The sequence below is a fragment of the Nonomuraea sp. NPDC049695 genome (assembly GCF_040674955.1).
GTDB lineage: Bacteria > Actinomycetota > Actinomycetes > Streptosporangiales > Streptosporangiaceae > Nonomuraea > Nonomuraea helvata.
The window spans coordinates 1-56009 of sequence record NZ_JBFANV010000048.1; the positions used below are offsets into that span (position 1 = coordinate 1).

The 56009-nt window shown below is 72.0% G+C and carries 52 protein-coding genes (1 of these 52 running past the window's edge); 26 read left to right on the top strand and 26 right to left on the bottom strand.

Features of this window, described 5'->3' with window-relative positions:
- Positions 1–346 precede the first annotated feature (346 nt).
- On the bottom strand, positions 347–937 hold the full coding sequence (locus AB0J64_RS33505) for a TetR/AcrR family transcriptional regulator (RefSeq protein WP_364035913.1): 591 nt from the start codon (positions 935–937) through the stop codon (positions 347–349).
- A 117-nt stretch (positions 938–1054) separates the two neighbouring features.
- Here AB0J64_RS33505 and AB0J64_RS33510 point away from each other — a divergent pair, with 117 nt between their 5' ends.
- Positions 1055–1870, top strand: a complete 816-nt coding sequence (locus AB0J64_RS33510) for an SDR family NAD(P)-dependent oxidoreductase (RefSeq protein ID WP_364035916.1) — start codon at positions 1055–1057, stop codon at positions 1868–1870.
- Between the two features lie 203 nt (positions 1871–2073).
- On the opposite strand, the gene AB0J64_RS33515 is transcribed toward AB0J64_RS33510, so the two are convergent.
- From AB0J64_RS33515 to AB0J64_RS33525, 3 genes are all read right to left on the bottom strand, one after another.
- Positions 2074–2712 (bottom strand): HAD-IIIA family hydrolase, encoded by a 639-nt coding sequence (locus AB0J64_RS33515; protein WP_364035919.1) that lies wholly within the window; start codon positions 2710–2712, stop codon positions 2074–2076.
- 316 nt (positions 2713–3028) lie between these two features.
- Positions 3029–4234 (bottom strand): hypothetical protein, encoded by a 1206-nt coding sequence (locus tag AB0J64_RS33520; protein WP_364035922.1) that lies wholly within the window; start codon positions 4232–4234, stop codon positions 3029–3031.
- Positions 4231–4803, bottom strand: a complete 573-nt coding sequence (locus AB0J64_RS33525) for a SigE family RNA polymerase sigma factor (protein WP_364035925.1) — start codon at positions 4801–4803, stop codon at positions 4231–4233. The genes AB0J64_RS33520 and AB0J64_RS33525 overlap by 4 nt, the downstream gene beginning before the upstream one ends.
- Positions 4804–5262: 459 nt before the next feature.
- Between AB0J64_RS33525 and AB0J64_RS33530 the strand changes: the two genes are divergently transcribed.
- From AB0J64_RS33530 to AB0J64_RS33540, 3 genes are all read left to right on the top strand, one after another.
- Positions 5263–6321 (top strand): LLM class flavin-dependent oxidoreductase, encoded by a 1059-nt coding sequence (locus AB0J64_RS33530; protein WP_364035928.1) that lies wholly within the window; start codon positions 5263–5265, stop codon positions 6319–6321.
- Positions 6322–6323: 2 nt separating this feature from the next.
- Entirely contained in the window at positions 6324–7808 is a 1485-nt protein-coding gene (locus AB0J64_RS33535) for an AMP-binding protein (RefSeq protein WP_364035931.1), read from the top strand.
- A 270-nt stretch (positions 7809–8078) separates the two neighbouring features.
- Positions 8079–9101: a LacI family DNA-binding transcriptional regulator gene (locus tag AB0J64_RS33540; protein ID WP_364035934.1), complete on the top strand. Its 1023-nt coding sequence runs from the start codon at positions 8079–8081 to the stop codon at positions 9099–9101.
- Here the strand turns inward: AB0J64_RS33540 and AB0J64_RS33545 are convergent.
- Both AB0J64_RS33545 and AB0J64_RS33550 read right to left on the bottom strand, forming a co-directional pair.
- Complete coding sequence (locus AB0J64_RS33545; RefSeq protein ID WP_364035937.1) at positions 9091–10239, bottom strand: phosphatidylinositol-specific phospholipase C1-like protein; 1149 nt, start codon at positions 10237–10239, stop codon at positions 9091–9093. The two genes, AB0J64_RS33540 and AB0J64_RS33545, sit on opposite strands and share 11 nt — an antisense overlap.
- Before the next feature lie 106 nt (positions 10240–10345).
- Entirely contained in the window at positions 10346–11254 is a 909-nt protein-coding gene (locus AB0J64_RS33550) for a cyclase family protein (protein ID WP_364035940.1), read from the bottom strand.
- Between the two features lie 31 nt (positions 11255–11285).
- On the opposite strand from AB0J64_RS33550, the gene AB0J64_RS33555 reads away from it, so the two are divergent.
- Positions 11286–12437, top strand: coding sequence for a serine hydrolase domain-containing protein (locus tag AB0J64_RS33555; protein ID WP_364035943.1), 1152 nt, complete (start codon positions 11286–11288; stop codon positions 12435–12437).
- A 12-nt stretch (positions 12438–12449) separates the two neighbouring features.
- Here AB0J64_RS33555 and AB0J64_RS33560 read toward each other — a convergent pair whose 3' ends face one another.
- A complete protein-coding gene (locus AB0J64_RS33560) occupies positions 12450–13181 on the bottom strand; it encodes an SDR family NAD(P)-dependent oxidoreductase (protein ID WP_364036121.1) in 732 nt (243 codons plus the stop codon).
- Positions 13181–13771, bottom strand: coding sequence for an isochorismatase family cysteine hydrolase (locus AB0J64_RS33565; protein ID WP_364035946.1), 591 nt, complete (start codon positions 13769–13771; stop codon positions 13181–13183). Before AB0J64_RS33565 ends, AB0J64_RS33560 begins: the two co-directional genes overlap by 1 nt.
- 136 nt (positions 13772–13907) lie before the next feature.
- On the opposite strand from AB0J64_RS33565, the gene AB0J64_RS33570 reads away from it, so the two are divergent.
- From AB0J64_RS33570 to AB0J64_RS33600, 7 genes are all read left to right on the top strand, one after another.
- A complete protein-coding gene (locus tag AB0J64_RS33570; RefSeq protein WP_364035949.1) occupies positions 13908–15641 on the top strand; it encodes a protein kinase in 1734 nt (577 codons plus the stop codon).
- Positions 15642–15693: 52 nt separating this feature from the next.
- Positions 15694–16056 (top strand): Zn-ribbon domain-containing OB-fold protein, encoded by a 363-nt coding sequence (locus AB0J64_RS33575; protein WP_364035952.1) that lies wholly within the window; start codon positions 15694–15696, stop codon positions 16054–16056.
- Entirely contained in the window at positions 16053–16376 is a 324-nt protein-coding gene (locus AB0J64_RS33580; protein ID WP_364035955.1) for a VOC family protein, read from the top strand. The genes AB0J64_RS33575 and AB0J64_RS33580 overlap by 4 nt, the downstream gene beginning before the upstream one ends.
- Positions 16377–16391: 15 nt before the next feature.
- Entirely contained in the window at positions 16392–17900 is a 1509-nt protein-coding gene (locus tag AB0J64_RS33585; protein ID WP_364035958.1) for a class I adenylate-forming enzyme family protein, read from the top strand.
- Positions 17897–19942 carry an acetate--CoA ligase family protein gene (locus AB0J64_RS33590; protein WP_364035961.1) on the top strand — a complete coding sequence of 682 codons (2046 nt, stop codon included), beginning with the start codon at positions 17897–17899 and terminating at the stop codon, positions 19940–19942. Before AB0J64_RS33585 ends, AB0J64_RS33590 begins: the two co-directional genes overlap by 4 nt.
- Positions 19929–20678, top strand: a complete 750-nt coding sequence (locus tag AB0J64_RS33595) for a glucose 1-dehydrogenase (RefSeq protein ID WP_364035964.1) — start codon at positions 19929–19931, stop codon at positions 20676–20678. Before AB0J64_RS33590 ends, AB0J64_RS33595 begins: the two co-directional genes overlap by 14 nt.
- 298 nt (positions 20679–20976) lie before the next feature.
- Positions 20977–22956, top strand: a complete 1980-nt coding sequence (locus tag AB0J64_RS33600) for a CHAP domain-containing protein (protein WP_364035967.1) — start codon at positions 20977–20979, stop codon at positions 22954–22956.
- A gap of 7 nt (positions 22957–22963) precedes the next feature.
- Here the strand turns inward: AB0J64_RS33600 and AB0J64_RS33605 are convergent, their stop codons facing one another.
- Genes AB0J64_RS33605 through AB0J64_RS33615 form a run of 3 tightly spaced genes read right to left on the bottom strand, consistent with a single transcriptional unit; the run spans position 22964 to position 25832 of the window.
- Entirely contained in the window at positions 22964–23773 is an 810-nt protein-coding gene (locus AB0J64_RS33605) for a TIGR03619 family F420-dependent LLM class oxidoreductase (protein ID WP_364035970.1), read from the bottom strand.
- Positions 23770–24732: an acyl-CoA dehydrogenase family protein gene (locus AB0J64_RS33610; protein WP_364035973.1), complete on the bottom strand. Its 963-nt coding sequence runs from the start codon at positions 24730–24732 to the stop codon at positions 23770–23772. The genes AB0J64_RS33605 and AB0J64_RS33610 overlap by 4 nt, the downstream gene beginning before the upstream one ends.
- Positions 24729–25832, bottom strand: coding sequence for an acyl-CoA dehydrogenase family protein (locus tag AB0J64_RS33615; RefSeq protein ID WP_364035976.1), 1104 nt, complete (start codon positions 25830–25832; stop codon positions 24729–24731). Before AB0J64_RS33615 ends, AB0J64_RS33610 begins: the two co-directional genes overlap by 4 nt.
- Before the next feature lie 63 nt (positions 25833–25895).
- Between AB0J64_RS33615 and AB0J64_RS33620 the strand changes: the two genes are divergently transcribed.
- On the top strand, positions 25896–26939 hold the full coding sequence (locus tag AB0J64_RS33620; protein WP_364035979.1) for a helix-turn-helix domain-containing protein: 1044 nt from the start codon (positions 25896–25898) through the stop codon (positions 26937–26939).
- On the opposite strand, the gene AB0J64_RS33625 is transcribed toward AB0J64_RS33620, so the two are convergent.
- Together AB0J64_RS33625 and AB0J64_RS33630 are read right to left on the bottom strand one after the other, a co-directional pair.
- The gene (locus AB0J64_RS33625) at positions 26917–27882 is read right to left on the bottom strand and encodes an alpha/beta hydrolase (protein ID WP_364035982.1); all 966 of its coding nucleotides are present in this window, start codon (positions 27880–27882) and stop codon (positions 26917–26919) included. The genes AB0J64_RS33620 and AB0J64_RS33625 overlap by 23 nt on opposite strands.
- 88 nt (positions 27883–27970) lie before the next feature.
- Positions 27971–28639: a type 1 glutamine amidotransferase domain-containing protein gene (locus AB0J64_RS33630; protein ID WP_364035985.1), complete on the bottom strand. Its 669-nt coding sequence runs from the start codon at positions 28637–28639 to the stop codon at positions 27971–27973.
- Between the two features lie 73 nt (positions 28640–28712).
- Here AB0J64_RS33630 and AB0J64_RS33635 point away from each other — a divergent pair, with 73 nt between their 5' ends.
- Positions 28713–29594: a LysR family transcriptional regulator gene (locus AB0J64_RS33635; RefSeq protein ID WP_364035988.1), complete on the top strand. Its 882-nt coding sequence runs from the start codon at positions 28713–28715 to the stop codon at positions 29592–29594.
- A 10-nt stretch (positions 29595–29604) separates the two neighbouring features.
- On the opposite strand, the gene AB0J64_RS33640 is transcribed toward AB0J64_RS33635, so the two are convergent.
- Entirely contained in the window at positions 29605–30405 is an 801-nt protein-coding gene (locus tag AB0J64_RS33640) for a helix-turn-helix transcriptional regulator (RefSeq protein ID WP_364035991.1), read from the bottom strand.
- A gap of 87 nt (positions 30406–30492) precedes the next feature.
- Between AB0J64_RS33640 and AB0J64_RS33645 the strand changes: the two genes are divergently transcribed.
- Complete coding sequence (locus tag AB0J64_RS33645) at positions 30493–31215, top strand: dienelactone hydrolase family protein (RefSeq protein WP_364035994.1); 723 nt, start codon at positions 30493–30495, stop codon at positions 31213–31215.
- Here the strand turns inward: AB0J64_RS33645 and AB0J64_RS33650 are convergent.
- Genes AB0J64_RS33650 through AB0J64_RS33660 form a run of 3 tightly spaced genes read right to left on the bottom strand, consistent with a single transcriptional unit; the run spans position 31207 to position 35775 of the window.
- Positions 31207–31947, bottom strand: a complete 741-nt coding sequence (locus tag AB0J64_RS33650; protein ID WP_364035997.1) for an ABC transporter ATP-binding protein — start codon at positions 31945–31947, stop codon at positions 31207–31209. The genes AB0J64_RS33645 and AB0J64_RS33650 overlap by 9 nt on opposite strands.
- A 1-nt stretch (position 31948) precedes the next feature.
- The gene (locus AB0J64_RS33655; protein ID WP_364035999.1) at positions 31949–34549 is read right to left on the bottom strand and encodes an ATP-binding cassette domain-containing protein; all 2601 of its coding nucleotides are present in this window, start codon (positions 34547–34549) and stop codon (positions 31949–31951) included.
- Positions 34546–35775 carry an ABC transporter substrate-binding protein gene (locus AB0J64_RS33660; protein ID WP_364036002.1) on the bottom strand — a complete coding sequence of 410 codons (1230 nt, stop codon included), beginning with the start codon at positions 35773–35775 and terminating at the stop codon, positions 34546–34548. Before AB0J64_RS33660 ends, AB0J64_RS33655 begins: the two co-directional genes overlap by 4 nt.
- Positions 35776–35926: 151 nt before the next feature.
- Here AB0J64_RS33660 and AB0J64_RS33665 point away from each other — a divergent pair, with 151 nt between their 5' ends.
- The 3 genes from AB0J64_RS33665 to AB0J64_RS33675 are packed head-to-tail and all read left to right on the top strand — an operon-like array spanning position 35927 to position 37820.
- A complete protein-coding gene (locus tag AB0J64_RS33665) occupies positions 35927–37015 on the top strand; it encodes an alcohol dehydrogenase catalytic domain-containing protein (RefSeq protein ID WP_364036005.1) in 1089 nt (362 codons plus the stop codon).
- Between the two features lie 44 nt (positions 37016–37059).
- Positions 37060–37458 carry a carboxymuconolactone decarboxylase family protein gene (locus tag AB0J64_RS33670; RefSeq protein WP_364036008.1) on the top strand — a complete coding sequence of 133 codons (399 nt, stop codon included), beginning with the start codon at positions 37060–37062 and terminating at the stop codon, positions 37456–37458.
- A gap of 50 nt (positions 37459–37508) precedes the next feature.
- Positions 37509–37820, top strand: coding sequence for a hypothetical protein (locus AB0J64_RS33675; protein WP_364036011.1), 312 nt, complete (start codon positions 37509–37511; stop codon positions 37818–37820).
- Here AB0J64_RS33675 and AB0J64_RS33680 read toward each other — a convergent pair.
- The gene (locus tag AB0J64_RS33680) at positions 37817–40030 is read right to left on the bottom strand and encodes an MMPL family transporter (protein WP_364036014.1); all 2214 of its coding nucleotides are present in this window, start codon (positions 40028–40030) and stop codon (positions 37817–37819) included. The two genes, AB0J64_RS33675 and AB0J64_RS33680, sit on opposite strands and share 4 nt — an antisense overlap.
- Before the next feature lie 99 nt (positions 40031–40129).
- On the opposite strand from AB0J64_RS33680, the gene AB0J64_RS33685 reads away from it, so the two are divergent.
- A complete protein-coding gene (locus AB0J64_RS33685; protein WP_364036017.1) occupies positions 40130–40651 on the top strand; it encodes a TetR family transcriptional regulator in 522 nt (173 codons plus the stop codon).
- Between the two features lie 6 nt (positions 40652–40657).
- Here AB0J64_RS33685 and AB0J64_RS33690 read toward each other — a convergent pair whose 3' ends face one another.
- On the bottom strand, positions 40658–41755 hold the full coding sequence (locus AB0J64_RS33690; protein WP_364036020.1) for an ROK family protein: 1098 nt from the start codon (positions 41753–41755) through the stop codon (positions 40658–40660).
- 98 nt (positions 41756–41853) lie between these two features.
- Here AB0J64_RS33690 and AB0J64_RS33695 point away from each other — a divergent pair, with 98 nt between their 5' ends.
- On the top strand, positions 41854–43077 hold the full coding sequence (locus tag AB0J64_RS33695; RefSeq protein ID WP_364036023.1) for a Gfo/Idh/MocA family oxidoreductase: 1224 nt from the start codon (positions 41854–41856) through the stop codon (positions 43075–43077).
- Positions 43078–43079: 2 nt separating this feature from the next.
- On the opposite strand, the gene AB0J64_RS33700 is transcribed toward AB0J64_RS33695, so the two are convergent.
- From AB0J64_RS33700 to AB0J64_RS33710, 3 genes are all read right to left on the bottom strand, one after another.
- Positions 43080–44993 (bottom strand): PASTA domain-containing protein, encoded by a 1914-nt coding sequence (locus AB0J64_RS33700; RefSeq protein ID WP_364036026.1) that lies wholly within the window; start codon positions 44991–44993, stop codon positions 43080–43082.
- Between the two features lie 106 nt (positions 44994–45099).
- Complete coding sequence (locus AB0J64_RS33705; protein ID WP_364036029.1) at positions 45100–46512, bottom strand: serine/threonine-protein kinase; 1413 nt, start codon at positions 46510–46512, stop codon at positions 45100–45102.
- A gap of 9 nt (positions 46513–46521) precedes the next feature.
- On the bottom strand, positions 46522–47343 hold the full coding sequence (locus tag AB0J64_RS33710; RefSeq protein WP_364036032.1) for a TIGR03619 family F420-dependent LLM class oxidoreductase: 822 nt from the start codon (positions 47341–47343) through the stop codon (positions 46522–46524).
- A gap of 88 nt (positions 47344–47431) precedes the next feature.
- On the opposite strand from AB0J64_RS33710, the gene AB0J64_RS33715 reads away from it, so the two are divergent.
- Together AB0J64_RS33715 and AB0J64_RS33720 are read left to right on the top strand one after the other, a co-directional pair.
- Positions 47432–48679 (top strand): LLM class flavin-dependent oxidoreductase, encoded by a 1248-nt coding sequence (locus AB0J64_RS33715; protein WP_364036035.1) that lies wholly within the window; start codon positions 47432–47434, stop codon positions 48677–48679.
- A complete protein-coding gene (locus AB0J64_RS33720; protein ID WP_364036038.1) occupies positions 48676–49545 on the top strand; it encodes a TIGR03619 family F420-dependent LLM class oxidoreductase in 870 nt (289 codons plus the stop codon). Before AB0J64_RS33715 ends, AB0J64_RS33720 begins: the two co-directional genes overlap by 4 nt.
- A 2-nt stretch (positions 49546–49547) precedes the next feature.
- Here the strand turns inward: AB0J64_RS33720 and AB0J64_RS33725 are convergent, their stop codons facing one another.
- A complete protein-coding gene (locus AB0J64_RS33725; protein WP_364036041.1) occupies positions 49548–50171 on the bottom strand; it encodes a TetR/AcrR family transcriptional regulator in 624 nt (207 codons plus the stop codon).
- Positions 50172–50236: 65 nt separating this feature from the next.
- Between AB0J64_RS33725 and AB0J64_RS33730 the strand changes: the two genes are divergently transcribed.
- Positions 50237–50770: a hypothetical protein gene (locus AB0J64_RS33730; RefSeq protein ID WP_364036044.1), complete on the top strand. Its 534-nt coding sequence runs from the start codon at positions 50237–50239 to the stop codon at positions 50768–50770.
- Here the strand turns inward: AB0J64_RS33730 and AB0J64_RS33735 are convergent.
- Positions 50767–51222, bottom strand: a complete 456-nt coding sequence (locus AB0J64_RS33735) for a MarR family transcriptional regulator (RefSeq protein ID WP_364036047.1) — start codon at positions 51220–51222, stop codon at positions 50767–50769. The genes AB0J64_RS33730 and AB0J64_RS33735 overlap by 4 nt on opposite strands.
- 54 nt (positions 51223–51276) lie before the next feature.
- Between AB0J64_RS33735 and AB0J64_RS33740 the strand changes: the two genes are divergently transcribed.
- The 3 genes from AB0J64_RS33740 (at position 51277) to AB0J64_RS33750 (ending at position 53948) form a co-directional block, all read left to right on the top strand.
- Positions 51277–52452, top strand: a complete 1176-nt coding sequence (locus AB0J64_RS33740; protein ID WP_364036050.1) for an NAD(P)/FAD-dependent oxidoreductase — start codon at positions 51277–51279, stop codon at positions 52450–52452.
- 312 nt (positions 52453–52764) lie between these two features.
- A complete protein-coding gene (locus AB0J64_RS33745; RefSeq protein WP_364036053.1) occupies positions 52765–53574 on the top strand; it encodes a HipA family kinase in 810 nt (269 codons plus the stop codon).
- The gene (locus tag AB0J64_RS33750; protein ID WP_364036056.1) at positions 53571–53948 is read left to right on the top strand and encodes a DUF3037 domain-containing protein; all 378 of its coding nucleotides are present in this window, start codon (positions 53571–53573) and stop codon (positions 53946–53948) included. Before AB0J64_RS33745 ends, AB0J64_RS33750 begins: the two co-directional genes overlap by 4 nt.
- On the opposite strand, the gene AB0J64_RS33755 is transcribed toward AB0J64_RS33750, so the two are convergent.
- Complete coding sequence (locus AB0J64_RS33755) at positions 53945–54787, bottom strand: GNAT family N-acetyltransferase (RefSeq protein ID WP_364036124.1); 843 nt, start codon at positions 54785–54787, stop codon at positions 53945–53947. The two genes, AB0J64_RS33750 and AB0J64_RS33755, sit on opposite strands and share 4 nt — an antisense overlap.
- Before the next feature lie 72 nt (positions 54788–54859).
- Positions 54860–56009, bottom strand: the 3' portion of a protein-coding gene (locus AB0J64_RS33760; protein ID WP_364036059.1) for an alpha/beta hydrolase. Its footprint extends 446 nt past the window's final position; the window shows 1150 of its 1596 coding nt (coding positions 447–1596); its start codon lies off the right edge, out of view — the gene reads right to left on this strand; the stop codon is at positions 54860–54862.

The window sequence follows — 56009 nt, forward strand, 5'->3', positions numbered from 1 at the left end:
CCGCGCCCTCGCCCGTCATCACGAGGTGGGAAAGACCGCTAAACGCGCGGCATCACTCACCGAGCACCGCGAGCAGGCAGGTTAAACGACAAGCTAAGGCATCGGCAAGACCGTGCTACCGCACCACGACGGCGGCAAAGGCCGACCCCGCGCCCAGCGCCTGCTCACCGACATGAGCGACACCCAACGCCGCCTGTTCGACCTGTTCCGACTCCAGCGCTACGCACCAAACCGCTGACCAGCACCACCACCCGGCCTGGGCCATACGCCCGATCCCTCACCAAACACGCTTCAACCAGAACTACACAAGAGTCGATCATGAAAAGGGGGAAACTCCCGCTAGAGGTCAGTCCGGGCGCAGGGCCTTGAGGGCGAGGTCGACGAGGGCGTCGGCGTACTCGGGGGTCAGCGGGCCTGAGCGGTGCAGCCAGCGCTGGAACAGGGGGGCGTACAGGAGCTCCAGGGCCAGGTCGAGGTCGGCGTCGGCGGCGATCTGGCCCGCCTGCTGCGCGCTGCGCAGCCGGGCCTTCTTCGCCTCGTCGACCGGGCCCGCCAGCTTCTCGCGGTAGTGGGCGGCCAGCTCGGGATCGTTGGCGATCTCCGTGTTGAGCGCCCTGATCGGCGCCTCGAACTGCGGATCGGCGAACTCGGCCGCCGTCGCCCGCATCACCGTCTTGAGATCGGCCTCGATGTCGCCCGTGTCGGGCAGCGCGATGCTGTCGCCGTCCTGGCTGAGCGCGAGGAAGGCGTCGAAGACCACGGCACCCTTCGACCGCCACCAGCGGTAGATCGTCTGCTTGCCCACGCCGGCGCGGGCGGCGATGGCCTCGATCGAGAGCTTGGCGTATCCCACCTCGGAGACCAGCTCGCGGGCCGCGTCGAGGATGGCCTGGCGCGAGCGCTCGCTGCGCCGGGTCGGGTCGGGCTGCTTGGACATGCGGCTCAGCATAGCAGCCATACAAGACGAGACGGTCCGTCTTGACAGTGACCGAGAGTCGTATAGAGTGCTGCAGAAGCGAGACGCCACGTCTCGTCTCGTTCTGAGGAGGCACTCATGACCCGTGTATGGTTCATCACCGGCGCGTCCCGGGGCCTGGGCAGGGCCTTCACCGAGGCGGCACTGGCCGCGGGAGAGCGGGTCGTGGCCACCGCGCGCGACGTCGAGCCGCTGGCCGACCTCTGCCAGAAATATCCCGACGCTCTCGTACGGATGCCGCTCGACGTGTCCGACCGCTCCGCCGTGCTCGAGGGCGTGGACCGGGCGGCGGCCGCGTTCGGGCGGCTCGACATCGTGGTCAACAACGCCGGCGGCCTGCTCTACGGCATGCTGGAGGAAGCCACGGAAGAGCAGATCAGGGCCCATTTCGACGTCAACTTCTTCGGCGCACTCTGGGTGGCCCAGGCCGTCGTCCCGCACCTGCGCGAGCAGGGCTCGGGGCACATCCTCCAGGTCACCTCGATGGGCTCGGGCGGCGGCGTGGCCTCGGTGGGCCTGTACGCGGCCGGCAAGTCGGCGCTCGACTCGGCCAGTCAGGCCCTGGCCATGGAGGTGGAGCCGTTCGGCATCAAGGTCACCATCCTGCAGATGGGCGGCTACAACACCGGACTGTTCACCACCGGCACCACGGCCACGCAGCCGAACCCCCTCTACGAGCCGGTGCGTGCCAAGATGGCCGAGATGTGGGGCGACGACGCGGGCCCCGACCCGAGCACCGCCGCCCCGGTCATCATGGAACTGGTCGACCTGCCGGACCCGCCCCTGCGGCTGATCGTCGGCGGCCACTCCTACGACCTGGTGCAGCAGATGGACCAGGCGCGCGCCGCCGAATACCGCGCCTGGGAGCACCTCAGCCGCAAGGCGCCGGGATAAGTAGGCCGCTGTTGTGGACTTTGGTTTCGCAACGTGCAGGGCCGTTTGGCCGAAGTCCCCTGTCACGATCAGTTTCCAGAGGTCAAGTACGGCGATCCGGGTCATGCCACGGCCAGTGGGCAGCAGATCATGCCGATGGTGGCGAACCGCGCGCCTTGCAACCACCTCGGACTGGAACCCCCTGGTAACAGGTCTGCCCAGAGTCACGCGACGATGGTCGCCAGCTCGGTGAGCGAGTTGATCCTCCAGTCGGCCGCCGCGGCGGCAGGTGAGTCGCCCCAGAGGTGGCCCCACGGGCCGCGACGGATGTGTGCTGTCCGCAGGCCTGCCGCCTTGGCGGGTGCGATGTCGTTGGCCGGGTGGTCGCCCACGTACACGATCCGGTCAGGCGTTGCCTCGGCAAGCTCAATCAGGCGGGCGAAGAATGCCTGGTCGGGCTTGGCGGCGCTCCATTCGCCTGAGGTGGCGATCGCATCTACCGGCAGGTCGAGCGCGCGCAGCAGTTCGGCGGCCCGCCGCGTCTGATTTCCGGCGATCAGGAGGCGGTGGCCGGCGGCTCGCAACGCGCCCAGTGCCGGGCGGACATCGGGATAGAGGTCTGTCTCGTCGATGCGCTCACCACGACCGGCAGCCTCACGCGCTGCGTACTCGGCGTCGAGGTCGATGCCGGGGCGGAGCAGGCGGAGGGCGTCGGCGTTGTCCCGATGTTCGGCGACGACGGCCCCGACGAGCGCGGAAAGAGTGTGGCGGGGGATGTCGAGCCAGTCCGCCCAGGAGGCCCAGTATCGGTCGTCGCGAACGATGGTTTCCCCGACATCGAAGGCGAAGGTCAGCACGGACATGAGCGCTAGGTTTAGGGGCCGACGGCCAGCTGAGGCCTGGGACACCTCCGGTATACCTGGCCTTGCGGAGCACGTGGCGGTCCGCCGTCGATACCGCTCCAGCAGCGACCCGCCGCAGAGGCGCAACCACGGGTCCTCCAGCAGCGCATGGCCATCTTGAGGACAACGGTCGGGGGCGGGCGCACAGGCTGGCGACGCTCGCCCTCATCCTGGCCGAACGCGGAGAGCTCGAACGGGCCGCCTCCACCGCTGAGCGCATGCTCGACTGCACCACGGGCATGGAATCCAACCCCTTGCTTCACGCCCTTACAGAGGTCTAGGTGATCCGGGTGAGATCGATGATCACGTAGTCGTCGCCCAGGGGATAGGCGACCAGATTGTTCGCGCTGATGCCCGGCTCCACGCTGGGGCCGCCCTTCCCGTTGGGGGTTATGCGCAGGACCAGATCCCCGGACTTGCCTGTGGCCAGGTCCAGCAGGAGCTGCCGTCGTACGCGCTGCTCCCGAGTCCACACGGTCATGAAGCGGTCGTAGGCGAGGCCCATCATGGCCGGCTGCTGGAGCTGCCGTTCGTGTGAGCCGTCGCGCAGGCGATAGAAGGGCTTGTCGTCCGCGGCAATGCCCACGCACGTCGTCACACCGCAGCGGACGTACTGGTCTCCGGGACGTACCAGCGCCTTGCTCGTCTCTCCGGTTTCGACGTTGCGGATCTCCTCGAAACTGGGCTCGTTGTCCGGTGTGTAGTTGCCCGGGGTCCCCACCCACGGCCAGCGCAGGATGTGATGGCGTTCGGCGTGGGCGACCGGGGTCACGGCGCCGCCCGTCAGCGGGAGCGTGAAGACGCCGCCTTCCATGACGGAGAAGGCCAGCCTGTCGCCGACGACCACCGTGGTGTCGGCACGGCCCTCGACCGGGGCGTCCGTGGGAATGGGCGCAGGCTCCCCGCCCGCGATGGGCACCGACCAGAACGTGGTCCGCATGTCGTCGATGGTCTGCCAGACGATACGGTCCTGGCCTGCCGTGTAGTTGGAGGCGTACACGCCCTTCGGGGTGCGGATGTCCGCGATCTTCCGATGCCCGCCCGTGGTCAGGTCGTAGGCGTAGATCGCGTCCGCCTTCTCAAAGCTCTCCCAGGTTTCGAGGAGGACGGTGTGGTCGTCGATGAAGACGCGCGGCTGGTACTTCTTGACGCCGGGCAGCTTCGCCGGGATCTTCCATACGGCCTGCGGCCACACCTGGTCGATGGGTCTGGGAGCGGTGGCGCGGGTGGTCGCGGCGGATGCCGACTGCGTGGCGACCGGGTCCAGCACCACCGGGGCGTTGTCGCCCTGCCCCCGCACCGCCCATCCGACGCCGCCCGCCACTACGACGACGGCGAGGGCCGCAGCCACGGCATGGGTACGCCCCCGGCGACGGCGCGACCGGCTGACGATCTGCGCCGGGAATCCAGCCGGCGCCTGCGGCGCACCTTCGGCCCCGCGCATGATGACCCGGTGGAGATCGTCTTCCAGATCCTTCGTCATGGGACGTTCCTCTCAGCAGATGTGGTGCGCGTCTGTGGCCTTGTCATGCGGTCGTGGCCGGCAGATGTGGGACGGGCCTTCGCGGGCGACGCGCGGCGCGCGGCCATGTCCGAACGCAGCCTCGCCAGTCCGAGCGAGGCATGGCTGCGAACGGTCCCCTGAGAGATCTTGAGCAGGTCGGCGATCTCGGCGTCGGCCAGCTGCTCGTAGAAGCGGAGCACGAGAACGGCGCGCTGCTTGCGCGGCAGCCCGGCCAAGGCGTGCCAGAGATCCTGGTCGCCGTCGGAGGGCAGCGTGTCGTGGAGCGGGACCTCCGGTAAGGCCCACGACAGGTGCTCGCGCCGCCTCAGCCGCCACCGGCTGATGTGCAGCCTGGCCATGATCACCTTGGTGTAGCGCTCCGGGTCCTCCTTGCTGCGCACCCGCGCCCATGCGCGGTGCAGCCTGATCAGGGCCTCCTGTGTCAGGTCCGCCGCGTCGTGGGGGTTGCCGCTGAGCGCGTAGCCGTAACGCATGAGCGCGTTGGCCCGCTCGGCGACGAACTCCGTGAAGCGGGAGTCGTCTTCCACTTGTCGTCTCCACCCTCTTCCTGGTCTGTCATCTCACAGACGGGGATGGGGTGCGTTTTGTTGAAGAGCCTCCGCAACTCCAAAAAGCCGCGATTCCGGCCCGGATCCGGTCGGCGTTGCAGGCGTGTGCGGACGCTGCGGGGAAGATCGGCTGAACGGTGAGCGTCGCCTCCACCATCGTCGGGGGCTCACCAGCATGCGGCCGGAGCACGCCGACGAGGTCACCCGCAGAAGGAGCCGCCCGCAGGGCGCGCAGTGAGTCAGCCACGCCATCTGCCTCAAAGGCTGACACGCCAGTCCCGAAGCAACACGGCGTCGAGACGCTGCCGCTACTCCTCCAGCAGCGCACGGTCCTTACCGGTTCGGGGGGTCGAAGGGGGGGCGGAGCCCCTGGGGCTTGGCCGGGCGGCGTGGTACGCTCCCAAGCGAGCGCTTGGTTTACATCCGAGGGGCCGCCGCATGAAGTTCTCGACCTTCCACCTTTTTCACCGCTTCGACGGGCAGAGCTTCAAGGAGGTCTACGACTACCACCTCGAGCTCATCGAGCTGGCCGAGGAGCTGGGATTCGACGGGGTACGGCTGGCCGAGCACCACTTCCGCGACTACGGCGTCGTGCCCAACCTGTTCACCATGCTCGCCCACGCCGCCGCCCGCACCTCCCGCATCAGGCTGGGCACCGGGATCGTGGTGCTGCCCCTGCACAACCCCATCCACGTGGCCGAGGAGGCGGCGCTGGTGGACGTGCTCTCGGGCGGGCGGCTGGACCTCGGCATCGGCCGGGGATACCAGAGCTTCGAGTTCGAGGGGTTCGGGATCGACCTGGCGGAGGCCCGCGACCGGTTCAACGAGGCGCTCGAGGTCATCCTCGGCCTCTGGACGCAGGAGTCGTACCAGCACGAGGGGAAGTTCTACAAGACCGGCACGGACGTCTCGCTCGTGCCCAGGCCGCTGCAGACCCCGCACCCGCCGCTGCACGTGGCCGCAGTCTCCCCCGAGACCGTCACCATGTACGCCGAGCGCGGTCTGCCCATCCTGGCCGACCCCGCCGCCCCGTTCCGCAAGGTCGTCAAGGCGGCCGAGGCCTGGCGGGAGACGGCCGCGCAGGCCGGGCACCCGACGGGGGCCGACCTGGTGGTGGCGCGCACCGTGTACGTGGCCCCGACGCTGGAGCAGGCGCGCGAGGACCTGGCGAGGTTCGAGGCGTCGTTCGACCGGTCGCGCATCTTCAACGAGAAGAGCGCCCCCATCGACCCCAAGACCGGCAAGGCGGCGCAGGGCTTCGAGTACTACCAGGACCGCTATCTCAAGGGCGGCTCGGTGTCGGCCGACTTCCGGTGGGAGCAGCTGGAGGTCATCGGGGACCCGGACCGCGTCGTCGAGCAGATCACGCTGCTCAAGGACGCCGGCTTCACGAACCTCCTGTGCGACTTCGGCAGCACCCGGCCGATGCCGCTGGAGGACATGAAGCGGGTCATGCGCTTCTTCGCGACCGAAGTCATGCCGGCCTTTGGAGGCTGAAGATGATCCACAGCCTGTCCCTGTCCGACGTCCTCGCCGAGCACGCCCGTAGCCGCCCCCAGGTCACGGCGGTCGTGGACGGCGACGTGCGGCGCACGTACCCGGAGCTGGACGCCCGGGTGACCCGGCTGGCCTCCGCGCTGGCCGGCCGAGGGGTCTGCGCGGGTGACCGGGTGCTGTGGCTCGGGCAGAACTCGCACGCGGTGCTGGAGCTGCTGCTGGCCTGCTCCCGGCTGGGCGCGATCCTCTGTCCGGCCAACTGGCGGCAGGCGGAGGACGAGCTGCGGTTCGTGCTGGCCGACCTGACTCCCAAGGTCGTCGTCTGGGAGCACTCGGACGCCACCGCGGCCGTGTCCGAGAGCACGTGGGTGCGGGCCGGGGACGAGTACGAGGAGCTGGTGGCGAGCGGTTCTGTCCAGGACTTCCCGCAGACACCCGACACCGAGCCGGCGCTGGCCCTCTACACGGCCGCCTTCGAGGGGCGGCCCGGCGCCGCCCTGCTCAGCAGCGCCGCGCTGATCGCCCACAGCGCCTCGCTCCTCATCGTACGCCAGATGGAGCCCGGCTTCACGTTCCTCAACAACGGGCCGCTCTTCCACGTGGGCACGATGATGTTCTGCCTGGCCACGTTCCAGATCGGCGGCACGAACGTGTTCACGCCCGCCTTCGACGCCGAGGAGGTCTGCCGCCTGATCGACGCGGAGCGGGTGACGCAGGCGTTCCTGTTCGGGCAGATGATCGACGCGGTGGCGGCAGCGAACGCGGGTGGCAAGTACGACCTGTCGTCACTGAGGTTCGTCTCCCACTCGGCCGAGTGGGACGCCATGATCACGGTGGACGACTCTCCCTGGTGCCGGTCCAAGATGGGCGGGTACGGGCAGACCGAGGTGGGGGGCATGCTCACGTTCCTGGGGCTGGCCGAGGGTGGCGCCGGGTTCGCGGGCCGGCCCTCTCCGCTGGTCCAGGTACGGATCCTGGATCCGGACGGCACCGAGCTCCCGCCCGGGGAGGTGGGCGAGATCTGCGCCCGCGGCAAGACCCTCTTTTCCGGATATTTCGCCCGGCCCGACTTAAATGCGGTTAAGTCGGTGTACGGCTGGCACCACACCGGCGACCTCGGCCGCCGCGAACCCGACGGCACCATCACCTTCATCGGCCCCAAGCTTCGCATGATCAAGTCCGGCGCCGAGAACGTCTACCCCGCCGAGGTCGAACGCGCGCTCAAGTCCCATCCGGCCGTGGCCGACGCCGCCGTGATCGGCGTGCCGGACCCGACCTGGCACCAGGCGGTCAAGGCCGTGGTGGCGCTCAAGCCGGACGCCACCGCCACGCAGGACGAGCTGGTCGAGCACGTCAAGACGCAGGTGGCGTCGTACAAGAAGCCCAGGCAGGTGGCGTTCGTGGACGCGATACCCAAGCGCGGCTTCACCCCCGACTACGACGCCCTGGACGCCGCCCACGGCGGAGGGAACTACCCCGGCGCATAGCAGCCCGGCGCACCAAGGGCGGCCATGGCACGTGAGCGCGTGCCATGGCCGCCTCTTTTCATGCCGGCGTCGTACATGTGACGGGTCCTGTCCGGAGGCTGGTGCACGGTGCAGCCGGGAGATGTCTCGGGTGCGCCCGGACCCGATCGGCGCAGTGTGCGCGGCCGACGGCCATCCCCGGGCGGTCAGGCCGACCCGTGGGAGGTCGTCAAGGGGTCCGGCGAGCAGGCAGACTTCTGACCGGGAAGACGTTCTAGTGGAGGACTTGAAGTGGACGACGTGACTGTCCCCCGCCGCAGCACCATGGCGGACATCGCCGCCAAGGCGGGGGTCTCGCCTTCGACGGTGTCGAAGGTGCTTCACGGCCGGTCGGATGTCTCTCCGCAAACCCGCGGCCGCATCCAGCGGCTGCTCGGCCAGCACGGCTACACGCTGCCGGGCCACGGCGAACATCCCGGCGGCCTGATCGAGTTCGTCATCAACGAGCTGGACAATCCCTGGGCCGTGGAGCTGATCCGCGGCGCCGAGGAGGCCGCGCAGGCCGAGGGCATGGGCCTCGTCGTGTCGGCCGTGCACCGGCGGAGCAAACTGGCCCGGCACTGGCTGGAAGCGCTCGGCAACCGGGGCTCGCTCGGCGCGATCCTGGTCGTCTCCGAGCTCTCCGCCGAGCAGGAGCGCGAGCTGGGACGGATGGGCATCCCGTTCGTCGTGGTGCAGCCGTCGGAGAACGAGAACCCGGACACCCCGGCGGTCGGCTCGACAAGCTGGCAGGGCGGGTTCTCGGCCACGCGGCACCTGATCGAGCTGGGCCACCGCAGGATCGCGATGATCACGGGTCCGGCGGGGCGGCTGACCTCACGGGTGCGGCTGGACGGCTACCGCGCGGCGCTCGACCAGGCCGGGATAGAACCCGACCCCACGCTGATCCGCCACGGCGACTACACCCACGAGCCCGCCTACCACCTCTCTCTGGAGCTGCTGAGGCTGCCGGACCGGCCCACGGCCGTGTTCGCGGGCAACGACCTGCAGGCCCTGGGCACGTACCGGGCGGCCAAGGAGTGCGGTCTGCGGGTGCCGGAGGACGTCAGCGTGGTGGGCTTCGACGACCTGCCGTTCGCCCAGTTGGTCGCCCCGCCGCTGACCACCGTGCGCCAGCCGCTGGCGGACATGGCCGGCATGGCCGTCAGACTCCTCGTCCAGCTCATCAACGGCGAGCAGCCGGAGACGCCGCGCGTCGAGCTGGCCACCCGGCTGATCGTGCGCGAGAGCACCGCCCCGGCCGCTACGGCCTGATCCGCTCCAGCGTGCGGTCCTGGCAGCCGGAGGAGGCGTTCACCGGATTGCAGCGGGCCGTGGCGCCGCCGGGCAGCTCGGCCACGTAGTCGCTGCCGTGCCTGGCGGACAGGCCGATCACGGGGAAGTCCGTGCTGACCATCTGCGCGCCGCTGCCCAGCGCCGCCTTCAGCCGGCTGGTGTCGCCCGACCTGGCCTCGGTGAACGGCACGTCGGTGCGGGTGCGCACGTAGTACCCCTTCCGTACGAGGTCCTGGATCTGCGCGGTGTTGGCGCCCTGCGGCTCGTTCCAGCCGACGAAGGCGGCCTCGGCGCGGCCGGGGCGGGAGTTCGTGAACAGCACCCGTCCCTCCAGGCTGGGGTGGCCCGTGAGGTAGGGCTGCTGGATGGCCTCGGCCTGGTTGTCCATGAAGAACATGACCTTGCCCCGCGAGGACGACAGCTCCGGCCAGCCGTGCTGGAGCACGGACTGCTCAAGGGTGAGGCCCGGCCTGCGGACGTCGTCGGGCGTGATGAGGCGCTCGTCAGGGAAGACCGAGCGGATCTCGGCGTCCAGGGCGTCCATGAGCGCCGCGTCCCACGCCGGGCTCTTGGCGCCGCCCATCGCCTCCTTGGCCGGGTCGGTGCTCTTGAGCTCGGTGAGGATCGTCAGTGGCACGTGCCCGGGGTGCGCGTCGGACCATTCGCGCACCTGGCGCAGGCAGGTGACAAGGGCCGAGCACGTGGTGCCGTAGTCGTGGTCGGCCCAGTGCAGCACCTTGAAGCCGGGCTTGGCGAGCGCGGGGTCGTCGATCGGCGGCAGCCCGGCCGCCCGCCTGACCAGCGGGCCGGCGTACAGGCCGCCCTTGGGGTCGGGGAAGACGTCCAGCTCGATGCCGCGCACGTGCTGGGCGGCGAACTGGTTCGGCAGGGCGGTGTGCGAGAACTGCAGGTTCCACCAGTTGGCGTCGGTCCTGCGCTGCACGTACTTCTCGGCGTCGGTCAGCTCGCGGTGGTAGCTGTTGTGGGTGGCCATGGTCTGGATCTGGTTGATCCGCAGCGTGCCGCGTCCCGCCGTGGTGGCGTCGGCGGCTGGTACGGCCGCGAGCGCGGTCAAGGCGGTGGCGGCGACGAAGGTGACGAGGGCGGGGCGGCGCATGGGTCTCCTAGCACGGGGGCTTACCGGGACAGACCATTGAGCTCGGGAGTTAACGGCTGATCACGAAATATCCAAATGCGCCGGAAAATATGCGGAAGCGTCCGGGTCAGAGGATCGCCAGCGGGGTGACCGGGCTCCCGGTCCCGCCCTCGATCCTGAGCGGCGCCACCACGAACACGAACTCCGTACGGCCCGCCGCCCCCAGCTCCTCCAGCCAGAGCATCTCGACGAGGTGCACGCCGTGCCGGTGGAGCAGGATGAGGTGCAGGTCGTCGGCGAGGTCCTCGTCGGCGAGCCCCCGGGCGTTGAGGCCGCCGATGGCGGCGTTGTCCGAGGCCACCACCGACACGTCGCGCGCCGCCAGCCAGCGGCCCGCGTCGGCGGACAGCCCCGGCTGGCCCGCCCAGTACTCCTCGCGCGAGCGCCGCCACACCACGGGCCATCCGGTACGGATCACCGCGGCGTCCCCGGGTCGCGGCGTGGCGATCTCCGCCAGCAGCTCGGCCGGGATCCTGAAGTCCGCGGGCAGGTGGTCGAGCCCCAGGTGGTGGGCCACGTCGAACAGCACGCCCCGCGCGACCACGCCGCCCACCTGCTCGATGCCGCACCGGGTCGCGCCGTAGGAACGGACCCTGGCCGCCGGGTGGCCGTTGTAGAGCTCGCCGCCCGACCACATGTGGCACAGCGCGTCCATGTGGGTCGTGGTGCCGTGGTGGCTGACGACCAGGGCGTCGTCGGCCACGTACAGGCCCTCGCCGATCGGGCGCGCACCGGCGGCGTAGTCGCCGCCGTCCACGGACATGAAGTGCTGCGGCAGCGGGCGGCCGGGCAGGTGCGGGACGGTCGTGGGCGCGGGCGAGGAGGTGGCGCCCCTGATCGGCATGGCCAGGCTGAGCACCTCGCCCGTGGTGGCGCTGCGCAGGGCGTCGAGCACCACGGCCGGGGTGAGCAGATTGAGGGTGCCACGCTGATCGTCTGGGCCGAAACGTCCCCAGTTGTTAGGCTCGTGAACCAAGTAAGCGCTTCCTTTCTCATGCGGAGGTCTGATGCACTGCGATCCGCGGTTCTCCCGCGTCCGCGAGGTGTTCGAACGGCATCTCGCCGACGGCGCGGAGCTGGGCGCCGCCTTCGCGGTCTACCTGGACGGCGAGCTGGTCGTGGACCTGTGGGGCGGCGTGGCGGACCGGCACACGGGGCGGCCGTGGGAGGGCGACACGCCCGCTTTCGCCTACTCCTGCACGAAGGCGATCACCGCCACCGTGCTGCTGCAGCTCGCCGAGCGGGGGCTGGTGGACGTCTCCGGCGCGGTCGCCGACGTGTGGCCGGAGTTCGCGGCCAAGGGCAAGGGGACGATCACCGTCGAGCACCTGCTCACTCACCAGTCCGGGCTGCCGGTGGTGGAGGAGCCGGTGCCGGTGGCGGAGTTCGGGGACCTGGCGGCCATCGCGGCGCGGCTCGCCGATCAGGCGCCTCTGTGGGAGCCGGGGTCGGCGCACGGCTATCACGCGCTGTCGTACGGGTTCCTGGTGGGAGAGGTGATCAGGCGGATCACCGGCAAGTCCGTCGGCGAGCTGGTCGCCGCGGAGATCGCCGAGCCGCTGGGGCTGGAGCTCTGGGTGGGGGCGCCCGACACGGTGATCGCGCGTACGGCCCGGCTCAAAGCAGGCGACCGCCCCCGCGCGGCGGTCACCGAGGCCACCGGCGGGGTGCCGGACGTGCTGGCCGAGATGGCGAAGGCGGCGCTCGATCCGCAGAGCCTCATGAACCGCTCGCTGGCCAACCCCGGCATGCACCTCCTCAAGGGCGGCGCGAACCACCCGGACATCCTGCGGGCGGGCTGGCCCGCGGCCGGGGTCGTGACCACGGCGAGGGGGCTGGCCGGGTTCTACCGTTCGCTGATCGCGGGGGACCTCCTGCGCCCCGAGACGCTGCGCGACGCCGTACGCCCCCGTGTGGACGGCCCCGACCGGGTCCTGCTCCTGGAAACCTCGTTCGGACTCGGTTACATGCTGCCGTCCATGACGTTCCTGATGCCGTCCCAGACCGCGTTCGGCCACTCGGGGCTGGGCGGCTCGCTCGGCATGGGCGACCCGGGGCGCGGCCTGGCCATCGGCTACGTCATGAACAAGATGGCCAACGCCGTCTCCGGCAACCTGCGCGGCCTCCGCCTGGTGCAGGCCGTCTACGACTCGCTCTGACCGCATGACGGCTCAGTGCATGGTCACGCCGCCGCTCACCGACAGCGTCTGCCCGGTGATGTAGGCCGCGCGATCCGTGCACAGGTAGCCGACCAGGCCCGCCACGTCGGCGGGGGTCCCGAGGCGGCGCAGCGGGATGCCCCGCGCGATCTTGTCCACCAGCCCCGGCTCGGCCGCGGACACCCGCTGGAGCATCGGCGTGTCCGTGGGGCCGGGGCAGACCACGTTCGAGGTGACTCCCGCCCTGGCCGCCTCCCTGGCGAGCGTCTTGGCCAGGCCGAACAGCCCCGCCTTGGTCGCCGCGTACGCTCCCTCGCCGCCCGAGCCCGCCCGCGCGCCGTCGGAGGAGACGAACACCAGCCGCCCCCAGCCCCTGGCCGTCATGCCGGGCAGGAGCAGCTTGGTGAGCAGCATCGGCCCGCGCAGGTTGACCTGCCACATGAGGTCCCAGCCCGCGGGGTCGCTCTCGGTGAACGGCTCCACGATGGACACCCCGGCGTTGTGCACCAGGATGTCCACCCGGCCCACCGCTGCGGCGAACTCCTCGACGGACGCGGGTGAGGCCAGGTCCACCACCGCCGCCCGCCCGGCGGGCAGGCCCGCGGCCACCGGTCCCGCGTCCCGCACGTCGGCGACCACGACCTCCGCCCCCAGTGCGGACAGGTCCGCGGCGATGGCCGCGCCGATCGCGCCCGCTCCCCCGGTCACCACCGCCACGCGCCCGTCCAGGCGCAGTCCGTCCATCATTTCCAGCTCTCGACGAGGTCGGCGGCGGTGGCGCGGGTGGCGAGGAGGCTGATCGTGTGTTTCAGTACGGCCCGCGCGTACTCCTCGGGGATGCCCGCCACCGCGTCCGTGACCACGGTGACCCGGTATCCGAGGTTGACCGCCTCCAGCGCCAGGCCCGGGATGCCCAGGTTGAGCGACACGCCCGTCGCGACCACGGCGGTCACGCCCAGGGAGCGCAGCGTCATGTCGAGCGAGGTGCCGGTGAACGGCGAGAAACCGTGGTAGCGGCGGCTCTCCAGATCGCCGCCGTCCCACAGCTCGGGGATGACCTCCGCGGCGGCCGTTCCCTCCAGCATGTGGTCCGGGTCCTTGAGCAGGGAGACGATGAACGGACAGTTGCCGGCGTGGGAGCCGGACCTGTCAGGGCGGAAGGCGGCCGTGCAGTGGATCACCGGGAGCCCGGCCGACCTGGCCGTGTGGAGGAGGCGGGCGGTGTTGGCCACGACGTCGTGCCGGTCGCAGGCAGCCACCAGGTCCGGAAATTTCGTGAGATCGCCGACGACGCCCCGCTGCATCTCCATCACCAGCACGGCCACGCGCTCCACAGGCGACCTCCGTCGATTTAGCCGAGCGCTTGCTTGGGACGACTCAGCATATCACCCATGAAAAATCTTCGGTCGTGACAACCCCAACCCCAGGTGAGACCGTCGAACTGAGGACGGCTGCTTATGGGGGTTCGACTTGGTCCCTGGTTACCGTGAAGTACGTCAGCTCGGCGCCGGTCGCACCGGCCGCGTGTTCCTCGCCACCTACCAGCAGACGGGCGCGTACGTGGCGATCAAGTATCTGAACGCCACCTTGCGCAGGGACACCGAGTTCATGGACCGCTTCCGGTCGGACACCCACGAACTGGTCGAGATCGACGATCCGAACGTGGTCCGGATCTACGAGTACGTCGAGACCCCCACCAGGGCCGCCGTCGTCATGGAGCTGGTGGACGGCGTGTCGCTGCGCACGCTGCTGACCGAGCACCGCGGGATCAGCCCGGAGGCGGCCCTCACCGTGCTGAAGAGCACGCTGCAGGCCCTGGCCGCCGCGCACGAGCGGGGCGTGCCGCACCGCGACGTCAAGCCGGAGAACATCCTGGTCCAGGCGGACGGCACCAGCAAGCTGGCCGACTTCGGCGTCGTCGTGCACGCGGAGGAGCCGGGCGTGCCCGCGGGCAGCCCCGAGTACATGTCGCCCGAGCTGTGGACGCAGGGCCGGGCGGGGCCGCCCGCGGACCTGTACGCGGCGGCGTGCGTGCTCTTCGAGGCGGTCAGGGGGCGGCCTCCCTATCGGGCGGTCAAGGAGGGTCCGTCCGGCGGCGACGAAGGGGCGCTGGACGTTCCCGCCGTGCGGGACAAGCACCTGGTGGAGCCAATCCCGCTCGAGTTGACCCCCGACGCGCTGCGCGACCTGCTCAAACGCGGGATGGCCAAGGACCCGGCGGCCAGGTACGCCTCGGCCAGGCAGTTCGCGGCCGAGGTCGAGGAGGACGCGGTCGCCGGCTACGGGCCGGAGTGGGAGAAGCGGGGGCGGCGGCACCTGGGCGAGCTGGCCACGCTGATGGCGCTCCGGTTCCCGCTGGCCAGGACCGACGGGGCCACGGGCATCCCCCTGAGGGACCGGGTGCCGCGGATGCCCCGGCTGCCGCCGCACTTATGGGTGGCGGGGGCGACGGTGGTCGCGGTGGCGGTCTCGCTCATGGTGTCGGGCGGGCGGCTGCCTCCCGGTCCCGGCACGATCCTGATGCCGCCGCCCAGGACGACGCCGAGCGAGAGGGAGCCGACGCCCGTCGACGCGGCCACGCCCACCCGGACCCGGACGTCCGCCGTCCCCCGCCGCACCTCCCCTTCCCCCACTCGCGTGCCGGCCAGCCCCGCGCCGCCGCCTCCTCCTCCCACGACTCGCCAGGAGGGGACCTCCGTGCCGCGTCCCGCCGCCGTCCAGGCCGCCGGCATCGTCGGGTGGAGCGGCACGGCGGGGACGATCAAGGTCTCGGCGGACGGCACGGGGCCCGTGCGGCTGCGGATCTCGTACACCCGGCGGGACGGGGAGGGCGGGGTCGCCAGGACGGTACGGAAGGAGAGCCGCACCTTGCGGGGCAGCACGTCGTACACCAGCAACGTGGCGCACGACCCCGGGAGTGTTTCCTGCGGCGAGCGGGCGTACTTCGGGATCGTCGTCATGACGGAGCCCGCCGCGGGGAACGGGCCGCAGGTGAGCGAGGTCGCGGTGGACGGCCCCGCCTGCCCCGCGCCCACCCGTTCCGCAACGCCGGTACCGAGCCAGGAACAGAGCACGCCGACCCTCGCCACGCCCACGCCGTCGGGCACGGAGCAACCGCTCGCCCGCTCGTCGGACGAGCCCACCGCTCCTGCCTCGCCGTTGGCCGGGCCTGCCTCGACCCCTTCGGGCGAGCCGTCACCATAGGCCCGCGGCCGGGCCTTGTGAGGCAACCAAGCGTGCGCTAGCTTGGCAAGCGATGAGCGGTGACACCTCTGCGTACTGGGCCGCCTGCGCGCGCGGCGAGCTGGTCGTCCAGCGCTGTACGTCGTGCGGCCGCCGCGTCCACCTCCCCGAGGCCGACTGTCCCTGGTGCGGCGCGGGCGAGCTCGTGTTCGAGCCGGTCGCGGGCCAGGGTGTCGTGCACACGTTCACCGTCGTGCACCGCTCGTTCGCCCCTGACTACCGGGGCCGGGAGCCGTACGTGATGGCCTGGGTGGACCTGCCGGAGGGCGTGCGGGCGTTCGGGCACGTGGTGGGGTGCGCCCCGGACGACGTACGCGTCGGCATGCCGGTACGCGTGACGTTCATCGACGAACTCCCCCATTGGAGGCCCGCGTGAAGCTCGGCAACGTGCTGATCCCTGTCGCAGACCTGGACGAGGCGATCGCCTTCTACGGCCTGCCGGTGAAGTTCAGGGACGGCGACAGGTTCGCGGCGCTGGACGGCGGCGGGGTCACCGTGGCGCTGGCCGGGCCAGCCGAGCAGGTCACCGCCTCGGTCGCGCCGTCGTACAAGGTGGACGATCTGGACAAGGCCGTGCGGGAGCTGGCGGCGCGCGGCGGCGAGGTGGTGCGGGAGCCCGAGAAGGGGCCGCATGAGACGCGGGCCGTGCTGCGCGATCCCTCAGGAAACGTCTTCGTGCTCTATCAGCCCCTCTGACTGGAGGCAGCCCCCATGGCGCGATCACCATACGGGAACTACGGCCACGCGATACTGACCGCCGCGGCGCTGCGCACGCCCGACCGGGTCGCGCTCACGTACTGCGGCGAGCAGAGCTTCACCTACGACGAGCTCAACAGGAATGTCAACCGCCGCGCCCACGCCCTCCTCGCCAAGGGGATCACGCCGGGCCGGCGGGTGGCGGCGCTGCTCAACGAGACGTTACGGGTGGCCGAGGTCTACCTGGCACAGGCCAAGATCGGGGCGGTGACGGCGGCGCTGAACCCGTACTGGCCGGTGGAGACGCTGCGCGACGTGGTGGCGGCCTCGGGGTGCACGGCGTTCGTGTACGACGCGACGGTCGAGGGCGTGGTCGGGCAGATCAAGGACTCGCTCCCGGCCGTGACCACGTGGATCGACGTGCGCGACCTCGAAGGCGGCTCCGACGAGGAGCCGCCGATCAGCGGCCGGTACGACGACCCGCTGGCGCTCTACTACACCTCCGGCACGACGGGGCTGCCGAAGGCGGTCGTGCACACGCACGCGTCGTCCCTGGCCACGGCCCAGATCTGGCTGGACGTGCCGCGCGGGCCCGACTCGGTGTTCGGGACGGGCGCGATCATCTGGGGCATCGGCTTCCCGGCCATCGTCGGGCCCGCCCTGTACGCCGGGATGCGCCTGGTGCTGGAGCAGGACTGGGGCCCGGCGAACTTCCTGCGCGTCGTCCCCCGCGAGCGGGTCACGCATCTGTCGCAGATCCCTTCGTTCTACTCCGCGCTGCTCGCGTCGCCCGACCACGAGGACGTGGACCTGTCGTCCATCCAGGTGATCATGCTCGGCGGCGAGCCGCTGACCAGGACCATGCTGGACCGGATCAAGGCCAGGCTCCCCCAGGCGGGCGTGTACTCGTACTACGGCCAGACCGAGGCCCCGTACACGTGCATGGGCCGCGTGGACGACGGCTCGACCCCGCTCGGTTCCTCGGGTCGCGCCCGCACCGGGAACGCGGTCCAGATCACCGGCCCGAACGGCAGCCACGTGATCGACGAGGTCGGCGAGATCAACCTGGCCGGGCCGCACCGGATGACCGGCTACGACGGCCTGCCGGAGCGGACGGCGGAGGTGCTGCGCGGCGAGTGGTACGTCGGCGGCGACCTCGGCACGCTCTCCGCCGACGGCGTGCTGCGCGTGCTGGGCAGGCGGGAGGACTCGATACTCAAGGGCGGCGTCTGGACCCAGCCGGCCGTGATCGAGGAGGCGGCCTCGGCGCTGGACGGGGTGGCCGAGGCGGGCGCGGTCGGCGTGCCGGAGGGGGCCTCAGAACAGCGGATCCTGCTGGCGGTCGTGCCGCGCGCCGGGCACCCGCTGGAGGCGTCCAAGCTGGCGCTCGCCCTGGCCGACGCGCTGCCCGAGCACCAGCGGCCCGACCACATCGTGGTGGCCGAGGAGCTGCCGCACTCGCAGGACGCCTCCGGCGGGCCGGGCAAGCTGCTGCGCGGGAAGATCCGCGAGCTGCTCGGGTGAGCGCGCACGAGGCTGGTCGGGCGAGCGCGTACGAGCACGAGGTCAAGGCGCTGCTCAGCGAGGCCGGGGTCTCGGTGCCGCGCGGGGTGGTGGTGCGCGACCTCGACTTCTCCGCGGCCGCGGAGCTGGCCGAGCCGCTGGTGCTGAAGGCGTTCGGGCCGGGGCTGGTGCACAAGTCGGACGTCGGCGCCGTCGTGCTCGGGCTCTCCAGGGACGAGCTCGAGGCGGCCGCCGCCGGCATGCGGGCCAGGCTCGAGGTCGCGGGGTTCCTCGTCGAGGAGCAGGCCGAGGCGGGAGTGGAGCTGATCGTGGGCCTGGTCCGGGACCCGGGCTTCGGTCCGGTGCTGCTGGCCGGGCTGGGCGGGGTCTGGACGGAGGCGCTGCGCGACACGGCGCTGCGGCTCTGCCCGATCTCGGAGGAGGACGCGCGGCGCATGCTGGCGTCGCTGCGCGGCTCCTCCGTCCTGTACGGGCACCGCGGCGGCCCGCCGGTGGACGTGGACGCGGTGGTCAAGCTGCTCATGACGGTCGGCGGCCCTGGCGGGCTGTGGGAGCGGCTGGAACTGGGCGAGTTCGAGCTGAACCCGGTCATCGCGGGCCCTTCGGGGGTGATCGCGGTCGATGCCCGCCATCTGCCCTCCCCGGGGCCTGCCAGGTCCGGGGCACCCGGCGCCGTGACGAACTTCCTGCCGCTCTTCGAGCCCCGGGCGGTGGCCGTCGTCGGCGCCTCCACGACCCGGCCGAACTTCGGGAACATGTTCCTCGGCTTCTACCGGGCCGCGGGCGTCCCGCTGGTGGCCGTGCACCCGTCGGCATCCGAGGTCGCGGGGGTGCCGGCCGTGCCGTCTCTCGCCGAGGCGGACGTGGACTACGCCCTCGTGGCCGTGCCCGCCGAGCGGTGCGCCGAGGTGGTGCGGCAGGCGTACGGGGTGCCGTTCGTGCAGGTGATGAGCGGCGGGTTCGGCGAGGCGGGGCAGCCGGAGCTGGAGGCGGAGCTGGTCGAGGCGGCGCGGGCGGCGGGGACGCGGCTGCTCGGGCCCAACTGCATGGGCGTGTACTGCCCGCGGGGACGGCAGACGTTCGTGGGAGGCGGTCTCGGGCCCGCCGGGTCCGTGGCGCTGATCTCGCAGAGCGGCGGGCTCGCGGGCGAGGTGATCAAGGTCGGGGAGCGGCGCGGGCTGGCGTTCAGCCGGGTCGCCACCGTCGGGAACTCGGCCGACGTGACCCCCGCCGAGCTGCTGCGCTGGCTGGCCCGCGACACGCAGACGCGCGCCGTCGGGCTGTACCTGGAGGACCCGCGTGACGGGCGCGAGCTGTTCGAGGCGCTGCGCTCCGCGCAGATGCCGGTGGTGCTGCTGGTCGGCGGGCGCACCGGGCAGGGACAGGAGGCGGCCGCCTCGCACACCGGCGGCATGGTGAGCGACCGGCAGGTCTGGGAGGCCGTGGCAGAACAGGCCGGAGCGGTGCTGGTGTCCAGTCAGGACGACCTCATCGGGGTGCTGGCGTACTTCCAGGCGCACGGCTCGCGCGACTCCGGCGCCGACGGGGTGCTGGTGGTGGGGCCGAGCGGGGGCGCGAGCGTGCTGGCGGCGGACGCGTTCGACCTGGCCGGGGTCCGGCTCGATCCGCTGCCCGGCGACGCCCCGGTCGCGCTGCGCGGGCTCGGCGTAGTGGCCTCGGGCAATCCGCTCGAGGTGCCGGTGGGGCCTTTGGGGCGGGCCGCCCTGGTGCCCGACGTGATCGCGGCCCTGCTGCGGCACCGGGCGTACCGCGACGTGGTCCTGCACGTCAACGTCCAGGCGTTCTTCACGTACGGGGACGCGGTCGAGCCCTTGTACGCGTACGCACGGGCCGTGGCAGCGGCGCAGGAGGCGCTGCCCAGCACCCGGATCACCCTCGTCACCAGGAACGGCGAGTGCGCGCCCGCGGGCGTCGAGGACGAAGTGAGTCGGATCGCGGCGGAGGCGGGGATCCCCGTCTACCGCTCCATGGAGGCGGCCGCGGTGGCCGTCGCGGCGGGAGGAATTTATGGGGCTGCTTGATGGAAAAGTCGCGTTGATCACCGGCGGGGCTCGCGGCATGGGCGCGGCGCACGTGCGGCTGTTCCTGGCGGAAGGGGCGCGGGTGGTCTTCGGTGACGTGCTGGATGAGGAGGGCAAGGCGCTGGCCGATGAGACGGGGGCCACGTACGTCCATCACGATGTGACTCTCGCCGAGGACTGGTCGCGGGCGGTGGCGACGGCCACGGAGCTGCACGGTCAGCTGGACGTGCTGGTCAACAACGCCGGGATCCTGAAATTCCGCCGCATCGCCGACATGTCGCCCGACGACTTCGATCGCGTGATATCCGTGAATCTCAAGGGCACCTGGCTGGGGATCAAGTCGGTGATCAGTCCCATGAAGGCGGCCGGGCGCGGCGCCATCGTGAACATCTCCTCGATCGAGGGCTACGTCGGGGCCGAGGGGCTGTCGGCGTACTCGGCCTCCAAGTTCGGCGTGCGCGGCCTCACCAAGTCGGCCGCCCGCGAGCTCGCCCGTTTCAAGATCCGGGTCAACTCGGTGCATCCGGGCGCGATCAACACCTCCATGGCGATGGACCCGGACCTGATGAGCGAGGTCGACGCCGACGCGTTCCTGAAGTCCATGGTCATCAAGCGCTTCGCCAAGCCGGTGGAGGTGTCGCACGTGGTGGCGTTCCTGGCCTCGGACCGGGCCAGCTACTGCACGGGGAGCGAGTTCACGGTGGACGGCGGCCTCCTGACCGGCGCCGGCTACTGATCACCCCACAGCGGCGCGGAGGGCGCATGGGCCGTCACCTGGGCATGAGCTAGATCTTTTTGGATTAAACCTCCGAAGCTTGGACATTTCTGGCAATATCTTTGACCAGCGGTTATCTAGCCTAGGAAGGCTTGAACCTCTCTTGGCTCGTGCTTGACCTGCCTTGCCCGCAAGGTAGCCTCGCTCATCACGGAAGACGACAAGCCTCCGGTTTTGTCACACTGGCCCCTGGGTACCCCCTTTACCCGGATTCATGTTGACAAACCCGGTCTTGCCCGGAAGGTTCCCCACTACTTCCATGACGCCAGAGATTCAGAAGTTCATCGAGCTGCTCGAGAGCCAGATCGGCTACTCCGAGAAGGCCGATGATTACACCAAGTTCGGCGACTGGTACGGCAAACACGTAGAGTTCGACGCCGACTACAGTTCCGCCCCGTGGTGCGACATGTACCTGTCGTGGGCGGCGCACAAGCTTGGATACCAGGACTGGATCGGGCAGTTCGCGTGGACGGTCTCGCACGCGAAGTGGTTCAAGAAGCAGGGAGCGTGGGGCCACAAGCCCAAGCCCGGTGCCATCGTCTTCTACGACTGGAGCGGGTCGAACGACATCGACAAGATCGACCACGTCGGCATCGTGACCCGGGTCGAGGGCGACACGATCCACACCATCGAGGGGAACATCGACGGGGGCGTCGCCAAGCGCAAGGAACGCGACACGAGCAAGGTCGTCGGCTACGGCTACCCCGACCGCGTCAAGTCCCGCCTGGACGAGGAGGCCGCCCAGCAGGCGCGGGAGGCCCAGAAGAAGGCCGAGGAGCAGACCGCGCTCAAGTCCGGGCCGGGCACCGACGTTGGCACGCTCCAGCTGCCCGGGAACGAGTCGCTCACCTCTTTGATCCCCCAGAACCAGATCATCACTCAGAACCCGGTCGAGGAGGAGCCCGCCAAGGCCCCTGTCACCGGCAGCTCACCGGCGAAGAAGTCCCCCCAGACCGCCCCCACCCCCGCACCCAAGGTCACCACCGGCACCGCCACCGACGGCAAGGCCGCCGAGACCTTGAAGCAGCAGCCCAAGAAGGCCAAGCACGCCAAACCGGCCACGGCCGACACCACGGCGGCGACTGCCAAGCCCCTCCCCACGCACACCGACGCCTCGGCCACCGGCCCGCTGCCCAGCATCTCCTCTCCGACGCTCGTCGGCACGACCCTGGTGGCCGCGCTGGCGCTGCTCGCCGTGGCCAAGACCCGCCGCCTCCGTATGGCCCCGGTCGCCGCAGGAAGCACGGCGCCCCGCTCCAACACCAACCGCCGCCGTCGCCGCACGGCCACGACCACGGCCACGCCGGTACGGGCGAGCCTGCGCCTGGACAGCACCCAGGACGCGCCCCTGCGTACCGCGGCTCTGGACGCCATCACCCTGGACACCGCCCAGCTCACCACCGCCACGGCGGCTGTCGAACTGGCCGCCACGTCGTCCACCGTCTCGTCTGCCGTCCGGCGCATCGCAGCCCAGGACGCCCGGCACGTCACGGACATCGACGTCGCCGCCCAGAACGCCCGGCACCTCACGGACTCGGACGTTTTCCGGCGCATCACGGTGTCCGGCACGCAGGGCTCCGACGGCTCGGAGGCCTTCGGCCGCACCGCCGCCACCCGTGGCGCCAGGCACCGGAGGCGCCCGCTCGACACCCGCCCCTTCGACCTCGCCATCGACGCCGCTCCGCGCGACATCACCGCGACGGGACCGATCGAGATCGTGCTGGACACCGGACCGCTGGAGCGCATCGTCGACACCGGTCCGTTCGAGCGCATCGTCATCCCGGGAGCGACCAGTGCGTTCGACGCCTTCGCCCCGACCGGCGGCATCGGCGGACGCATGGGCGGCGGCATGGGCGGGGACGTCCTCGACACCCCCGACATCGGCGCCACCTACCGGGGACGTCGCCGCCGCCGCGAGCACCCCGTCGAAGACACCGCGGCGTTCGCGACCGACCAGCCCCTGCGCGGCCGGCGCCACCGCAGGCCGTCGGCCGCCCCGCAGGGCGTCCACGTCGGCGGTGCTCAGGAGCTGACCGGCCGCCGCCACGCCACGACCCCGCTACCGCCCCGGCGCGACGACGACCGCGAGCTGGTCGGCGTCGGCACGAGCGCCGGCTCCCAGGCAGCCGCGGCTCAGCCGACCAGGAGCGCCGCACCTCAGCCGGGCGGGAGCGCGACAGGCCACGCGGCGAGGAGCGCCCAGGGCCAGCCCAGAAGGCGGGGACGGCACCGGGCGTGACCGGCCCTCACAACCCGTGGTCGGCGGCGAAGGCGGCCAGCCGGGACACCGCGTCCCGGCTGCGCGTCCAGGGACGCACGATCAGCCGTTCCACGCCCAGGGCCGCCCAGGCGGGCACCTCGTCGGGCGAGGCCAGCGCGTACGCGTGCGCGGTCACCGGCACCCCCGCCCCCAGCCGGTCGAGCTGCGGCTTGATCGACTCGAGGGTGTGCGGCATGCTGATCCACCCGTCACACAGCCGGGCCGCCCTGCGCAGCGCGGCGGCCGACTCCCCGCCCGCGAGCACCGGCAACCGCGGCTGCACCGGCTTGGGCTCGAAGGCGACCTCGGGAAAGGAGTAGAACCTCCCGGAATGGGCGACCACGGGCTCGCTCCAGAGCCGCCTGACCACCTCGATCGCCTCGTCCAGCCGCGCTCCCCGAGTGCCGAACTCGACTCCCGCCGCCTCCCACTCCCCGCGGTACCAGCCCGCGCCGACCCCGCAGATGGCCCGTCCCGACGAGACCACGTCGAGGGTGGCGAACGCGCGGGCCGACACGAACGGATGGCGCAGGGCAAGGAGCTGCACCGCCGTGCCGAGCTTGACGCGGGAGGTGAGGGCGGCGAGCCAGCAGAGGTACGCGGGCGCGTCGAACAGCGGCGTCGTGGGCTTGATCCCCGGCTCCGACGTGCCCGGATAGGCGGCCGAGGACAGGTCGGTGGCGAAGACGAGGTGCTCGGGCAGCCACACCGACTCGAACCCCAGCTCGTCCGCCGCCACCGCCACGTCCTTCCACGCGGCCGGGTGCAGCAGCCCGAGCGGCACGCCGAACTTCACGGGTACCTCCCCAGGTCACCGTCCATCACGGCGGCACGCAGGCGCTCGCGGTGGACGGCCGTGGTGCCGTACGCGGCCGACAGCGACCAGGCCCGGGCGAGCCAGAACCGCAGATCCAGCTCCTCCGTGTACCCGATCGCCCCGTGCACCTGCAACGCCACCCGGGCCGCCAGGACGGCGGCCTCACCGGCGGCGGCCTTGGCCGCGCTCACGTCCCGGTCGACGCCGGCGACGGCCCGGTCCACCGAGATCGCCGCCCGATGCACCAGCGGCGCGGCGAAGTCGACCGCGACGGCCACGTCGGCGAGCTGGTGCTTGACCGCCTGGAAGGACCCGATCGCCGCACCGAACTGCGTCCGGACCTTGGCGTAGGCCACCGAGACCGCGAGCAGCTCCCTGGCGATCCCGACGAGCTGGGCGGCGGTGGCGACCGTGGCCCGCCGCAGCGCCGGCACGGCCGAGCCGGGCAGCCGTTCGGACTCGTCGAAGGCCACCTCGAACAGCGGCCGGCACGGGTCCACGCCGGCCCGTGGCGTCAGGCGGGCGGACTCCCTGGCGACCAGCCGCAGGCCGTCGGCGCCGGCCACGACGATCAGGTCGGCGAGGTCCGCGTCCGGCGCGTACACCTGGCCGGGCGGCAGCACGCTCACGCACACGGCGCCCGAGGCCAGCTTGGGGACGCCCCCGACCAGGTACGGCGCGGCGACGGCGGTCTCGACGACCGGCCCGGGAAGGCACGCCCGGCCGGCCTCCTCCAGCGCGGGCAGGAGGTCGGTGAGCCCGAGCCCCAGCCCGTCGCTCTCGGGCGGCAGGAGCAGCCCGAAGAACCCGAGCGCGGCCAGCTGCTCCCAGCCGGGCCGCCGCTCCGTGCGCAGCGCGGCCGGCGGGCAGTGGGATCGCAGCACGTCACGCACGGTCGCGCCCAGCGCGAGCTGTTCATCGGTGAATCCGAAGTTCATCGCGGCAGCCCCAGAACCCGTTCGGCGATGATGTTGCGCTGGATCTCGTTCGTGCCCGCGTAGATGGGCCCGGCCAGCGAGAACAGGAACCCGTCCAGCCACGGCGTCTCCCCTGCCCGCTCCCCCAGCAGCTCCAGGGCCAGGGCGTGCATGCGCAGGTCCAGCTCGGACCAGAACACCTTCCCCATGCTGGCCGCGGACCCGATCTCCTCCCCCGCCATGAGCCGCCGCGCCGTCCCGAACGTGTGCAGCCGGTACGCCTCCGCCTCCACCCAGCACCTGGCGGCCCGATCGGCCGACGCCGGATCGCCCGAGGAGCGGGCCAGCGCGACGAGCCGGTCGGCGGTGGCCAGGAAGCGGCCGGGGCTGCGCAGCGCGAGGCCGCGTTCGGAGGAGGTGGTGGCCATCGCGACCCGCCACCCTTCGCCGACGTCCCCGAGCACCATCGACTCGTCCGCGAACACCCCGTCGAAGTGCAGCTCCGCGAAGCCGGGCAGCCCGTCGAGCTGCGCGATCGGCCGCACGGCGACGTCCGTGAGGGGGAACATGAAGTACGTCAGCCCCCGGTGCCGCGTCCCGGACGTGCGGAACAGGCCGAACCCGTGCGTGGCGTACGCGGCCCGAGAGCTCCATGTCTTGTGCCCGTACAGCCGCCAGCCGCCGGGCACGGGCTCGGCGCGGGAGGTCAGCGCGGCCAGGTCGCTGCCCGCCTCCGGCTCCGACCAGGCCTGCGCCCACACGTCGTCACCCCTGGCCATTCTCGGCAGCCACCGTGCGCGCTGCTCGGGCGTGCCGAAGCGCATCAGGGACGGGCCCAGCAGGAAGATCCCGTTCTGGGTCACCCGGGCGGGGGCCCCGGCGGCCCAGTACTCCTCCTCGAAGATCAGCCACTCGATCAGGGAGGCGCCGCGTCCGCCGTACTCGTCGGGCCAGGAGACGACGGACAGCCGCGCGTCCGCCAGCAGCGCCTCCCATGAGCGGTGCGCCGCGAAGCCCTCGGGGGTGTCCATCGACGGGAGCGACCGCGGCACGTGCGCGCTCAGCCAGTCGCGAACCTCGGCACGGAAGCCCTGCTCGCCCGGGGAGAAGTCGAGATCCACATATACCAACCTAGCGCACGCTTGGTAACTCGAACAGTCGCATTCCGGCATAGTGTGGTGGCCATGCAGGGACTGCTGCTGCGGCTCTCCACGCTCGACGCGGACGCGGAGAGCGCGGTGCGGGTCATCGCCTACTTCGACTCGCTGCTTCGCGACCACGTGAGCGTGCCCGTGCTGCTCGCGGCCACGGCCCGGCTGGCGCAGTGCCCGATCGGGCTGCTCGACGCGGCCACGGGCCGCCGCTTCCGCACGTCGCCCGGCGGTGCCGTGGACACGCCGGCGGACGTCCCAGCCCAGGTCAGAGAGTTGAGCGACGGGCTCGGGGCCGTCTGGATGGAGCGCGAGGGAGTGCCGCACGGGCTCGACGAGATCGTCCTCGAGCGGTACGCGGTGGCGGCGGAGGTCACCCTGGAACGCGCGGCCGCGCTGGAGCGTTCAGGGCGGGACCCCGCGCTGGTGGAGCTGGTGCTGTCGGCCGAGACCGGCGAGGCCGAACGCGCCCGCGCGCTGCGCCTGCTCGGCTTCGCCCCGTCCACCCCGCTCCAGGCCCTCGCCATCGCGCTGCCCGACCGGGGCCTGGCCTCGGGCCTGCGCGCGATGGGCCACCAGGTACGCGCCACGACGATCGGCGACACCGAGGCGGTGCTGGTGGCCACGACGCTGCCCAGCGAGCTTCCGGACGGGTCGCGGGTGGGGATCGGCCCCGAGCTGCCCGGCGAGCGGGCGGCCGAGTCGTGGGCCGGCGCGCGGACCGCGCTCCGCTTCACCGGCCCGCACGACCGCGTGATGCGCTGGTCGGACCTGGGCGCGCTGGCGCTCTTCGCCGACCTGCCGGAGCCCGCGGTGGCGGGGCTGGCCGACGTCCAGGCCATGGAGCGGCTCGGCGACGAGGCCGTCGCGGCGGTACGGGCGCTCTGCCTGGCGGGTTCTGTGCGCGGCGCGGCCACCGCCATGCACCTGCATCACAGCTCGATGGCCGCGCGCGTCGCCCGCGCCGAGTCCGTGCTGGGCTTCTCGCTCGCCGACCCGGCCGGACGCCTGCGCGCCCACCTCGCCCTCGCCCTGATGCGCCTCCGCGCCAACCTCAGAGCCGGTACGCGCGCTTGAGCGCGGCCAGCCGGGCCGCCCTCGCCCGCTTGCTGAGCGCGGCGTCCGGGACCATCCCGTCGAACCCGTGGAAGGCCCCCGGATAGAGGTGGAACTCGGTGGACACCCCCGCCTGCGACAGCCGCAGCGCGTAGTCGAGGTCCTCGTCCCTGAACACCTCCAGCTCGCCGACGTCGATGAACGCCGCAGGCAGCCCGGCCAGGTCCTGGGCCCTCGCCGGGGCCGCGTACGGGGGCACGTCGTCGGTGCCGATGCGGTCGCCGAGCAGGGCGGTCCAGCCGAAGAGGTTCGCGGTCCTGTCCCACACCACGGCCTCGGTGAACTGGTGGCTGGACGGGGTGATGTTGCGGTCGTCCAGCATCGGGCAGACGAGCAGCTGGAACGCGATGTCGGGGCCGCCCCTGTCGCGGGCCAGCAGCACGGTCGCCGCGGCCAGCCCGCCGCCCGCGCTGGCGCCGCCGACCACGATCCGCGCCGGGTCGATGCCCAGCTCGGCCGCCGACTTGGCGGTCCACACCAGCCCCGCGTAGCAGTCCTCGACCGGCGCGGGATGCGGGTTCTCCGGCGCCAGCCGGTAGTCGACCGAGACCGCCACGCATCCGAGCTCCTCGACGTAGCCGATCATCATGGCCTCGTCAATCTCGGGCGTGCCGATGATCATTCCACCGCCGTGGATCCAGTAGAGCCCCGGCCGCCCCTCGCCGTCCGCCGCCGGACGGTAGATCCGTACGCGCACATCAGGGGCGCCCTCGGGCCCCGGAACGTGACGGTCCTCGATCACCACGTCGGTGTCGGCGGGCGGGGCGGCGGCGAGGAAGGCGTTGACCTGCGCCCGGTGCCCCGGTAGCGCCTCCGGCGTCAGTTCCGCGACGTCGAACGTCGGGAGCGGCGTCCGTTCGAGCGCGGCACGGATCTCCGGATCGAGGTTGGGGTGGAATGCCATGGGATCTCCCGTCTACGGATGGCTACCCTTCGATGCTCGGAGCCCGCGCCGCGGCACACAAGCCGCCATCCGGCGGCGATTGCGCTCCTCAGGCCCGCCGTTCGGCGAGCACCTCGAGTACGCGCTCCGCGAGGGGCGTGGCACTGGCCGGGTTCTGGCCGGTGGCGAGGCGGCCGTCCACCACGACCTGGGCCTGCCAGTTCGCGCCCGGCTCGTGCTGGGCGCCCCGCTCCACCAGTTTGTCCGCCAGCAGGAACGGCACCACGTCCGCCACGCCGCGCAGCTTCTCCTCCTCGTTGGTGAACGCCGCCACCCGCTTGCCCGCTACCAGGTAGGAGCCGTCGGACAGGGTCAGGTTCACCAGCGCCGACGGGCCGTGGCAGACCGCCGCCACCACGCCGCCTGCCTCGTAGACCTCGCGCCCGACCCGGATGACGTCGGGATCGTCGGGGAAGTCCCACATGGTGCCGTGGCCTCCGGCGTAGAGCACGGCGTCGTAGCGGGAGGGGTCGGCGTCGGCCAGGCGGCCGGTGCCCTGCTGCTCGACGAGGGCGACGAAGTCTGCCTGGGCCTGGTCGTCCGGGTCGAACCCGTCCTGGGGCGGCTGCCCGCCCCGCACGCTGGCCACGTCCACCTCGTATCCGGCCTTGCGGAAGATCTCCCACGGGTGGGCGGCCTCCGGCACGTAATAGCCGGTCCGCTCGACGCCGCCGAGGTCGTCATTGCTGGTCAGTGCTATCAGGATGCGCTTGCTCATGCCTCACAGCATCGCCCCGCGCAGCCATCAGCCACAAATAACGAAGCAGCGCTTGAGCTATCAGAATAGTGATATGTCGCCTCTCTCGCTCGACCTGCTGCGGACCTTCCTCGCGGTGTACAGGACCGGGTCACTCACGGCCGCCGCGCAGACGCTCGGCCTGTCGCAGCCGGCCGTGACCGCGCAGGTCAAGACGCTGGAGTCGGTGCTGGACCGGCCGCTGTTCGACCGGCTGGCGCGCGGGGTCGCGCCCACGCCCGCCGCCGACGAGCTGGCCCGCCGGGTGGCGCCCTCGCTCGACTCGCTGGACGAGGTGGTCGAGTCGGAGCTGCCCTCGGACGCGGCCGTGCACCTGGGCGGGCCCGCCGAGTTCCTGTGCGAGGAGGTGATGCCGATGCTCGCCCCGCTGGTGCGCTCGGGGCTGCGGCTGCGGACCACGCTCGGGCTCTCGGACGACCTCCTGGCGGACCTCGCGGCCGGGCGGCTGGACCTGGTGCTCTCCACGATCCGGCCCCGGGTGCGCGGCGTGCAGGCGGACCCCGTCTACGACGAGGAGTTCCTGCTGGTCGCCGCCCCCTCCCTGGCGCTTCCCGGCACCGGGCCGAGGGAGCTGGCGGGCGTGCCGCTGGTGGCCTACGCCGAGGACCTGCCCATCGTGCGCCGCTACTGGCGCACGGTGTTCGGCCGGCGGCCCTCGATGGCCGCCCAGGTCGTCATTCCCGACCTCCGCGGCGTGCTCAGCGCCGTCAGGGCCGGGATGGGCGTCTCCGTCCTGCCCGCCTACCTGTGCCGCCGCGACCTGGCGGCGGGCACCCTGGTCACGCTGGCCGAGCCCGACGAGGCGCCCATCAACACCGGCTACCTGGCCGTCCGCTCAGGCGCGCTGGCGAGGCCCGCGGTGGCGCGGGTACGGGCGCACCTCATCGAGGCGTTCCGCTCCGCTCCCACGTACTAGCTCCCACGTCCTAGGCCGACCACGAGGCGAGCAGCCGCAGCGACTCCTCGTCGGCGCCGCCCGGCTCGGGGTGGAGCAGCATGAGCCGCTGCCCCGATCCGCCCGGCAGATCGAAGGTCTCGTACCGCAGCACCAGCTCGCCCACCACCGGATGCGTGAACCGCTTGACCCCGTTGGCGCGCTCCTTGACGACGCGACCGGCCCACAGCGTGCGGAAGCGCCGGCTGTGTACCGACAGCTCGCCGATCAGGGCGGTCAGCGCGGGGTCGTCGGGGTGGCGGCCGGTGGCGAGGCGGAGCTGCCCGACCGTGGCCCGGAGCACCTCCTCGCGGTCCGCGTAGATGCCGGGCTCGGAGAGGAAGTTGTATCTGGCCAGGTTGGCGCCGGGGTGGCAGAGGCCGGGAAAGAGAGCGGCGGCCAGCCGGTTCCAGGCGAGCAGGTCGAGCCGGTGGTCGGTGTGCAGGGCCGGGATGTCCGTCATCCGCTCCATGAGCTGCGCCAGCTCCCGCCGCGCCCCGCCGGACGGCCGCGACCTGCGGGGCCGTGGCGCGGCCAGGTCGAACAGGTGCGCCCGCTCGGCCTCGCTCAGGTCCAGCGCCGTGGCCAGCGACTCGATCACGGACGTGGACGGCTGGGAGGTCCGCCCCTGCTCCAGGCGTACGAGGTATTCGACACTGATGCCCGCCAGCTCGGCCAGCTCCTCGCGGCGCAGCCCGCGCACCCGCCTGCGCGGCCCGCTCGCCAGCCCCACGTCCTCGGGCGTGACCTCGTTCCTGCGAGCCTGGAGAAATGCCCCGAGTTCCCGGTTCATAGGGGATAAGTCTGCCGGGCCGGGACACGTGCAACCTGCCACTGCGAGTACCTGGATACCGGGGGTCGTGACGGGCATGCTGCCCTCATGTGCCATTCCACCGACAGCCGGCCGCCCGCCCCGCCGATCCAGGGCGAGGTGGCCTCTCATGAGCAGACAGAGCTGACCGCCGCCGACGGCAACCGGTTCCTCGCCTACCGGGCCGAGCCCGCCGAGCCGAACGGGCGCAGCGTGGTGATCCTGCCCGACGTGCGCGGGCTGCACCCGTACTACCGCGACCTCGCCGTGCGCTTCGCCGAGGCGGGCTTCCGTACGATCGCGATCGACTACTTCGGCCGCACGGCCGGGATGGGCGATCGGGGCGACGAGTTCGACTACATGACGCATGTCAAGCAGCTCCACAGCGACCACGTGCGGGCCGACGCGAGAGCGGCCACCGAGGCCCTGGACGGCCCGGTGTTCACGGTGGGCTTCTGCATGGGCGGCGCCCAGTCGTGGCGGCAGGCGTACGAGGGGAACGGCCTGGCGGGCGGCATCGGCTTCTACGGCGCGCTGCGCGCCATCGACGAGCCGAAGACCGGGCCGGGCGCGCCTGTCCTGATGCTGCTGGCCGGCGCGGACCAGGTCTCCACGCCCGAGGACTTCGCGTCGTTCGAGGCCGCGCTGGACCGGGCCGGCACGGAGCACGAGAAGGTCGTCTACGACGGCGCGCCCCACTCGTTCTTCGACCGCTCGTACGCCGAGTGGGCGGATGCCTGCCAGGACGCCTGGCGCCGCATCCTGTCGTTCACCGAGCGCCACTCATCCTAGGTAGGCGGCCCGGACGACCGGGTCCTCCCTGATCTCGCCCGGCGTGCCGGTGGCGATCACCTTGCCGAGGTCGAGCACGACGATCCGGTCGCACGTGTCCATGACGAAGCCCATGTCGTGCTCGACCAGCAGCACGGTCGTGTCCAGGGCCTTGACGACCTCTCCCAGGCGGGCCGTCTGGGAGGCGTCCAGGCCCGAGGTGGGCTCGTCCAGCAGCAGCAGGCGGGGCCGGTCGGCGAGGGCCCTGGCCAGCTCGACGAGCCGGCGCTGCCCGACGGGGAGGGCGGCGGCGTACGCGTCGCGCAGCGGGGTGAGCCCGCACAGCTCCAGCACCTCGGCCACGCGCTCGCCGCGCTCCCGCTCGAGCCGCCGCCGGGCGGGCCAGGCGACCAGGTCGGCGGCGAGCCCGCCACCGCCGCCGTGCCAGTCGAGCGCGGCCAGCACGTTGTCCGCGACGGTGAGCCGCCCGAACACCTGGGTCCGCTGGAACGTGCGCCGCACCCCGGCCCTGGCCCGCCTGACCGGGGACACGCCGGTCAGGTCCCGGCCCGCCACGCTGACCCGCCCCTCGCTCGGCCTGCGCAGCCCGGACACCACGTCGAACAGCGTCGTCTTCCCGGCGCCGTTCGGCCCGATCACGCCGCAGACCTGACCTCCGGCGACCTCGAACGACGCCTGGTCCAGCGCCCTGACCCCGCCGAACGCCACCGACACGCCCTCCACGGCCAGCATGTCACCGCACCCCCAGGTAGGCGGCGGTCAGCCGCTCGCTGTCCACGTCCGCACGCGGCCCCGCCCAGGTGACGCGGCCCAGCCGCATGAACGCCACCCGGTCGGCGACGGCCAGCGCCTCGGTGGCCTTCTCCTCGACGAGCAGCAGCGCCACCCCGCGGGAACGCAGCTCGGCGAAGACGTCGAACACCTGCCGCACCACCATCGGCGCCAGCCCCAGCGACGGCTCGTCCGCGATCAGCACCCGTGGCGGCCGCACCAGCGCCGGAGCCAGCGTGAGCAGCTGCTGCTCGCCGCCGGACAGGGCGCCGGCGGGCACGTTGCGGCGCTCGGCGAGCCGGGGCAGGCGCTCGTAGACGGGAGCGGGGTCGGCCAGCCAGGTCCGCAGGTTCTCCTCCACCGTGAGCCCTGGGAAGACGCCCCTGCCCTCGGGCGCGAGCAGGATGCCGGCCCGTGCCCTGCGGTGGGCGGGCCAGGCCGTGACGTCCTCGCCGCCCAGCAGGATCCTGCCGCTGGTGACGGGCAGGTCGCCGGCGGCCGCCGCGCAGGTCGTGCTCTTGCCCGCGCCGTTCGCGCCGAGCAGCGCGACCACCTCGCCGGGGTTGACGGCCAGGTCCACGCCGCGCAGCACGGTGCAGTCCGCGTAACCGGCGACGACGCCCTCCAGCCTGAACAGCGGCCCGTCAGCCCGCACGGGAGGGAGCGACGGCCCAGGCTCCAACGGGGCACGGCGGCGCTGGCGCAGCCCGGCGAGCTGGGTGAGCACCCCGTCGGGATGCCTGGCCAGCACCATCCCGCCGGCCCCGAACAGGATGGCCCCGACGTGCGCGGACACGCCCCAGGCGGCGAGCAGCTCGGGCACCGCCACCGCGATCAGGCCGCCGAGCACCGCGCCGCCGACGCGCCGCACGCCCTGGAGCACGACCACGGCCAGCCACACGAACCCGGAGAACGCCGGCAGGTCGGTCGCGGTGATCGACCCCTTGGAGACGGCGAACAGCACCCCGCCCAGCCCGGCGATCGCCGAGGCCAGCGCGAACAGCATGATCTTCGTACGGGGCGCCGACAGCCCCGACGTCGTGGCCGCGGCCGGCGCCGACCGGACCGCCAGGATCGCCCGCCCGGAGGCGGACCTTTCGAGGTTCCGTACGAGCAGGGCGACCCCCGCGATCAGCACGAGCAGCACCACCACCCGCACCCGGGCGTCCGAAGTGTCCGCGAAGCCGAGCCCGAGCGCGGGCAGCGGCCAGCCGATGGTCCCGTTGCTGAACGCGTCCACCTGGAACAGCACCTGGTCGGCCAGCAGCGCCATGGCCAGCGTGGCGAGCGTCAGCACCCGCCCGCCCAGGCGCAGCGCGGGCAGCGCCACCAGCATCCCCGCGGCGGCCGCCGCAGCCACGCCCAGCAGGATCGCCGCGAAGAACGGTAGCCCGGAGGAGAACGCCCACCCGCAGGTCAACGCCGCCATCGAGGCGAAGGCGGCCTGGGCCAGGTTCACCATGCCGCCGATCCCGGTCACCACCACGAACGAGCAGAAGATCAGCGCCAGCACCAGCCCCTGCGCGGCCACGCCCACGTAGTACTCGGACGCGAGGAAGGTGAACGCCAGCAGCGCGACCAGGCCCACCGCCCACGGCAGCCGCCGTCGCCAGGGCGGCAGCCCCGCCAGGTGGTCGGGCGGCGGCGCGTCCTCGGCGGCGCTGCCCGCGACCCGCTCCCGCGACCGGTTCAGCAGGACCAGCCCGGCGAACAGCAGGATGACCGGCACGGCCGTGCGCAGGCCCGTGACCTCCTCGAGGAAGTCGGTGTAGCCGGCGACAAGGTTCTGGATCACGCCGAGCGCGAGCCCGGCGGCGAACGTCCACGGGATCGACCGCAGCCGCCCGAACACCGCCGCCGTGGCCGAGGCGAACAGCAGCACCGTGTACGCCGTCGCGTCCAGCCCCAGCACGGACACGGCCAGCACCCCGGCGAGCCCGGCCAGTCCCGAGCCGAGCATCCAGGCCAGCGCCGAGGTGGCGGCCGCGTCGATGCCCCGGAGCGTGGCCAGGCGGCGCCGGTCCACGGTCGCCCGCATGCGCAGCCCGTACGGGGAATGCCGCATGAACAGCCAGAGCCCGAGCGCGGCCACCGCCGAGAAGCCGAACGTGATGAGCTGGTCGGTGTCCAGCCGGGCGCCCAGCACGTCGAAGGAGAGCGCCGGGTGCGGCCCGATGCCGCGCGGCAGCGAGGTCGCGTCCGCGCTTGGCAGCCCGGCCAGGTCCACGACCAGCAGGCCCAGCGCGGGCAGCGCGATCGTCAGGCCGATCGTGGCGACGATCTGCGCGGTCTCGCCCGCCTGCGCGAGCCCGCCGAACATGGTCCTGTGCAGCGCGTACCCGAGCGCGGGCGCGAACAGCGCCACCGACACCAGGGCGGACAGCCACGCGGGCAGCCCGGCCGCCGCGTTCAGCTCGTAGAACAGCAGGGCGGTCAGGAAGCCGATGGCGCCGTGGGCGAAGTTGAACACGCCGGTCGCCGCGTACGAGAGCGTCAGGCCCGATCCCATGACCGCGAAGATCGCCCCGGTGACCAGGCCGCTGAGCACGTAGCCGACGATCATTTCAGCGGCACGTTGTCGAAGCACTTCATGCTCTTGGCCACCTGGAAGGCGCCGTGCACCAGCTTGACCAGGGCGCCGCAGCCGTTCGGCTCGCTGTGGTCCTTGGGGTACTGGATCCTGCCGAACCCGGCGTTCTCGTAGAGGTAGTCGCCGTTGCCGGTGGCCAGGAACTTCTCGCGGGTGAGGTCCTTGCCGGTCTTGTTCAGCATGTCGAGGAAGATGTCAGCGGACCAGTAGCCGATCGCCATGTGCTGGGTGAGCACGGCGCCCGGCGCGACCTTCTCGACGTCCTGCTTGAGGCGGGCGATCTCGGGCGCCGTGGACTCGAACGGCTCGAACATGGGCGCCGCGATCACGCCCTCCAGGGCCTGCGCGCTGGCCTGGTCCTTGAGTATGGCGGCGTCGTAGCTGGTGGCGTCGGTCAGCACGCCCTTGTAGCCGGCCCGCTTGAGCGCCGAGTACAGGCCGACGTTGAACTTGGTGCCGGCGATCACGGAGACCACGACGTCGGGGGCCTGGCCGGCGTTCGAGGTCATGATCTTGTTGACGTACGGGAGCCAGTCAGGAGGCGGCGCGGCGGCCGGGAGGCCGGAGTTCACGCCGACCAGCTTGAAACCGGCGGCGGCGAACGACTGGGAGATCGTGGTGCCGCCGTACTTGCTGCCGCTGGAGTCGGAGGTCTGCACGTAGACGGACTTGCCCTCGGCGCCGCCGAGCAGGTCGGCCAGCTGCCTGCCCCACCACGTCTGCGAGCCCGCCCCCTGCTTGGGCGCGAGGCAGCCGTTGTAGCCGAAGCCGGTCCTGGTGCCGCACCACTGCGGGCCCGTCGCCCAGCCGAACCACGGCACGCCCTGCTGCTCGAGGAAGGCGGCGCCGCCGAAGTTGGGGGCGTGCACGGGGACGAGGGCGAACACCTGGTCCTTCTGCACGAGCTTCTTGGCCGCCGCGTCGCCCTTGGCCGCGTCCTGGCCGTCGTCCTCGGCCCCCACGAACTCGATCTTGCGCCCGTGCACGCCGCCCTCGGCGTTGGCCCGCTCGAACCTGGCCTTCGCCCCGATCTCCGCGTCCTTGGTGGAGTAGCCGCTGGCGCTGGTCTTGGTCAGCACGCCGCCGACCTTGATCGCCGTGTCGGTCACGCCGGGCGCCGCGCCGTCTTTCGCCGGGCCGGCCGCGCTCTTCTGCTGGGCCGCGCACCCGGAGACGAGCAACGTTACTGTGAGTGCCACCGCGACCCGCCGTACCATCCTGGCCTCCCACTATTTGGCCTAGCGCTCGCTTGGGTTTTGCGCTGAGCGTAAATTCGGGCCGCGGGGGTGTCAACGGTCTACCCGAGCAACCGCTTGCTCGCAATCATGAGACCGGGTTACCGTGTGGCGCATGCTGATGCGCGCGGCCGTGCTGACCAGGTTCCACGCCCCCATGGAGATCCGCGAGGTCGAGATCGCCGACCCCGGCCCCGGCGAGGTCCGCGTGCGGATCAAGGCGTCCGGCGTGTGCGGCTCCGACCTCAAGGCCATCGACGGCAAGAGCCCGGTGGTGAGCAGGTTGCCGTTCATCCTCGGGCACGAGAGCGCGGGCGTGGTGGAGAGCGTCGGCGCGGGCGTCACCGGCGTCCGGCCCGGTGACCACGTCATCATCTCGATGAACGGCCCCTGCGGGCGGTGCCGCAACTGCGGGGCCGGCCGCTTCCATCTGTGCTCGGGCCCCGCCAGGCTGCAGGCGGTCATGGGCGGGGCCCCCAGGATCACGCTGGACGGTGAGGAGACGCGCCGGTTCATCGGCATCGGGTCGTTCGCCGAGTACGCCGTCGTCGCCGAGACCATGTGCGTGAAGGTCACCACCGATGCGGCGTTGGACGCCCTGTGCCTGCTGGCCTGCGGCGTCGTCACCGGCGTCGGCGCCGTGCTGAACGTCGCCAGGGTCCCGCCCGGCGCCGCCGTCCTCGTCGTAGGCTGCGGCGGAGTGGGGCTCAACGTCATCCAGGGCGCGGTGCTCGCGGGCGCCACCACCATCGTGGCCGCCGACGTGGCGGAGCAGAAGCTCAAGCTGGCCGAACGCTTCGGCGCCACCCACACGATCCTCGCGGACGACCTCCCCCGCCAGGTGGACGAGGTGGTGAAGGGCGGCGTCGACTACGCCTTCGACGCGACGGGCGCCCCCGGCGTCCTGTCGAGCGCCTTCGCCGCGACCCGGTCCGGCGGCACCACGGTCATGGTGGGCAGCCCGCCCCAGGGCAAGCCGGTGGAGCTGGACCCCGGCCTGCTGTTCGCCTCGCGCCGCCTCATGGGCACCCAGGGCGGCGACGCCGCGCCCCACCGCGACCTGCCCATGCTGGCCGACCAGTACCTGAGCGGCCGCCTCGACCTCGACAGCCTCATCTCGGAACGCCTGCCGCTCGACCAGATCAACGAGGCGGTGGCCCACGTGCGGGAGGGCTCGGTCGCCCGTACGATCATCACGTTCTGACCGGGCTTGCGTCAGAGCGCGCTCCAACGCCTAGCGTGGATCACATGACCACACGACAAGAGAAGTACGAGCAGGGCCTGGCGGTGCTCAACCAGATCGACGGCGAGGCGGGGCAGCGGGTGATCGACGCGCTCGCGGACGTCTCACCCGAGCTCGCCCACCAGATCGTCGCCTGGGGCTTCGGCGAGATCTACTCCCGCCCCACGCTGCCGCCCCGCGACCGGCAGCTGATCACCCTGGGCATGCTGACCGCCCTGGGCGGCTGCGAACCCCAGCTCGAGGTGCACGTCAACGCCGCACTGAACGTCGGGATCACCCCGGCCCAGATCGTCGAGGCGTTCCTGCACGCCGCCGGCTACTGCGGCATGCCGCGCGCGCTGAACGCGACCTTCGTGGCCAAGAAGGTCTTCGCCGAACGCGGCCTCCTTCCGATCGAGAACTGACACCTCTCCACTACTCTGAGTGACTGACGATCTCGGAGAGGAGACGCGAGGTGCGGATCCGGCGGGCCACCACGGCCACCCTGCTCGCGGCCCTGACCGGCCTGGCGCCGGCCCAGGCCGCGCGGGCCGCCAGCCTGTACGACTTCGCCGGCCAGGGCGTGATCATCTGGAGCGAGCCACGGGCCGGCTCCCCCCGCGTCGGCCTCGGCAATCCGGGCGAGGGCTTCGTGTCGGACCGGTCGGAGGAGCGCGAGCCCTACCGCTGCGCCTGGTTCGACAGCGTCCTGTGGCACCACGGCCGCAACGCGACCACCGGCGCGGCCGGCTGGGTCGCCGCCTGCGACCTCGTCGACGCCGACTAAACCCCCAGTTTGACCGGCTCGGGACGCTGCGGCTCCGGGCTGTCCTCCTCGTGGCCCTCCACCGAGAGGTTCGGCAGCAGGCGGTCCAGCCAGCGCGGGCACCACCAGTTGAGCCGTCCCAGCAGCACCATCGTCGCCGGCACCAGGAACCCTCTGATGATCGTGGCATCCACCGCGATGGCCACCGCCAGCCCCACTCCGAACGTCTTCACCATCGGGTCCGGGTACGCGATGAACGCCACGAACACGGCCACCATGATCAGGGCGGCCGAGGTGATGACCCGCCCCGTCGAGCCGAGCCCCTCCGCCACGGCCCGCGCGTTGTCCCCGTGCCGCTGGTACGCCTGCCGCACCGCCGTCAGCAGGAACACCTCGTAGTCCATCGACAGCCCGAACAGCACCGCGAACAGCATCAGCGGCACATAGCTCTCTATCGGCACCGAGAAGAAGAGCGTCTGCAGGGCGTGGGAGCCGGCGGGGGCGTCCATGCCCACCAGAGCGCTGCCCAGGCCGATCGAGAACACCAGGGCCAGCGCGCCGAAGGCGGCGCCGAGCGAGATCAGGTTCATCACCGCGGCCTTCACCGCGACGACAGGAGCGCGGAAGGCGAGCAGCAGGAGCAGGGCGCTCAGCAGCACCACCACACCGATGACCAGCGGGGTGCGCTCCGACATCCGGGTGCCCGCGTCGGTCATGGCCGCCACCTTGCCGCCCACGTGCACGCTCACCCCGGGCAGCGAGATGGCCCTGATGTCCTTGACCACGTCGGCCGCCCGGGTGTCGCTGGGGGCGTAGTCGGTGACGACCTGCAGCAGGATCGAGCGGCCCGAGGAGTTGACCTTGGGAGTGGCCACGTGCGCGACGCCGTCGACGTCCTGCACCTCGCGGGCGACCTGGTCCACGATGGGATCCTTCGGGTCGGCCACCTGGGAGGGCAGCTCGGCGACCACGATCAGCGCGCCGTTGGCGCCGGGGCCGAAGCCGGTGGCCATCAGCTCGTAGGCGCGCCTGGGCTCCGAGCCCTGTGTGCCGTACCCGTCGTCGAGCGGCCCGAGCTTCAGCGCGAGCGCCGGGGCCGCGAGCAGGCCCAGCACCACCACGCTGCCGAGCAGCACCCGCCACGGCCGGCGCGCCACCCACGAACCCAGGCCCGCCCATCCGGTGCCCGACGAGCCGCCACCTCGCAGGAAAGGCACCTTCAGCGCGTTGATCCGATGGCCGAGCAGCCCGAGCAGGGCGGGGACGAGCGTGACCGAGGTCAGCACGGCGGCGATGACGGAGATGCCGGTGATCCAGCCCAGCGTCGCCAGCAGCGGGAACCCGCCCAGCATGAGCGCGCTCAGCGCGATCATCACCGTGCCGCCCGCGAACACCACGGCCCCGCCCGAGCTCGCCACGGTACGCCGTACGGACTCCACGACCGGCACCCCGTCCGCGAGCAGCCGCCGGTGCCTGGACAGCAGGAACAGCGCGTAGTCGATGCCCACGCCCAGGCCGATCATCGTGGCCATGATGCCCGCCTGCTTGGGCACGTCCAGCACGTGCCCGAGCAGCCCGATCACGCCGAGCCCCGAGGCGACGCTGACCAGGGCCGTGAAGATCGGCACCAGCGCCGCCACCAGCGTCCCGAACGCGAACACCAGCACCAGCAGCGCGCACACCACGCCGATGATCTCGCTGGGCCCGGTCTTGATCTCCTTGTCGGCGGGCGTGGAGCTGTCGGCCGCCACCACCTCGATCCCGGCGGCCCGCGCCGGGTCCGCCGCCTTCGACAGGGCGCGGGTGTTCTCGGCGGGCTTGGTGCTGTCGTGGCCCTGCATGCGGATGCCGATGAGCCCGATCTGCAGGTTGGAGGCGATGCCGCCGCGCCGGAACGGCGTGTCCACCTGCACGACGTGCGGCATGGCGCGCAGCCGCACCAGGGTGTCCTCCACGGCCTGCTTGCGCCGCTTGTCGATGAGCGGCCCGTCGGCGGAGTAGAGGACGAGCTGGACCGTGCCACCGGGGTCGTAGCCCGGCCCGAAGCCGGTCTTCATGAGATCGTGCGCCCGCTGCGCGTCCGTGCCGGGGATCGACACGTCGTTGCTGACCGGGCTGCCGAGCACGAGGCTCCCGCCCATCAGCGCCGCCGCCATGACCACCCATGCCGCCAGCACCAACCGGCCGTGCCGCGCGCACCAGCCGCCCAGCCGCCCAAGAAACCGCGTCATCGCCTGAAGTCCCTTTCGACGGCCGTCCTGTACGGTCGTACAGGACTACGATAAAGCAGGAAATATCCGGATGGGATGGATCACACCGGAAATGAGACGATGACCACACCCGACGACACCCGGAGCCGGATCCTGGCCGCGGCCAGGCAGTTGTTCGCCGAGCGAGGTTACGCGGGCACCTCCCTGGCCGACATCGCCGCGGCCGTGGGCCTGACCAAGACCGCCGTCGCCTACCACTTCCACCCCAAGGACCGCCTGGCCTACGAGCTGCTCGCCCCGGCGGCCGACGACATGCTGGCGCTGCTCGGAACCGACTTCCCCGACAGGAAGGCGTTCGTCGAGGCGCTGGTGACGTTCGCGGTGCGCTACCGCTCGGTGATCCGCCTGTTCATGGAGGATCTGGCCGCCGAGGACCCAGGCTCGCCGGACTCGGAGCGCGCGACGGTCAGGTCCTTCCGTGACGAGATCTTCGCCAGGCTCGCCGGCGACGACCCCGATCCGAGGACCCGGCTCAAGAGCTGGGCCCTGCTCGGCGCGCTGCAGTGGGGCGCGGTCAGGACGACGGACCTGCCCGAGGACGAGGTCCGCGACGTGCTGCTGGAGGCCTGTCGCGGCTTCTAGAGCCTTCTAGAGCCCGAGGACCTCGCGTTCCACGTGGTCGAGCGCGAGGCGTACCGCGCCCAGCGCCACGGCCTCGTCCCCGAACGTGGACGCCACCACCTCCGGCACGCTCACGCAGAGCTCGGCGAGGTGGCGGCGGAGCGGCTCGAGCAGCACGTCGCCGGCCCGCGCGTGGCCGCCGCCGAGCACCAGCAGATCGGGGTCGACGGCCAGAGCGAGCGCGGAGGCGCCGATCGCCAGGCTCGCGGCGTAGCGGTCGACCCGCCGGACGGCGTCGCGATCCCCCGCCAGCGCCGCCTCGAACGCCTCCGCCGCCGAGGTGTCCTTGACCAGCTCTCGGGCGGCGTCCTCCCAGCCGACCTGGCGCAGCGTGCCGATCTCGCCGGCCGCGCCGTTGCGCCCCTGATGCAGCCGGCCGCCGATCAGGATGCCCGCGCCCGCCCGGTGGCCGATGAGCACGTACACGACGTCGGAGGCGTGCTGCGCGCTGCCGCGCCAGTGCTCCGCGAGCGCGGCGAGGTTGGCGTCGTTGGCCGCCAGCGCGGCGCAGCCGAACCAGCGCCCGGCCAGCCCCGCCAGGTCCACGCCCGTCCAGCCGGGCAACGTGATCGACAGCGACACCCGCCCGGTGCGGTCCACGATGCCCGGCGTGCCCGCGGCCACCGCCCACACCCGCCTGTGCGCGACGCCCGCGCCGTCCACGCAGGCCAGCGATGTGCGCCGGGCCGCCTCCAGCCGCTCGTGGGCCGCGGCGTCGCCGGGGACGGCGGCCCGCTCCCAGGCGATCACCTCGCCGTTGAGATCGGCCAGGGCGGCCACGATCGCGTCGCCGCCGACCTCCACGCCCATCACGTAACCGGCGTCCGCGCGGAACCCGAACCGCCGCGCGGGCCGGCCCATCGCGCCCTCGTCCGGCGGCACCTCCCTGACGTAGCCGCGCTCGCCCAGCTCGTCGAGGACCGTCTCCACCGTCTGCCTGGACAGGCCGGTGACGCGGCCGAGCCGGGTCAGCGTGGCCACGCCCTCGCGGCGCAGGGCCCTCAGCGTGAGCTGGGTGTTCACCTTGCGCAGCAGCGAGGCGTCACCCGGGCGGAGCTCCGTCACTTATGAGACCTTTCCCCATAACTCTATGTTGACGAAGGGCAGCCAGGATCTTAGCATCGGCCCGACATACGTTAACTGGTTCCATATGTGGAGGCGCCATGGTCACGCTCGCCGTCGTGGGCGCGGGTTCGCGGGGGGCCTCGTACGCCCGCCACGCCGTCGAAAGCGGCCAGGCACGGGTGGTCGCGGTGGCCGATCCGCTGGACGCCCGCCGCGACAGGTTCCCCGGGGCGGCGCAGTACGCGGACTGGCGCGAGCTGGCCGCGCGGCCCCGCCTGGCGGACGCGGTGATCATCGCCACCCAGGACAGGGACCACGTCGAGCCCGCGGTGCGCCTCGCCGAGCTGGGCTACGACATCCTGCTGGAGAAGCCGATGGCGGTCTCCGAGGAGGACTGCCGGAGCATCGTGGCGGCGGCCGAACGCTCCGACGCCGTCTTCGCCGTCTGCCACGTGCTGCGGTACACGCCGTACACGCGGGTGCTGAAGAGGCTGCTGGACGAGGGCAGGATCGGGGAGATCGTCAGCATCCAGCACCTGGAGCCGGTCGGATGGTGGCACCAGGCCCACTCGTACGTGCGGGGCAACTGGCGGCGGGCCGACGAGTCCACGTTCATGCTGCTCGCCAAGTCGTGCCATGACCTCGACTGGCTGGTGTACCTCACGGGCAGGCAGGTCACGCGCGTGTCGTCGTTCGGCGGTCTCAAGCACTTCCGCCCGGAGAACCGCCCGGAGGGCGCGGCCGACCGCTGCCTGGACTGCCCGGTCGAGGCGGCGTGCCCGTACTCGGCCAGGCGCATCTACCTCCCGCTTGCCGGGCGCGAGGTGTGGCCGCTGTCGGTGCTCACCGAGGACGTCTCCGAGGCGGGCGTCCTGGAGGCGCTCAGGACGGGCCCGTACGGCAGATGCGTGTACGCCTGCGACAACGACGTGGTCGACCACCAGGTCGTGAACATGGAGTTCGAGGGCGGCACGACCGCGTCGTTCACCATGACCGCCTTCACCCCGTCGCTCCACCGGCAGACGCGGATCTTCGGCACCCGCGGCTCGATCGAGGGGGACGGCGAGCGGCTGACCGTCCACGACTTCGTCACCGGCCGCGCCGAGACGATCGACACCCGCCCCACAGGCGACTCAACGGCGGGTGGCGGCCACGGCGGCGGTGACGAAGGGCTGGTGGACGCGTTCCTGGCGGCGGTCGCCACCAGGGACCGCTCCTCGATCCTCTCCTCGCCGAGGGCCAGCCTGCACAGCCATCTCATCGCCTGGGCCGCCGAGAGGTCACGGCTGCACGGCGAGACCGTCACGCTCGAAGCGCGATGAGGTCACTCGCCGGCGATCGTGCCTGTCGGGGTCTCCGGAGGCTCGTTGGGGTCGGGACCTGACTGGGCCGCCAGGCCGAACACGATCACGACGGCGCTGCCGGGCTCGGCGCACGTGCCCGGCTGGACGGTCTGGCTGAGGACCGTGCCCACCCGGGACTCGTCGTCCACCACCTGTCCCCTCGACCGTGCCGAGAGGCCCGCCGCGGTCAGCGCCGCCCGCGCGTCCTCCAGGGACCGGCCGACGACCGAGGGCACCGGGACGCCGTTGCGGGCCACCGTGAGCGCCACCGGGGTGCCGCCCGTGACGCGGCTGCCCGCCTTGGGCTGTGTGGAGAGCACCTGGCCGTCCGGCTGGTCGGTGCAGGAGCGGGTGACGGCGCCGACCGCCAGGCCCGCGCCGGTCAGGCGGGACTCGGCGGCCTTGAGCTGCAGCCCCGTGACCGCGGGCACGGGCAGCCCCGCCGACACCTGCAGGGAGACCGTGCTGCCCTTGGCCACCGCCGTGCCCGGGGCGGGCTCGGCGGCCAGGACCTGGCCGATCTTCTCGGGTGAGTCGAGCTCGGTGACGGGGCCCAGAACGAGCCCGGCCCGTTTCAGCGCCTTCGCCGCCGCGCTCTTGTCCATCCCCGTCAAGGGCGGGACCGGGACCGTGACCGGGTGTCCCACCGGTGAGCCACCGGCGGGATCGCGCTCCTGCGTCTTCTCCGGCGCGGCCGGGGACGACCGATCGGCCGGGGAACGGGATTTCACGGGGTCCGAGTGCGGGGGGACCGACGGGCCGGCCGCCTGGGACGGCTGGACCTCGGGGTCCTTGTTCATCGCGGGGACGAGAGTGGTGAGCAGGACGGCGGCCGTGACGCACAGGGCCGCGCAGACCGCGATGACCGCCCGCGACCAGCCGCGTCTCCGCGTCGACGGGGCGTAGGTCACCGGCTCCATCGGGCCGCTGCCCTCCCGGGTGTCCGGTAACCGGTAGCCGCCGGGCGTCCCCGTGGCCTCGGGCTGGGCGACGGGCGTGCGGGGCTCGGAGGGCGCCGAGCGCTGCTCGGGCACCAGCGGCGGAGTGGCCCGCAGGATGTGCGGCGGGGGCGTGCTCAGCACCTCGGCCGGCACCTCGTTCCCGTCGCCCAGCAGCTCGAACAGCAGGTCCCTGCTGGTGGGCCGGTTTCGCGCGTCCTTGTCCAGGCACGCGTCGACCAGCGTGCGCAGCCGCCCGTCCAGACGTCCCAGCTCGGGCGCCGCGGTCAGGATGCGGTGCAGCACCGGCGCCACCGAGTCCTGTCCGAACGGCGCCGTGGCGTTGGCCGCGAAGCACATGGTGGCGCCCCACGAGAACACGTCCGCCGCCCCCGTGACGGCCGACGCGGTGATCTGCTCGGGCGCCATGTACGCGGGCGTGCCCACCCCCCGCCCGCTCACCGTGGCCGCCGCGTCCAGCGCCCTGGCCAGGCCGAAGTCGATCACGCGCGGCCCGTCGGAGCCGAGCAGCACGTTCTGCGGCTTGAAGTCCCTGTGGACGATCCCCGCCCGGTGGATCGCCGCCAGCGCGGTGGCCGTGCTGACCGCGAGCCGCTCCAGCGCGCCGCCCCTGCGCGGCCCGGTGAGCGCGACCTCCCGGTGCAGCGAGGGGCCGTCGACGTACTCGCTCACGATGTACGCCCGGCCCTCGTCGAACCCGGCGTCGACCACCTGGGCCGTGCAGAACCTCGCCACGTGCTTGGCCAGCTCGACCTCCCGCAGGAACGCCGCCCGCTCGTCGCCGACGGGTCCGTGCAGCAGCTTGACCGCGTACGTCTCCCCGCCCCGCGAACCGAGGAACACCGTGCCCTGTCCGCCCTCGCCCAGCCGTCCGGAGAGGTCGTACTCACCGAGTCGCTGGGGGTCCCCCGTTCTGAGCGGCTGCGCCGTCGGCACGGGCGCCTCCCCTCGCCGCCACCCTTCCTGCTCTCTACTGAAAGCAACGGGCCGCCTTCAGTCAACGGTGCGCACGGCAATCGCCGCCTGACCGTGACACAGCTGGTCAAGAAGCCCGTGCGACCGTGCCCGAATACGTCACTTCGTCCTTACCTTGGCGCGTCACCTTGATGGCCATCCGGTTCGAGTCGGACATCGGGAACATCCGCAGCGTTCCCGGATAGCACTCGCTCCCCGTGACCTGATCGAGGGTGAAGACCGCACCGCGCCCGCTGCGCGTGAGCCGCCCGGAGCAGTGCAGGTCCGCTCCCCACCGCATCGCCCCGCCGTCGGAGCCCATCCGCAGCTCCACGGGGAAGACCCGGTGCGCGGTGAAGTGCTCGGCGGAGCCCGTCCACGTGCCTTCCAGCCCCGGCCCCTCCGCTCCGCGCCACCAGAACACGAACCCGGCCACCGCCATGGCCACCCCGATCGCCGCCACGCCCAGCTGCCAGGGCCGCACCCGCCTGCGCGCCGGGCTCTTCGTGGCGGTGTCGCGCGCGACGGCGGGAAAGCTCGTGGTGGGGTCGGGGTCCATGATCCGCCCGGAGTCGCCGGGCGGCGCGCTCTCCATGACCAGCCGCAGCCCGGCCGTGGCGGGATCGCCTGAGGTCGGGGCCGGCGCGGAGCGGGTGGCGCCGACGGCGGCCTGCGCGCCCGACGACAGCACGTCGCCGCCCGCCGCCTGCCCCAGCAGCCGCCGCAGCACCTCCTCCGCGTCGGGCCGGTCCCCCGGCTCCGGCGCCAGGCAGGACTCCACGATCTCCCGCAGCCGCCCGGTCAGCGTGCCGAGGTCCGGCTTGCCGTACAGGATCCTCGCCAGGACCTCCTGGTAGGTGTCCGCCTTGTACGCGTGCCGCCCCGTGGCGGTGTAGACGACGGTCAGCCCCCAGGCCCACAGGTCGGCGGGCGGCCCGGCGATCTCACCTTTGATGCGCTCGGGCGCGAGGTAGGCCGGGGTGCCGACGGGCACCGCGGCAGTCGTGGCCGCGGTGTCCATGAGCCGGGCCACGCCGAAGTCGATCACTCGCGGGCCGTCGATCCCGAGCAGCACGTTGTGCGGCTTGAAGTCGCGATGCACGACGCCGGCCCGGTGGATGGCCCCGAGGGCGGTGGCGGTGCCGATGGCCAGCCGCTCGAGCGAGCCGCCCAGGCGCGGCCCCTTGGCGACGACGTGCTCCAGGAGCGAGGGGCCCTCGACGTACTCGCTGACCAGGTACGGGCGGTCGCCTTCGAGGTCGGCGTCGAGCAGCTGGGCCGTGCAGAACGCGGCCACCCTGCGTACCGCCTCGACCTCTCCCAGGAACCTGCGCCGCACGTCCGGATCGCCGGACAGGCTCGCGTGCAGCAGCTTGACCGCGACCTGGGCGCCCTGCTCGGAGTGGCCGAGGTAGACGACGCCCTGACCGCCCTGGCCGAGCCTGCGCGACAACCGGTACGACCCCAGCTGTCGCGGGTCATCGGCTCGGAGTGCGGACATATCTTTCGATTATGCCGGGGTTTCGATCAGCCTCGCATAGTCATCGAGGATCGGCAGCACCGTGCCCGCGGGGCCGCTGGGGAGCGTGGCCACCGCCTCCTCGATGCCCAGCTCGGCGAAGTAGTCGAGCTTCTCCCTGGTCGGCATCGTCCCGAACGGGATCACCTTGGCCATCGGCCGACCCGCCTTCTCGCACGCCTCACGCAGCATCGGCAGCGCCGCCCTGATGCCCTTGCCGCCGATCGGCATCCAGCCCTCGGCGTACTCGGCGACCTGGGCGAACAGCTTCGGCCCCACGGCGCCGCCCACGTACACCGGTGGCCCGTTGCGCGGCTTGGGCCAGGACCAGGACGGCTCGAACCCGTCGAACGAGGCCACCTCGTCCCGCCACAGCGCCTGCATGGCGAGCACGTTCCGCCTGGCCACCTCGCGGCGGCGGCCGTACGGGACGCCGTGGTTCTCGATCTCCTCGACGTTCCAGCCGAAGCCGACCCCGACCACGACCCGGCCGCCCGACAGGTGGTCGAGCGTGGCGACGGCCTTGGCGGTCACGATGGGGTCGCGCTGCGCGGCGAGCAGGACGCCGGTCCCGACGCGCAGCCGCCGCGTCGCGGCGGCGGCGAAGGAGAGGGCCACGAGCGGGTCGAGCGTGCGCTTGTACTCCTCCGGCAGTTCGTCCTGGCCCGCCGCGGGAGGCGTACGGCGCGAGACCGGGATGTGGGTGTGCTCCGGCACGTAGAGGGAGTCGAAGCCGCGCTCCTCCGCCGCCCTGGCGAGGTCCTGGACCGGCATGGCCAGATCCGTGACGAACATCGTGACCCCGAGCCTCATGCGATCTCCTCCTCGTTAACCAAGCGATTGCTCGGTTAAGATTTCCAGAGTACCTTGCAGAAGACCGTCCCGCGGAAAGAGGTTCCCGGTGAAGTTTTCTATCTTCCTGAATCCGCAGATTCCCGGCTCCGGGTACGCGGCCGAGGAGAACGCCAAGGCCAGACGGCCCATCGGGCGCGACACCGAGTCGTACCAGAAGCTGCTGCACGAGGTGCGGGAGATAGCCGTGCACGCCGACCAGCTCGGCTTCGACGCGCTGATGATGACCGAGCACCACTTCCATTCGGAGGGCATGGAGTTCTCGGTCAACCCGCTGATGTTCCTCACCGACCTCGCCGCCAGGACCGAGCGGATCCTGCTCGCGCCGCTCGGCCTGGTGCTGCCCGCCTGGGACCCGATCAGGGCGGCCGAGGACGTGGCCCTGCTCGACCAGTTCTGCAAGGGACGGCTGCGGCTGGGGGTGGCGCGCGGCTACCAGAACCGGTGGATGAACGTGCTGGGCCAGCGCTGGCACGCGGCGGCCGCGCGTTCGGACGGGTCGGCCTCCGACACGCGGAACTTCGACGTCTTCGGCGAGGTGCTGAAGATCATGAAGTTGGCGTGGACCCAGGAGACACTGCGCTACAAGTCGGACGTGCTGAACTATCAGGTGCCTTATCCGTATGACGGCATCGAGGGGTGGCCGGCGCTGGAGTGGACCCGGACGTTCGGCGCGCCCGGCGAGCTCTCCGAGGACGGGAAGGTGCAGGCCGTCTCCGTCTGCCCCAGGCCGTACCAGAACCCCCACCCGGAGCTGTGGCAGCCGTTCACGATCTCGGACCGGTCGGTCATCAGGGCCGCCCAGGAGGACATCCTGCCGTGGATGTTCACCCCCAACCCGGACGACCACGCGGCCAAGGCCAAGCTGTACCAGGAGGAGTCCGCCAAGCAGGGCCGCCACTACAAGCTGGGCGAGCACACCGGCATCCTCAAGATCGTCGGCATCGCGGACACCACCGAGGAGGCCATCAACACCTTCGGCCGCAGCATCCCCAAGGACTTCGCCGCCTTCTTCGGGCCGTTCGGCTACCTGGAGGTGCTGCGGAAGAAGGAGGACGAGAAGCACAAGCCCATCTCCCCGGAGAAGGGCGACGCCAAGCGCATGAACGACGTGGAGATGGCGCTGTTCGGCACCCCTGACGACGTCAAGCGCGGTATCCAGCGGATGCTCGACCGGATGCCCGACCTGGAGTGGTTCGGCCTCTACATGCAGGGGCAGCAGGGCGTGCTGCCGCTGGACACGGTCAAGCGGAACCTGGAGCTGTTCGCCACCAAGGTCATCCCGGAGTTCCAATGAGGTTCTGGCTGGGGGCCTCGTTCGTCGACACCGACCAGTTCCTGGAGCTGGCGCGGGCGGCCGAGCGGTGCGGGTTCGACACGCTGACGCTGTCGGACCACCTGTTCTACGCCGACTTCGCCACTCCTTACCCGTACTCGCGGTCGGGGCGGCCGCGCTGGGACGCGCGTACGCACTGGCCGGACGCGTGGGTCACGATCGGCGCCATGGCCGCGGTCACCTCCTCGCTCCGCTTCTCCCCGAACGTCTACATCGCCCCGGCCCGCGACCTGTTCACCGTGGCCAAGCAGGTGTCCACGGCGGCGGTGCTGTCGCGGGACCGGGTGACGTTCGGGGTGGGGGTGGGGTGGTGCAAGGAGGAGTTCGTCGGCACGGGTCAGGACTTCCACACGCGTGGATGGCGCCTGGACGCCATGCTCCCCGTCCTCCGTTCCCTCTGGGCCGGCGAGACGGTCACGCTGGACGGCCTCCCCGAGCTGTCGATCTCCCCCACCCCGGCCCGGCCGATCCCCGTCTACGTGGGCGGCGACAGCGACGCCGCGCTGCGGCGGGCGGCCCGGCTGGGTGACGGGTGGCTCGGGAACCGGATCTACACGGAGGAGCAGCTCGACACCGTGCTCGACACGCTGCGGCAGCACCTTTCCGAGAGCGGCAGGACCGAGCCCTTCGACATCGTGGCGCCGCTCGCGGTGCTGCCGGACGCCGACACGTACCGCCACTTCGCCGCCAAGGGCGTGACCGCGACCATGGCCGCGCCGTGGTGGCTGGCCACCCCCGAGGAGAAGGCCAGGTACGGGGAAGGGACGCTGGAGCTCAAGATCGCCACCATGGAGCGCTTCGCCGAGGAGGTCATCGCCAAGCTCTGAGGTCAGCGGGGCGGGAGGCCCAGCTTCACCATGGCCAGATCGACCAGGCCACTCGGGGCCTCCGCCGCCGCACCGACGCGGGCCACGCCCTCCGGGGCCTCCGCGGCTTGCGGGGCCTTCGGGACCTCTGTCGCCACGCCGATGCGGGCCAGGGCCGCGAGGCCGAGATAGCCGCCGTACGCGTCCTGCGCCCGCCGGGACGCCTCCTCCGGCGGCTGGCCGGCCTCTTCCAGGACGGCCCGCATGAAGGCCAGCCGCCGTTCGGTCACCCGCCGCACCACCGGGCCGGCCACTGGGCCGACCACCGGGTCGTCGGCCTCGCTGATCAGCCGGAACGAGATGGCCGCGTCACGCCCGTCGCCGAAGGCCCGCTCGAGCAGCACCCGCATGCGCTCCACCGGATCGCGCACCTGCACCAGCCCGGCGATGACGGCCTCGGTCTCGGCCTCCCACCGCTCCAGCGCCGCCTCGACCAGCGCCTGGCGGTTGGGGAAGTGCCAGTAGAAGCTGCCCTTGGAGACGCCGAGCCGCACCGCCACCGGCTCCACGGCCACGGCGGCCGTGCCGCCCTCCGCCAGCGCGTCCAGCGCGGCCTTCGCCCAGTCGTCCGCGTTCAACCGACCCACCCGCCCATCCTTCCATACGCCACCGTATAGTCCCTTCCATACGCAGCCGTACGGAAGGGGCAGCCATGCCGACGCTCACCGACCGGTTCATCCCTCGGCCCGACGCCGCCGAGCGCCACTCCATCGTGATCCCCGCCTCACGCGAGCGCGTCTGGGCTGCCGTCACGCACCCGACCTCGGTCAACCTCCGGGCAATCGTCGCCGTCCGGAACGTCGCCGCACGGTTGAGCGGCGGCCGGCCGGAGCGCGAGGCCCCCCGCTTCACGCCGCTCGCCGAGGACCCGGGCCGCGAGGTGGTCCTGGGCATCATCGGGCAGTGGTGGCGCATCGGCCGCGCCGAGAGCGCGGGTCCGATCACCGGCGCCGGCGACTTCGACGCGTTCGACCGCCCCGGCTACGCGAAGGGCACGCTCAGCTTCCTGCTGGACGAGGCGGGCGAGGGGCGAGTCAAGCTCGTCACGGAGACCCGCGTGGTGGCCACGAGCGAGGACGCGCGGCGCGCGTTCCTGCGGTACTGGATGGTGATCCGGCTCGGCAGCGGCCTGATCCGCCACCTCATGCTCGCCACCATCCGCGCCCGCGCCACCCGAACCCCTTAGGCGCCCTCGGCGAGGTTTCCCAGGATCCGCTGGAGCATGTCCGTGACCTGAGCGACCTCCTCCGGCGAGAACCCCGCGAAGACCTGGTGGCTGATGCTCCCGAAGATCGGCGGCAGGCCGGGCACCAGCGCCCGTCCCTCGTCCGTCAGCTCGATGACGATCGAGCGCCGGTCCTCGGGATGCCGGACCCGCCGCAGCAGCCCCTTGGTCTCCAGCCGGTCGAGCAGCCTGGTCATCCCGGCCGTGTCCGTGCCGAGCCGGCTCTTCAGCAGGCTGGGCGTGCTGTCACCGCGCGAGGCGTGCAACAGCAGCGCGGCCTGCTGCGCCGTGAGGCCGAGGGGGGCGAGGCGCCGCTCGGTCTCGGTGTTCAGCTCCCTGCCCACCTGCACGAGCAGCGACCCTCCGCCCAGGACCAGCTCGAACGTCGACTGCGCCGCACGGTTCTCGTTCATCTCCGCAGAATATCCTGCGTAGACATTTGCTGTCGCGACAGCTACAGTCGCGACATGACCGACCATCACCTCTTGATCGTGGGAGGCGGAATCGCCGGATCGTGCCTTGCCCAGGGCCTGCGGCGGGCAGGCCTGGGCGTCACCCTCTTCGAACGCGACCCCTCGGCCGCCCATCGCCCCCAGGGCTACCGCATCAGCCTCAAGGAGACCGGCACACGGGCCCTGCGGGCCTGCCTGCCGGACGACCTGTTCGACCTGGCCGTGGCGACGTCCATCCGCCCGGCCACCCGCATGATCTTCATGGAGACCGATCTGCGGCCCAAGTTCGCCAAGGACATCCCGGAGAAACAGCCCGGTGTGGACGGCTTCGGCGTCAACCGGCTCACGCTTCGCGAGATCCTCATCTCCGGGTTGTCGGATTCCGTCAGTTTCGGCATGGACTACCAGCGGTACGAGCGGCTCGGCGACGGCCGCGTACGCGCTCACTTCGCGGGCGGCCGGAGCGTGGACGGCGATCTGCTCGTGGGGGCGGAGGGCGTCGGCTCGCGGGTGCGGGCGCAGCTCCTGCCGGATGCCGTGGTGGACGAGCTCGACTGGGCCCTGTACGGCAGGACGTGGATCACTCCCGAACTGCTGTCCGCCACGCCGCCGGAGCTGATCGACTCGTTCAACCGGGTCATCGCCCCCGACGGCAGCGCGATCGCCATCGCCACCTGTCGCCCGCTCACCCCCGTCCCCGAGGCCGTGGCCCGCCACGCCCCCGGCACGCGGCTGACGGACATCCCCGGCTACTTCTCGTGGACGCTGAGCGCACCCGGCCCCCGCCCCGACGGTGTGCCCCCTGCCGCACTGCACCGGCTGGCCATGGACACGGTGCGCGGCTGGCACGAGGGCGTGCGGCGCATCGTGCACGAGGCGTCGCCGGAGGAGACGTTCGTCCTGCGGACCCATTCGGCGCGCCGCGTGGAACCGTGGCACGACCCCGCGGTCACGCTGGTGGGGGACGCGGTGCACAGCATGAGCCCGGGGCGGGGCGAGGGCGCCAACGTGGGGCTCCGGGACGCCCAGGTGCTGAGCGACCTGCTCGGGGCGGCGGCGTCCAAGGGGCAACCGCTCTCGACCGCCAAGGCCTCGTACGAACGCCGCATGCTCGACTACGCCTTCACCGCCGTCGACGCCTCTCGCCGTCACCCCTTCGCCCCCTTCCAACCCCGCACCCCTGCCGGCTGACCCACTCTCCGGTGCACCCGGCACATCGCGACACCCCGCCGTCCGCATCGCGCCGAGCCCCGCCGCACACCACCCCGCCGACCCGGCGCGCTGAGGGTCCTTGGGGATGACAACGCCTGAGGACCGACGGACGCCCCACCACAGCGCGCCGGGAACACGTCGGGCTGCCCGGCGCCGGTAAGGGCGTGGCCCGGCGTCGATGCCGGAGGCGTGGTTCCGAACGGGCGGCGGTGGGGCGCGGCGGGGGCGGTGAGCGGAGGGGCGTGGTGGGGTGGGGGAAAAGGGAGTGCGTGTGGGCGATAGCCTCATCCTGTGCTGGAAAAGATCGCAGCCACCCGTTATGTGACCCCGTTGCGGGAGGGCGGGTCGCTGCCGGGCGTCGTCGAGGCCGACGACCTGGGCACCTACGTGGTGAAGTTCCGTGAGGCGGGTCAGGGCCGGCGGGTGCTGGTCGCCGAGATCATCGCCGCCGAGCTGGGCCGCCGGCTGGGGTTCAGGATTCCCGAACTCAAGCTCATCGACCTGGACCCGCAGATGGGCATCAGGGAGCCGGACGAGGAGGTGCAGGACCTGCTCAAGGCCAGCACCGGGCTCAACCTGGCGGTCGACTTCCTGCCCGGCGCGCTCGGGTTCGAGCCGCTGGTCTGGGTGGCGGATCCGGTGTTCGCGGCGAGGGTGGTGTGGTTCGACGGTCTCATCCACAACATCGACCGCAGCTGGCGCAACCCCAACCTGCTGGTCTGGCACCGCGACACCTGGCTGATCGACCACGGGGCGGCGCTCTGGTTCCACTACAACTGGAAGACGGCCAACCCCGAGCGGGTGTTCGACGCGGGTGACCACGTGCTCGCGCCGTACGCCGGTGACGTGCGGGCGGCGGGCGCCGAGCTGGCCGGTAAGATCGACCGGGAGCTGCTGGAGACCGTGACGGCGCTGGTGCCCGACGAGTGGCTGGACGGCGAGCCGGGGTTCGACGGGCCGGGAGCCGTGCGCGAGGCGTACGTCGACCATCTGCTGCGGCGGGCGCACGGCCCGCACGAGTGGCTCGTGCGTTCCCAGACGAAGGCTCAGTCGGCAGGGCCGGGATCCGTGGGCGAGTTCTGGCGGGGAGGCGGCCGGTGACCAGGGACGTCTACGAGTACGCGGTGATCCGCGTGGTGCCCAAGGTGGAGCGCGGCGAGCTGATCAACGCCGGCGTGCTGCTCTACTGCCAGCCGCGCGGCTACCTGTGCGCCCGGGTCCAGCTCGACCCGGCCCGCCTGCGCGCGCTCGACCCGGGCGTCGACCTCGACGGGGTACGCCGGGCGCTCAGCGCGTACGAGCTGGCCTGCGGCGACAAGGCGGGACCGCTGGCCGAGGAGTCGCTCGGCGGCAGGTTCCGCTGGCTGACGGCTCCCCGCAGCACGATCGTCCAGGCCGGGCCCGTGCACGCGGGCCTCACCGCTGACCCGGACACCGAGCTGAACAGGCTGTTCGACAAACTCGTACGGGTCTAGAAGAGCACCGACATGAAGGTGTCGACCTCCTGGAAGCCCACCTTGCGGTAGACGGCCCTGGCCGAATGGTTGAAGTCGTTGACGTACAGCGTGACCACGGGAGCGAAGAGGCTCAGCGCGGCCTCCACGACGGCGGCCATGCCCGCCACGGCGTGGCCCCTCCCCCGCAGCTCCGGCGCGACCCAGACGCCCTGGATCTGGCAGGCCTGCGGCGTGACGGCCCCGATCTCCGCCTTGAAGACCACCCGCCCCTCATCGATGCGGGCATAGGACCGGCCGATCCTGATCAGCTCGGCCACGCGGGTGCGGTAGAGGGCGCCGCCGTCTCCGAGGTTGGGCGAGACGCCGACTTCCTCGGTGAACATGGCCACGCAGGCAGGCAGCACGAGGTCGAACTCGTCCGGCCGCACCCGGCGTACCAGGGGGTCCGGGGGCACCGGCGGCTTGCGCGAGGTGGCCATGACCGGCTGCGCCCACCGGATCGCCCGGGCCCGGCCCCAGTGCGGCTCGAGGCGCTCCCACAGCAGCGAGACGGCGTCGACCGGCCCCACGATGGAGGAGCAGCGGCGCCCCTGCTTGCGGGCGCGGTCGGCGAACGCGTGCACGGCCTCGGGACCGGCGTTGACCGGCACCAAGTTGGCACCGGCGTAACAGAGTGACACAAGTCCACCGCGCGGCCCGAATCCCCACATCTGCCCACCCAGCCTCGCCGGATTGAGTCCGACGGCCCGCACTCGGGAGGAGACGAAGACGTTCGCGACCGGGTCGGTGTCCAGCAGGGCGAGAACCTCGTCCCGGTCGCTGTCGTCGAGCACGCGCGACGCCGATGTACGCAGCATCACATGGTCAGACTACGCGAAGGGTTACCGATTAGCTCATTGTGCAATGCCGACGGTAATCCATTCTTGACGTCATATCCCCTGAAGCAGCCCGAGGAGCCCGAGCAGGCCCCCCGAGGGGTTCTCGGCCGCCATGTGCTGGGACGCCTTCGGCTCGGGCAGCGCGGGGCACTCCACGTCCCGCCGCGGCAGCGTGCCGTCTCTCAGGTACGCCGCGAGGCGGTTGTCCACGCACGTGTTGCCGGCCAGCGAGACGCCGTGGTTGCCGCCGCCCTCGACCACCATGGTCGCGCGGTCGAAGTGCCTGCGCATCTCCAGCGCCCCCTTGTACGGCGTCGCGGCGTCGTCACGGGACTGGATCATGAGGATCGGCGGAAGCTTCCGCGACCCCTTCACATCGACCGGCGTGCCGCCCGGGGCCGACCAGTAGAGGCAGGGGGCGTTGAACCAGGCGTTCGGCCAGGTCATGAAGGGCGCCCGACGGTGCATCCGCGTCATGTCGGCCTTCCACTTGTCCCACTCGCGCGGCCACTTGGCGTCGGTGCACTGAACGCCCAGGTAGATGGCGTAGCCGTTCTCGGCCTTCGCGTCGTCCTTGCCGTACTTCTCGTAGAGGCCGAGCAGCCCACCGACGTCGCCCTGCCGTACGTACGAGGACCAGGCCTGGGCGAACTCGGGCCACACCCGGTCGCTGTATCCGGCGGTCGTGAAGATGTCGTCGAGCTCGCTCGGTCCCACGATGCCGCCCGCCGGGCGGGCGTGCAGCCGGTCGCGCATCGCGTAGTAGGCGAACGACGTCTGCTTGGCGGTGGCGCCCAGCTTGTAGACGGAGTTGTGCCTGGCGGTCCAGGCGAGGAACTGGCGGTGGCGGTGCTCGAAGGCGCTGTCCTGCCTGAGGTTCGACTCGTACCAGACCAGCGTGGGGTCGATCGTGCTGTCCATGACGAGCCGCTTGACCCTGGACGGGAAGAGCGTGGCGTAGACGGCGCCCAGGTAGGTGCCGTACGAGTAGCCGAGGTAGCTGATCTTCTCCTCGCCGAGTGCGGCGCGGATGGAGTCCATGTCCCTGGCGGAGTTCTCGGTGGTGAGGTACGGCAGCAGCCAGGCCCAGTGGTTGCCGCACCGGTTCGCGTAGTCGGCGGCCCTCGAGAGCAGCACCCGCTCCTCCGCCTCCCCGTGCGGCACCGCGTCCGGCCGGGGAGCCCTGAAGTAGCTCTCCGGG

What these genes read in the sequence shown, in the direction of transcription:
- AB0J64_RS33535 (WP_364035931.1), top strand. Translation starts at nt 6,324, where the DNA reads ATGATCCACAGCCTGTCCCTGTCCGACGTCCTCGCCGAGCACGCCCGT.
- AB0J64_RS33640 (WP_364035991.1), bottom strand. Translation starts at nt 30,405, where the DNA reads ATGAACCGGGAACTCGGGGCATTTCTCCAGGCTCGCAGGAACGAGGTC.
- AB0J64_RS33510 (WP_364035916.1), top strand. Translation starts at nt 1,055, where the DNA reads ATGACCCGTGTATGGTTCATCACCGGCGCGTCCCGGGGCCTGGGCAGG.
- AB0J64_RS33665 (WP_364036005.1), top strand. Translation starts at nt 35,927, where the DNA reads ATGCTGATGCGCGCGGCCGTGCTGACCAGGTTCCACGCCCCCATGGAG.
- AB0J64_RS33555 (WP_364035943.1), top strand. Translation starts at nt 11,286, where the DNA reads ATGCACTGCGATCCGCGGTTCTCCCGCGTCCGCGAGGTGTTCGAACGG.
- AB0J64_RS33620 (WP_364035979.1), top strand. Translation starts at nt 25,896, where the DNA reads ATGCAGGGACTGCTGCTGCGGCTCTCCACGCTCGACGCGGACGCGGAG.
- AB0J64_RS33705 (WP_364036029.1), bottom strand. Translation starts at nt 46,512, where the DNA reads ATGTCCGCACTCCGAGCCGATGACCCGCGACAGCTGGGGTCGTACCGG.
- AB0J64_RS33610 (WP_364035973.1), bottom strand. Translation starts at nt 24,732, where the DNA reads ATGAACTTCGGATTCACCGATGAACAGCTCGCGCTGGGCGCGACCGTG.
- AB0J64_RS33685 (WP_364036017.1), top strand. Translation starts at nt 40,130, where the DNA reads ATGACCACACCCGACGACACCCGGAGCCGGATCCTGGCCGCGGCCAGG.
- AB0J64_RS33680 (WP_364036014.1), bottom strand. Translation starts at nt 40,030, where the DNA reads ATGACGCGGTTTCTTGGGCGGCTGGGCGGCTGGTGCGCGCGGCACGGC.
- AB0J64_RS33630 (WP_364035985.1), bottom strand. Translation starts at nt 28,639, where the DNA reads ATGAGCAAGCGCATCCTGATAGCACTGACCAGCAATGACGACCTCGGC.
- AB0J64_RS33740 (WP_364036050.1), top strand. Translation starts at nt 51,277, where the DNA reads ATGACCGACCATCACCTCTTGATCGTGGGAGGCGGAATCGCCGGATCG.
- AB0J64_RS33625 (WP_364035982.1), bottom strand. Translation starts at nt 27,882, where the DNA reads ATGGCATTCCACCCCAACCTCGATCCGGAGATCCGTGCCGCGCTCGAA.
- AB0J64_RS33530 (WP_364035928.1), top strand. Translation starts at nt 5,263, where the DNA reads ATGAAGTTCTCGACCTTCCACCTTTTTCACCGCTTCGACGGGCAGAGC.
- AB0J64_RS33655 (WP_364035999.1), bottom strand. Translation starts at nt 34,549, where the DNA reads ATGATCGTCGGCTACGTGCTCAGCGGCCTGGTCACCGGGGCGATCTTC.
- AB0J64_RS33735 (WP_364036047.1), bottom strand. Translation starts at nt 51,222, where the DNA reads ATGAACGAGAACCGTGCGGCGCAGTCGACGTTCGAGCTGGTCCTGGGC.
- AB0J64_RS33520 (WP_364035922.1), bottom strand. Translation starts at nt 4,234, where the DNA reads ATGACGAAGGATCTGGAAGACGATCTCCACCGGGTCATCATGCGCGGG.
- AB0J64_RS33650 (WP_364035997.1), bottom strand. Translation starts at nt 31,947, where the DNA reads ATGCTGGCCGTGGAGGGCGTGTCGGTGGCGTTCGGCGGGGTCAGGGCG.
- AB0J64_RS33695 (WP_364036023.1), top strand. Translation starts at nt 41,854, where the DNA reads ATGGTCACGCTCGCCGTCGTGGGCGCGGGTTCGCGGGGGGCCTCGTAC.
- AB0J64_RS33545 (WP_364035937.1), bottom strand. Translation starts at nt 10,239, where the DNA reads ATGCGCCGCCCCGCCCTCGTCACCTTCGTCGCCGCCACCGCCTTGACC.
- AB0J64_RS33720 (WP_364036038.1), top strand. Translation starts at nt 48,676, where the DNA reads ATGAGGTTCTGGCTGGGGGCCTCGTTCGTCGACACCGACCAGTTCCTG.
- AB0J64_RS33515 (WP_364035919.1), bottom strand. Translation starts at nt 2,712, where the DNA reads ATGTCCGTGCTGACCTTCGCCTTCGATGTCGGGGAAACCATCGTTCGC.
- AB0J64_RS33670 (WP_364036008.1), top strand. Translation starts at nt 37,060, where the DNA reads ATGACCACACGACAAGAGAAGTACGAGCAGGGCCTGGCGGTGCTCAAC.
- AB0J64_RS33730 (WP_364036044.1), top strand. Translation starts at nt 50,237, where the DNA reads ATGCCGACGCTCACCGACCGGTTCATCCCTCGGCCCGACGCCGCCGAG.
- AB0J64_RS33575 (WP_364035952.1), top strand. Translation starts at nt 15,694, where the DNA reads ATGAGCGGTGACACCTCTGCGTACTGGGCCGCCTGCGCGCGCGGCGAG.
- AB0J64_RS33645 (WP_364035994.1), top strand. Translation starts at nt 30,493, where the DNA reads ATGTGCCATTCCACCGACAGCCGGCCGCCCGCCCCGCCGATCCAGGGC.
- AB0J64_RS33595 (WP_364035964.1), top strand. Translation starts at nt 19,929, where the DNA reads ATGGGGCTGCTTGATGGAAAAGTCGCGTTGATCACCGGCGGGGCTCGC.
- AB0J64_RS33560 (WP_364036121.1), bottom strand. Translation starts at nt 13,181, where the DNA reads ATGGACGGACTGCGCCTGGACGGGCGCGTGGCGGTGGTGACCGGGGGA.
- AB0J64_RS33600 (WP_364035967.1), top strand. Translation starts at nt 20,977, where the DNA reads ATGACGCCAGAGATTCAGAAGTTCATCGAGCTGCTCGAGAGCCAGATC.
- AB0J64_RS33505 (WP_364035913.1), bottom strand. Translation starts at nt 937, where the DNA reads ATGTCCAAGCAGCCCGACCCGACCCGGCGCAGCGAGCGCTCGCGCCAG.
- AB0J64_RS33635 (WP_364035988.1), top strand. Translation starts at nt 28,713, where the DNA reads ATGTCGCCTCTCTCGCTCGACCTGCTGCGGACCTTCCTCGCGGTGTAC.
- AB0J64_RS33710 (WP_364036032.1), bottom strand. Translation starts at nt 47,343, where the DNA reads ATGAGGCTCGGGGTCACGATGTTCGTCACGGATCTGGCCATGCCGGTC.
- AB0J64_RS33755 (WP_364036124.1), bottom strand. Translation starts at nt 54,787, where the DNA reads ATGCTGCGTACATCGGCGTCGCGCGTGCTCGACGACAGCGACCGGGAC.
- AB0J64_RS33585 (WP_364035958.1), top strand. Translation starts at nt 16,392, where the DNA reads ATGGCGCGATCACCATACGGGAACTACGGCCACGCGATACTGACCGCC.